The sequence below is a fragment of the Flagellimonas algicola genome, assembly GCF_005937185.1.
Classification (GTDB): Bacteria; Bacteroidota; Bacteroidia; order Flavobacteriales; family Flavobacteriaceae; genus Flagellimonas; species Flagellimonas algicola.
The window spans coordinates 1960461-2018131 of the sequence record NZ_VCNI01000001.1 but is presented as its reverse complement, the minus strand read 5'-3'; the positions used below and the strand labels follow the sequence as shown (position 1 = coordinate 2018131).

Below are 57671 nucleotides of genomic sequence, written 5' to 3'. Positions count from 1 at the left end.
AACTTGAGCACTACCTATAACCTGTTGGATCCGTCATCTACTTTTGGTGTAACTCTGGAAGCCCAGGATTCAGAAGGGGGGCAGCTACTATCAGAGGTTAGGGTATTTGCCCAATTTGTGGACAATACCGTAGTGGATGACAATGACCTTTCGTCCAGTGAAGCCCAAGTTGCAACTATTCCAGCATCGGCCTTTAGTGAAGGGCCTTTTGGATTCCCAAGGGCAGATTTGATAGTGTCATTGAGCGAAGCGTTGACGGGAACCGGAACAGATTCTGGGATTGTGGATGGCGGTGATGCCATTAGCTTTAGATTGGAAGCACAACTTACAGACGGAAGGGTTTTTACCAATAGAGCAGCGGGAACAGTGGCCAACGGGTCGTTCTTCTCCTCTCCATTTGCCTATTCCGCCGGGATCAACTGTATTCCAGTTACCCCTGTAATTGGAGATTATGAGTTAAATCTTACGGATTTGTATGGTGATGGTTGGGATGGAGCTTTTATTACAGTGACCATAGATGGAACTGATACCCAGTATACCATTGCCGGGGGCAGCGCTGCCTCTTTTACCATTTCGGTTCCGGATGGTACCACAGAGCTGGTGTTTACCTATACACCTGGCGCTTTTGAAGAAGAGCATGTTTTTGAACTTTTGGCACCTTCGGGCGAAACCGCTGCGGCAGGCGGACCTGGTCCAACACCAGGGGAGATAGTTTTGAATATTTGTTCATAACAATTGAATTAACAATGAAAAAGAGCTGCTTATTGCAGCTCTTTTTTTATGCCTAAAACTGGTTCTTATCCCATCTTTTTAGTTGCTTTGCACTATGATTGCCACAATTTGTAGAAAAGCGCACTTTAATGCGGCCCACAGACTGCATAATCCCAATTGGAGTGATGAGAAGAATGTTGCTGTTTTTGGAAAATGCAATAGCCCCACCTATCATGGACACAACTTTGATTTAGAGGTGCGTGTTAGGGGAGAAGTGGATTCGGATACGGGTTTTGTGATGGATTTGGCTGTACTTGGAACTTTGGTTCGTGATGAGATTGAGGAACGCTTTGACCATAAAAATCTCAATGAGGATTGTCCCGAATTTAGTCATGGACTTCCAACAACCGAATATTTTGTCAAGGTAATCTATGATATTCTAAAGCCCAAGTTGGATGAAGGCCAGTTACTTCACATTACCTTGCACGAAACGCAAAAGAATTCTGCAGAATATGGAGATTGGTAACAATTTTCCGATATTGCAGCGCTTTTTAGGGATATTAGCTCAGTTGGTTTAGAGCGCTGCCTTGACAGGGCAGAGGTCACTGGTTCGAATCCAGTATATCCCACCAAAGTTTTGGAAAGTTCTGATTACAGGAAAATTGGACTATAAAAAAGCCAATACCCTTTCCAAAGCCATCCCTCGAGACCCCTTGATAAGAATACTTCCTTTTTTGGGTGAGCTCACCTCAATAGCACTTTTAAGATTGTCAAAATTCTTGAATTTCTGAAAGGGGGAATCCACTTTCCAAAAATTTTCTCCAACCAGAAAGACATCCTCAAATCCCATCTCGCTGGCTAAATTGGCTATTCCCTGGTGTTCCTTTTCAGCATCTTGGCCCAACTCAAACATGTCTCCAAGTACCAAGGTTTTGGTTTCCGCATCCATATTCTTGAAATTTTCAAGAGCTGCCTTCATACTTGTGGGATTGGCGTTGTACGCATCCAGGATAATCTGATATCCGTTTTGTTCAAGCACCTGTGATCGGTTGTTCTTTGGTTGATAAGTTTCCAGAGCGTCCTTGATGTCTGTGGCAGGAACATTAAAGTATTTGCCCATGGTTATAGCTGCGCAAGCATTTGGGAAATTATATTTTCCCACCAGTTGGGTATCCACCTTCATATCTTCAAACTCTAATGCCACAAAGGGGTCTGCATTTTTGAATTTGATGTTGAAATATTGGGGATTGTCTCCGCTAAATCCGAACTTTTTGATGTAGCAGCCCAATTTCTCAAGTTGGATGGGGTCATCCGCATTCAAAAAAATGTACTTGTTCTGAGCCATTAAATGGTCGTAGAGTTCACTTTTACCCTGTATGACCCCTTCTACACCCCCAAAACCTTCCAAATGTGCTTTGCCAAAGTTGGTAATGTAACCGAAGTCAGGTTGTGCAATCTCACAGAGTTGGGCTATTTCCTTTTTATGGTTGGCTCCCATTTCCACAATTGCTATTTCCGTGTCTTCCGTAATGGACAATAAGGTGAGGGGCACTCCAATGTGATTATTTAAATTTCCTAGAGTGGCAATGGTTCTGTATTGCTTGGATAGTACCACGTTAATAAGCTCTTTGGTAGTGGTTTTTCCATTACTTCCGGTTAGTGCTATTACCTTGGCCTGACAGGATTGACGGTGCAGCGTGGCCAGATTTTGCATGGTGGTTAATACATCCTCTACTACAATGCTTTTATCTGAGGTATTGTGCTCCTCTTCATCAATAATGGCATAAGAAGCCCCTTTGTTCAAGGCTTCGTTGGTAAAGGCGTTTCCATTGAAATTGGGCCCCTTTAAGGCAAAGAACAGGCAATTTTCCGTGATTTTTCTAGTATCTGTGCAGATAACGGGGTACTCCAAAAAAAGGAGGTAAAGTTGTTCCAAAGTCATAAATCGAAGATAAAAAAAAGCCTCGATTTTAATCGAGGCTTCTTTAATATTATCAGCAGCTATTACCTAGCTTTCTTATGTCGTACAGTTTTGTTTTTCGATTTGGATTTGGAGCCCACTCTGGACATTGCGCATCTAAATCCGATATCATCGGTTGCCATGTATTGTGGCATGTATCTACGTTGTGCTGGATCTAACCAAAATGCTCTGTCTCTCCAGGATCCACCTTTGTACACTCTAACTTCATCGTTGATCAAGGAAGTTCTGTAGTTGGAGGTGTCATACTGGCGAATCAATTTACCAGTGGAATCACGCTCTACTTTATGTTTGGGTGAGTCATACATCTTTCGGTTATCTGATTCATCACTAAATCTTTGGAAGAATCTGGAAGAACCTGGATCACCATCGCGGTATCCTCTGTTGTCACTGGAATCAAAATTTGTCCTCAAATAGGTTTCTTCGTCAGTAACCGGTACCATTTCAATCTCACCGGGTAAATTAATGGCTACAATTTTACCATTGGGAAGTGTATCGTATTTGATTTCATCCCTAAGGACTTTTACTTTCCCATCATCGCCAATGGCTTTTTTAAGGAAAATATTTCCACGGTAATAGTTGAAGTCGCTAATTTCATCATCCACAATGGGTCGGTATACGTCAGCCACCCATTCGGAAACGTTACCAGCCATATCGTACAGACCAAAATCGTTAGGTTTGTAAGACTTCACCTCGGCTGTTATATCAGCACCGTCATCGGACCATCCGGCAATACCACCGTAGTCACCTTTGGCCTGTTTAAAGTTGGCCAACTGATCTCCTCGGCCCACACGTTGTCCATTTCTGGTGTAATCACCTTCCCATGGATATTTTTTTCTACCTCTATAGTTGTTGTATTCCCTAGAACCAATAAGTGCCTGTGCTGCGTATTCCCACTCGGTTTCAGTTGGAAGACGATATTCTGGCATAATAACACCACTGCTTCTTTTGGCAAATACACTGATGGAATCACGCTTTTGCTTTCCTTGAAGGGAATCAATTTGCCCACCATATACAGATTCTGGATTGTTCAAATAGGCTTCCGTACTGAAAGTGCCTCCTATATCACCACTTAAAACCTGGTACTTTGCATCCTGGGCCAAGTAGCCTTCCCGCTCCAGCATATGCTCGTTAACCCTGTCGGTTCTCCATTCTGCATACTGTGCTGCTTGTACCCAATTTACACCAACCACCGGATATTCCGCATAGGCAGGGTGTCTTAGGTAGTTGTTTGTCATAGTCTCATTGAAGCCCAATCGGTTTCTCCAAACCAAAGTATCTGGCAAAGCACCATTGTAGATGTTCCTGTAATTCGGATTGTCAGGAGGATATACTGCCTTCAAATAGTCCAAATATTCAAGATACATTACATTGGTAACCTCTGTTTCGTCCATATAAAAGGACTGTACGTGCTGTTGGGTAGGGGTATTGTTCCAGTCGTGCATGATATCATCCTGAACCTTACCCTTGGTAAAGGTTCCACCTTCAATAAATACAGTTCCCGGCGGAGTTTCTTGTTCTTTGAAGTCCGTTTTGTATTGAAACCCACCCTCTTTGGCATTGATCTTCCAACCCGTGGCTCTTGAGATGTTTTTGGAAGAAGAAGAGGATGAGGAATTTTTACAACTGGTAAAACTTCCTACTATGATAGCGCTAGAAAGTACAACTTTGATAAGATGTTTTTTCATAATTTGGGCTTGAGTACTTTAAAAATAAGGGCTTTTATCCCCTAGCTACTTTAATTTGATTTTGATATTAAATCCTTTCAATGGCTTTAAAACGATGTTTTCACCATAATATTTTGTGCTCGCAAAATAATTGTTGCAACCATCCTACGGGCATTCGCTATTGATTAAACGCCAAAGGTGCAAAATTAGTATGGATTCTTGTGCTTTTAACGCTTTTGGTCTTTTTAAATGTCAAGCGTAGCTTACCCTCCATCCATGGAGGTCAAAAATTCGTTAAAAAAACAAGGTGTACACATAAGAATTTAAGGAAATGGCCGTTTACATGTAATACGTCCAATGATATTTTATGGCATATCACGGACCTCATAGTTAACTAAACGCTAAAAACAAAAAATGAAAAAGTTACTAATATTGGTGGTGCTTCTTACCCTTGCCCCTAGGATGAACGCGCAGCAAGAAAGAGTAATTACAACTGCAGTTCCATTCTTAACCATAGCCTCGGATGCCCGAGCCTCTGGTATGGGGGATATGGGAGTAGCGACATCCTTTGATGCATTCTCCCAACAATGGAACCCCGCAAAATTTGCTTTCGCAACCCAAAAAACAGGAGTGGGGCTAAGTTATACCCCTTACTTGGAAAGTATTGTCAACGATGTTTCCCTACTAAATGCAAGTGTTTATAACAAAGTCAACGATCGAAGTGCCTTTGCTTTTAGTATTCGGTATTTTGGTTTGGGAGAAATTGAATTGAGACAGACCATTGATGAGGACCCCACGTTGGTTAAACCCAACGAATTTGCAGTAGATGGTTCCTATTCCTTAAAATTAAGCCAGACCTTTTCCATGGCAGTGGCTGGACGGTTTATCAGTTCCAACCTAAGATTTCAGGATGGAGCACAGGATTCCCAGGCAGCCAATTCCTTTGCTGTGGACATTGCTGGTTTTTACCGGTCCCGCGAAATAGCATATGAAAGTTTTGACGGGCGATGGAGAGCCGGTTTCAATATTTCCAACTTGGGTGGTAAAATCCAATATGATGAAGGAGGTCAAGAGAACTTCTTGCCTACCAATTTAAAATTTGGAGCAGGTTTTGACTTCATTTTTGATCAGGACAATGTCTTGGGACTTCATACTGAATTCAATAAACTGCTGGTTCCCACACCTCGTGATTTCACTGGAGATGGACTGATCACGGCGGAAGACAATGATGAGTATCAACAAATAGGGTTCTTCAGTGGTGTATTTGAATCTCTGGGCGATGCTCCAGATGGATTTAGTGAAGAACTTAAAGAAGTCACCTGGTCTTTAGGGGCCGAGTATAAATATATGGAAGCTTTTATGCTTCGTGCAGGGTACTTTAACGAAAGTGAGGTCAAAGGAGCTAGACAGTTCTTTACCTTGGGTGCCGGATTCAAATTTAAATCCGCTCAAATAGATCTTTCGTATCTCTTCTCTACTGCACAAGTGAGGAATCCCTTGGAAAATACATTGCGCTTCTCGCTTACCTTTAATTTTGGCGAAGAGTTCTTAAACGATTAAAATTGCTCATGAAAAAATTGTGAAAGCCTGTCCTTGGACAGGTTTTCTTATTTTTGGGATATACCCACATCAGCTTATGAAGAAGCAACAAATAAGTTTCGAACTCTCCATCTTTGAAAAGCCAGAGGAACTGTCACAAATCGAGCAAAAATTGTTAAGCACTGCTGAAGATGCTCGGGAAAATGCGTATGCCCCATATTCCAATTTTAAGGTAGGTGCCGCTGTGCTGTTGGAAAATGGGGAAATAGTTATAGGCAATAACCAAGAAAATGCTTCCTACCCGTCAGGACTTTGCGCGGAACGTGTAGCGGTTTTTCAGGCCGGGGCTAAATACCCAGGTGTGGCAATTAAAGCTATAGCAATAACAGCAACTTCCAAAGATTATGTGGTGGATTCACCAGCCGCTCCATGTGGCAATTGCAGGCAGTCCATTATCGAATATGAGCAGCGACAAAGAACACCTATTTCCATTATGCTTCGCGGAGAAACAGGACCCATTTATAAATGCGCTTCCGTGGCCGATATTTTGCCCCTGGCCTTCAGTAGTTCATTTTTGAGTGATTCTTAATCCAATTCTTTTTACAAAACAGATATATATGTATTTTTGCTGTTCTCCCAAACAGGGACATTTCGTTTAATTCAACCGTTGATGAAAAAAATTACCAAAGAAGTCTATTTAAAGTGGTACGAGGACATGTTGTTCTGGAGAAAGTTTGAGGACAAACTCGCCGCTGTATATATTCAACAAAAAGTTAGAGGTTTTCTACACTTGTATAATGGTCAAGAGGCTGTTTTGGCAGGTTCCCTGCATGCCATGGATTTGACCAAAGACCGTATGATCACGGCCTATCGTAACCATGTGCAACCTATAGGAATGGGCGTTGATCCAAGAAAGGTAATGGCCGAACTCTACGGAAAGGTAACAGGTACCTCCAAAGGTATGGGTGGGTCTATGCATATTTTTTCCAAAGAACATCGTTTTTACGGAGGTCATGGTATTGTAGGTGGGCAGATTCCATTAGGTGCTGGATTGGCCTTTGCGGACAAGTATTTTAAGAGAGATTCTGTAACTCTATGTTATATGGGTGATGGGGCTGTAAGACAAGGTTCCTTGCACGAGGCGTTCAATTTGGCCATGCTGTGGCAACTTCCTGTAGTATTTATTTGTGAAAACAACGGCTATGCAATGGGTACTTCTGTAGCGCGTACCGCACATACTACTGATATTTGGAAATTGGGTCTGGGCTATGAGATGCCGTGTGGTCCTGTGGATGGTATGGATCCGGCGATTGTGGCAAAAGAAGTGGACAAGGCCATTGAGCGAGCCAGAACTGGTGGAGGGCCAACATTCTTGGAGATGAAGACCTACCGCTACCGAGGTCATTCTATGTCTGACGCACAGCACTACCGAACCAAGGAAGAAGTAGAGGAATACAAAAAAATTGATCCTATTACCCAGGTTAAAGATATCATCTTGGAAAAAGGCTATGCCTCAGAAGATGAAATCAAGGAAATGGACAAAGGGGTGAAGGATTTGGTATCTGAATGTGAGAAGTTTGCCGAGGAATCTGATTTTCCTCCAATTCAACAACTTTACGATACCGTATACGAACAAGAAGATTATCCATTTTTACAACATAAACTTTAGGTAAATGGCAGAAGTGATCAACATGCCCCGTTTAAGCGATACCATGGAAGAAGGTACCGTGGCAAAATGGCTTAAAAAAGTAGGGGACAAAATAGAGGAAGGAGATATTTTGGCAGAGATCGAGACGGACAAGGCCACCATGGAGTTTGAGTCCTTTCATGAAGGAACACTACTGCATATTGGTATTGCTGAAGGAGACGGCGCTCCTGTGGATTCGCTTCTTGCCATCATTGGTGAAGATGGGGAGGATATATCCTCATTGTTGGCTGGTGGAAGTACCACGGCGACTGTTGAAGAGGCCCCATCTCCTGTGGCCGAAACTGCAACAGTAGCTACCGCTGCTCCTGTCGCTGCGGCCACTCCTGAGGGCGTGGAAATTGTAAAAATGCCCCGTTTAAGTGATACCATGGAAGAAGGAACTGTGGCATCCTGGTTAAAAAAAGTGGGCGATTCGGTAGAAGAAGGAGATATTTTAGCCGAGATTGAGACGGATAAAGCCACTATGGAGTTCGAATCCTTTTATTCGGGAATTTTATTGCATATCGGAATCCAGGAAGGTGAATCAGCACCTGTAGATGAGGTGTTGGCAGTTATTGGCCCTGAAGGTACTGATGTAAACGCTGTGTTGAGTGCCCCTGCCGGTGCTCCTGTTGCAGAAAGTGTTCCTATGGCCGAGAAAGCCCCTGCTGCTCCTGTGGCCTCAGAAGCAACTGCGCAAACTACGCCTTCGCAAAACGGACGTGTTTTGGCTTCTCCGTTAGCAAAAAAAATAGCTAGCGACAAAGGAATCAATTTGGCTGATGTTGCGGGTTCAGGTGATCATGGAAGAATCATCAAAAGGGACGTAGAGAATTATCAACCTTCAACAAAACCTACTCCAGCTACAGAAAAAGTAGAAGCACCTGCAGCTTCCGCTCCTATTGTACCCATCCCTTTGGCGGTAGGTGAAGAAAGTCAGGAAGAAGTGAAAAATTCTACCATGCGCAAAGTGATTGCCAAGCGTTTGGGTGAGTCCAAATTTTCAGCACCGCATTATTACCTGACCATTGAGGTGGATATGGATAATGCCAAAGCTTCTAGAGTTCAAATCAATAATTTACCGGATACCAAGGTTTCCTTTAATGACATGGTGTTGAAGGCTTGTGCCATGGCTTTGAAAAAGCATCCACAGGTAAATACCTCTTGGAATGGTGATACTACCATCTACAAGCAGCATGTCCACATGGGTGTGGCGGTTGCTGTTGATGAAGGCCTGGTGGTGCCTGTAATTAAATTTGCAGACCAGCTAAGCCTAACCCAACTAGGTGCATCTGTCAAGGACTTGGCCGGACGCGCTAGAAATAAAAAGATCAAACCGGATGAAATGGAAGGAAGTACCTTCACTGTTTCCAATTTGGGAATGTTCGGAATTTTGGAATTTACCTCCATTATCAATCAACCGAATTCGGCAATTCTTTCTGTAGGGGCCATTGTTGATAAGCCCGTTGTGAAAAACGGGGAAGTGGTGCCTGGTAGCACTATGAAGGTGACCTTGGCCTGCGACCATAGAACTGTGGATGGTGCCACGGGTGCGCAATTTTTGCAGACCCTCCGTTCCTACCTGGAAAACCCAGTGACCATGCTGGCATAGTTGTCAGTTCCAGCAGACGTCCCAAGGGAAGTCGAAGGAGCAGTCAAAAGCTGTTTTTTACATATCGATATAAGAGCATCCTTTTAGGATGCTTTTTTTATCTTTAAAACAAATTCATCAAAATGAAAAACGTACTTGTTTATTTGCTCATGGTTCTAGTCATGGGTTGTAGTTCCACCAAAAAAATTCCGACCTATTCATCTACAGATTCAGAAAAACCCGATGGGCCAGATGCGCTTAAAGGTTCTGTTGTGGAAGAAACCGCGGTCAAAACAAATTCAGCAACAGCATTCTCCAGTTCCGAGCGCATTGGAGATCTTATGACCTATTTGGCTTCAGATGATTTAAAGGGGCGCGATTCTGGAAGTGAGGGTATTGCAATGGCCGCTACCTATATTGAGAACTACTTTAAATCGTATCAGGTTAAACCTTATTTTGAGTCCTATCGGGATACCTTGACCAATTACAAAAAAACCTCCTATAATGTTGTAGGTGTGGTGGAAGGAAACGATCCGGAGCTTAAGAAGGAGTATATTTTAGTTGGTGCCCACTATGATCATATAGGGACCATTGCACCCGAAAATGGAGATTATATTGCCAACGGGGCCAATGACAATGCTTCTGGAACATCAACTGTAATGGAATTGGCACGATACTTCAGCACAAAAAAAACGAATAAACGAAGCCTGATTTTTGCTTTGTTCAGTGCTGAGGAAAAAGGTTTGTTAGGTTCAGAACATTTGGCCAAAAAGCTAAAGGCGGCAGATCTAAACCTGTACGCCATGCTTAACTTCGAAATGACCGGGGTTCCCCTGAACAGCACCAGTTACGATGTATATATTACGGGTTACAATATGTCAAACCTAGCTGAGGTGTGCAATGCATATGCAAACGAAAAATTGGTGGGCTACCTGCCTACTGCCAAAAAATATGGTCTGTTCCAGCGTTCTGATAATTATCCGTTCCACAAAGAGTTCGGAGTCCCTTCCCATACGTTTTGCACCTTCGATTTTACAAACTTCAACCATTACCATAAAGTGGGGGATGAAGTGGAATTGATGGATTTTGGACATATGGCGAGTTTGGTGAACAGAATGTTACCTGTTGTTGAAGGCATTGCAAATGCGCCAACCCAAGAAATCAAGATAAATTAATAAATACTTCCTCGGGTGGAGTCAAGAGGTCTAAATATGGCAAACATTATCATTACCGGAACCAGTCGTGGTATTGGATACGAATTGGTAAAGCTTTTAGGACAGGAAGGACATCAAGTACTGGCCTTATCGCGTAATGCAGGGCCATGTTCCGATTTAAAGTTGCCCAACATACACAGCTTGTCCTGTGACCTATCCCAAGCCGGGGATTATAAAAAGGTGGGTCAGATAATTGAAGGATGGGATGCTGTGGATGTATTGATTAATAATGCAGGAAGCTTATTGAACAAACCCTTTTTGGAAATTACGTCAGAAGAATTTGAGGCAGTTTACAAAGTAAATGTGTTTGGTGTGGCTGAAATGACCCGATTGGTGGTTCCAAAAATGGGAAAAAACGGGCATGTGGTCACCATTAGTTCCATGGGGGGCGTGCAAGGGAGTATGAAGTTTCCGGGCTTATCCGCCTATAGCTCAAGTAAGGGCGCGGTAATTACACTGACAGAACTTTGGGCCGAGGAGTTTAAAGAAACGGGCCCCAGGTTTAATGTTTTGGCCTTGGGGGCAGTGCAGACCGAAATGTTGGCGGAGGCTTTTCCTGGTTATGAAGCTCCGGTCACGGCCTTGGAAATGGCTGAATACATTAGGGATTTCGCGCTAAAGGGACACCAATTATACAATGGGAAATTGTTGCAGGTGAGCAACAGTACTCCCTAGTACAACTGTGAAAGATTTGGTACGAAAATTGTGGCATTTTTAAAGGGTCCCATAACATCTAAAAACTCAAAAATATGGTAACGCCAATTCGATTTCTCCTTCTTGCACTGGGAATGGTCTGCTTTTCCCATATAGGATACAGTTCATTCAATAACAATGTCTACAATTCAGATGCCATTGTTCAAAATACTGACCGAGAAAAGGTTTATCTGCACATGGACAGATCGGATTACTATGCTGGGGAACGTATTTGGTTTAAAGCATATCTTGTACAAGCAGGCACCAACAAACCCCTTGCGACCAATGAAATTATCTATGTTGACCTAATCAACTCCAAGAATAAGGTCTTGATAACTAGAATGCTCCAAACAGAGCTGGGAAGTGCATCTGGGGATTTAAAAATTCCAGTGGAAACAACAAAAGGAATGTATACCATTAGGGCCTATACCAACTTCATGCGCAACCTTGGGAACTCCACTTTTTTCAGAAAAAATATCCGAATAGGAGGAGGTTCGCAGCTTACCTCGGAAAAGGTTTTCACAGGGGAAAAACCTATGGCCGAAATAAAAGATGCTGTTTTACACTTGGAGAAACCAGATCTTCGATTTTTTCCTGAAGGAGGGAATTTGGTTAATGGTTTTATCAATAGAATGGGTTTCAAATCGGTTGCTCCGGATGGATTGGGAACCAACATTAGAGGAAAAGTTGTGGATGGTTCCGGTAAAACGATCACAGAGTTTGCCAGTTCCCATTTGGGCATGGGAATGACGTCATTCATACCCCAAAATGGTGAAAAGTATCTGGCAGAGATTCAATACAATGGCAACACTTTCACTTACCCATTGCCCAATGCTCTGGTATCGGGAACCATGATGCACGTGTTTGATCGAGGAGCCCACTATAATGTGGAGATCAAATCTTCCAGGTCCAAAGGTGTTAATGGCCTTCAATTGAGAGCTTCTCAAGGTGGGGAAAAAATTTCCACTTCCAAAATTGAGGGGAAGGATCAATATGCTGTGGTGACCTTGCCCAAAGAATTGGTCAAAGATGGGATTGTTCAGTTTACCCTTTTTGATGGTTCAGGGCAGCCCATTTGCGAACGTCTGTTTTTTCACCATTCCGATAGCAAACAGGTAGGAATGGAAACCTCCAAATGGCAATATGGGAAAAGGGAACTCGTGGATTTGGAAATAAAGGTAGATGAGGATGCAGCGGATTTTGCGGCGAATATGTCCCTTTCGGTTTCAGAGACTGCTTTATCAGCACCCAGAATGGGCAATATCGATATAAAAACATACCTCCTATTGACTTCTGAACTCAAGGGAGAAATTGAAAATCCGGCCTATTATTTTAATTCCAAAGATCCTGCGCGGAGAAAAAACTTGGATTTTTTGATGATGACCCAAGGTTGGCGAAGCTTTATAGACCATGAAGTGGAGGAATTACGTTTTCCCCGTGAAAACGGAATTACGTTGAAAGGCAGGGTGGTTCAGTCCAATTCACGTGACAAAGCTGTTCCGGCACAGGTTTCACTGGCGTACAAAAACCGAATGGAAGCGGGTTATGATGTTTTTGAAACCAATGAAAAGGGCGAATTTGAGTTCACAAACCTACATTTTAAGGATAGCACATCCATTTTTGTATATGCCAACGCCCTGTCCAAAAAAAATAAGAGGAGCAAAAAGAATAGAGGTTCCGACCCCAGTTTTTTTATAGAATTGGAATCATTTAGCACACCAGAGGTCAAGGTAATGGAGTCTCTGCCTTTAAGATCTAAGGAAGTGGACTATGTTAGCGCTTTTCCCGTAATGCTACCGGAAATCAAACCTTTTAATGTGGATGAAGCGGATTTGATTCGACTTAAAGAAGCGGTGGTGACCGATAATAAATTGGACAAGGATGCCAACATGAAGCGGAAACGAAAAGCTGCACTTTATACCCGACCATCATACTCGCTTGATTATGAACAATTTAGAAAAAACCCTATTGGAAATGCCTTGACGGCCTTGCAAGGTAGAATTCCCGGGGTAAATGTTGTTGGGGAGCAAGTGTACATTAGAAATCAGTATGACAAAGTACCTTTTTATTTATTGAATGGATTTCCAGTTGCAGAACAAACCATTTTTGATATTCCTGTTCCTGAAATTGACTTTGTGGACTACATTAGGCCTGCCACTACGGCGATATACGGCACTAATGGAGCATATGGGATTATTGCGGTATATACACTGGATGGTAGGGAACGCTTTTATAAAGAACAAACCCCAATGGAAAATGGTGTGGGAACCCTTTCTTATGTACATCCGGGTTTTGCGAATTCCAAGAAGTTTTATGAACCGGTGTACAATAAAAAAGGTTCAAAACGTGGAAAGGCAGATTTTAGAAGAACCCTGTGTTGGGAACCCTATGTCCAACTCTCTCCGGAAGGAAAGGTAAAGGTCTCGTTCTACACTTCAGACTTCCCGGCTACCTATCAAGCCACCTTGCAAGGAGTTACCGATGACGGAACACCAATTCATGCCAAAGCGATATTTGAAAGTGAGTGATTTTCAGGTTTAAGGATTTAATTCAAGGAGATTTTGGATGCTTCTTTTTGGACAAAATCCAAAAATCTGTCCATAAACCTGTCCAATTCCCGCTTCTTTTTACTTCGCGTAGTGGCCAATGAAGCCAAGCCCATGATAGCTATCAATAACGGAATTATCCAGTTGCGTTTGACCAGCAAAATTATGCAAGCGGAAATTCCAAGCGCCAACATTATTTTTTGGGAAATATTATGGGAGAATTTAGGTTCGGCCTTTACCACAAACTTGCCCTCGCCATTCAATCTACCTAGAATTCTGTAGTTTGTGCTGTGTTTTCCAACCAACTCAAATTTTGTGGCTTCCACAGATCCCTGGTAAAAGCCGTTGGCAACAAGCTTATAAAGAATTTCAAGGTTTTCGGGGTTTTTGGTAATGGTTTGCTTCACACAGGTTTTTTTATTTTTTTTAGATGATTATAACTTGATGCTATATTAATATAGTAATCCCTAGTGAGTTTTCTCCATACAATTGCTGAGATAATTGACAATATCAAGCAGCTAATGGAAAGGATAATAAAAAACTTGGAATTGGTGACGGAGTTTAGAAAAATATAAAGCAATAAAGCAACGGAAATACAAAAAAAATTAATTACCCATGATCTACACAATCGTAGTCGGCTTCGGTTATAGTCGATTTCCCCAGAAAGTCTTTCAGATTTCAACATGATAAATTTGGCCATATGTTTCACCTTTCCCAATTTTTCCTCATTCTTAAAAACTTTCTGCATTTGCTTTTTTTCGGGTTTGTTAAATAATTGATATCCAATTCTATCTATCAAAATACCTAAAATGTATGCGATTCCTGCCAAGGGAAACAATATTATGCTGGAATGCTCACCAGCCAATATCAAGTCTATTTCCAATCCTCCCGCGGCCAAAACAATTAGGACAATCCAGATTAAACCGCCAAAACCGGTAATCAAAAGTTCTATAAATATTTGGGTGGTGGACATGTTCATTGAATGAAATTTTACGAGTTTGATTGTGTTTATATAGGTTCAAAACCGCTTAAAACAATATTTCAACTGGTCTAAAATTAGAAAATTAAAGCTTTTAGTCCATTACCTCTAAGGCTCAGGCGTAAGCTCTGGCTTTAAACTATTAAAATATCCAACATCCTGAGAATCCAAAAACTCATAGAATGGTAATAGATTGGTATTGAATCGTTCAAGATTTTTGTTGTTTTTTGTAGTCCAAGCCGATTCGGCCAAGGCGACCATTCTAGGGAAAGTCATATAATCCACCCAAATTTCTGAATCAAATTTTTCTGTCCAGAGATTTCCTTGGATTCCTTTGATGAGTCCAGCCTCTGCGTCGGTAAATTTATGGGTGCTCTCTGGATAGGCATAAACATCTTCCAGCGTACCAAACCCATTCCAACGTCTGCCATTTTCATGGGAATCGTGCTGCACAAAATCAAAATAAAGCGGGACCCTGGGGCAGAGCACCGTCTGGTAACCCATATCCAAGGATTTTTGCAATTGATCTTCCTTGTCGTGCCGCCACCAGTATACCACAGAGCTTTTGTTGGAGACATCGGATTCCACTATTTCGTCCCAACCTGCCAATTTTTTATCCATTTGGGTCAGTTGATTGGCCATTCTTCGTATAAAATAGTGTTCCACATCCACCAAACTGGACAGATTTTCTCGACGCATCAATGCCTGAATGGAGTCATTGGTTTTCCATTTTTCGTTACCAAAATGGACTTCATCCCCTCCCAAATGAATATACTGGGACGGGAACAAGTCCGCTATTTCTTTAAGAATGGTGGTCAAATATTGATAGGTGCTTGCCTTTCCGGGGTCAAAAGTGAACTCGGGATGTTTTTCGCTACCTCCTCCAGAAAATTCGGGATAAGCCCTGTTGGCTGCGGTTGCATGCCCGGGCATATCAATTTCTGGAATGATCTCCACCTGTCTTTCGGCAGCAAATGCCACAATTTCCTTAATGTCTTCTTGGGTATAAAAACGGGCTGGAGCATCCGGATTGGTGTGGTTGCCAATTCCACCTACAGTAGTGAGTTTTGGATAGGCCTTGATTTCCACCCGCCATCCTGGGGAATCGGTAAGGTGCCAATGAAAAGTGTTCAACTTGAGCACGGCCATAAGGTCTATAAGCTGTTTAACCTTTTTCTTACCAAAGAAATGTCTGGATTCGTCCAGCATAAATCCTCGGTGGGCATATCTGGGAACATCCTCTACAACTCCGCAGGGAACCGACATATTTCCTGAGAGTTTCAATTGTTGCCAAAGCGTCGTCAATCCGTAGAAAATCCCTTTGGGATGTGAAGCGGTAAGTTTAATGCTGTTTTTGTTGATATGTAGCACGTAAGCCTCGGGGCTTACTTCACCCCCCTTAACCAGTTCCAGATATATTTTTTGACGGGATTCGGCCTCCACACTTATACCAATTTCTTCCAGCTTTTTCTGAAAAAAGGAAACAACTCCTTCTAGATTTGGATCTGATGTTTTAAAATTGATTCCTTGATCAAAATCAAAACCACCGGGTTCAACAGCAACGGTGTTTGGGTAAGGCGTAATGATCCAGGTTTGGGTTTCATCAGGTTGGCAATTGCAAAAGCCGATTAGCAGTAGAAATGGGAGAAGATGTTTCATGCTTGGTTGGGTTCGTTGGCAATCCAAAGATTGCATCCTGTAATGGGAAATGGTTTATAGGAACAATATACTTATTTAGGACACACTTTTTGAACCAAAATTGACCAATGCCCGGTTTCAATTGATAAAACCTCTAATTTTGTGTCCGTGGATACCACTTTGCAAAAATACCTTCCGGAACGGGCCGTAGATCCTTGTCTTGAACTGATTCGCCAGCATGAAGTCCATTTAAAGATTGTGGGACACCGTAATACCCGGCATGGGGATTATCGGAAAATGCCTGATGGCACCCACAAAATCACGGTCAATGCCTCTTTGAACAAATACCGCTTGTTGATCACCTTGGTCCATGAAATTGCCCATTTGGTGGCGATTGAAAAATTTGGACGACGGATAAAACCACATGGCCAGGAGTGGAAAAGGACTTTTCAACATTTAATGGTTCCTTTTATACGACCGGAGATATTTCCATCACAATTACTACCCATTATAGCCAACCATTTTAAAAATCCCAAGGCAAGTAGTAGCTCAGATGCTCGTTTGTCCATTGCGTTAAAGGCCTTTGATTCTGAAGAACGGAAACAAAGTTATGTGTTCGAACTTCCCAAGGGTAGCACCTTTAGGCTGCATAATGGCAGAATCTACAAAATAGGTAACAAAAGGGTAAAGCGCTATGAGTGTACGGAATTGGCTACAGGAAGATTATATTTGTTCCAACCAAATGCGGAGGTAGAGCCGGTGCATATAACATCGGATGCGGAACCACCGTTTTAAAAAAATAAATTTCTACCTAGAATGAACAACAACTATTATGCGGTTTTAATGGCCGGGGGAGTAGGTTCCCGATTTTGGCCAGTGAGTACTTCGGAAAATCCCAAACAATTCCACGATATGCTCGGGGCTGGGAAAACGCTGATCCAAAAAACCTTTGACCGACTCAATCGGTTCATTCCAACGGAAAACATCCTTATTCTTACCAATGAGCGCTATAACGATTTGGTCTTGGAGCAATTGCCAAAAGCGACGCAAGAGCAAGTGGTTTTGGAACCTGCCATGCGAAATACGGCCCCCTGTATTTTATATGCCTCGCTTAAAATCCAAAAAATGAATCCCAATGCGGTGATGATCGTGGCTCCTAGCGACCACTGGATTGAGGATGAACAAGCTTTTGAGGACAACGTAAAAGCTTGTTTTGACAAATGCGAAAAGGAGGAGGTACTATGCACGCTGGGTATTCAGCCAAGCTTTCCCAACACCGGATTTGGTTATATCGAATTTGAAAAGGGTAGTGACGCAAAGCTAAAAAAGGTGTCCCAATTTAGGGAGAAGCCGGACTATGAAACCGCTAAGGAGTTTTTGGCGCAAGGCAATTTCCTATGGAATGCAGGTATTTTTATGTGGAGTGTCAGGACCATAGTAAATGCGTTCAAGGCGTATCAGCCAGAACAGTATGATCTCTTTCAAAGCGGGATTTCTTGTTATAACACCCCGGAAGAGTCAACGTTTATTGCTGAAAACTATCCCAAGGCGGAAAACATATCCATAGATTATGCTATCTTGGAGAACTCCCAAGCTATTTTTACCCTGCCTGCTACTTTTGATTGGAACGACCTAGGAACATGGGGCGCTCTATATGATAAGTTGGACAAGGACGAAGCCAAAAATGCCGTGGTCAACAGTAAAACGCTTTTACAAGATGCCAAGGGCAACATGATCCGTTCCCCAAAAGGCAAGATTGTTGTTGTGGACGGATTGGAAGACTACATTATAGTGGACAAAGAAGAGGTTTTGTTGATTTTCCCTAAATCGAAACAACAAGACATTAAGTTGGTCTTGAACAAGGTTAAAGATAAATTTGGAGACGAGTACGCGTAAGAATGAGTGAACATTTATTTGCAAACGGAGATTCCCAGCAGCCTGATAGTGGGGATGAGGTAAAAAAAGACTTTAAGGGCCTCTTGGGCAGTATCCGCAAGTTTCTGTCCGAACTTTTGGAAATAAGAACCAATACGGATGCCACTGAGACCAAGGAATCCATAATAGCAGATATTCCCTTTAAGGGGCACACGTCCTGGATTTTGATCTGTTCTATTTTTATCGCTTCGGTGGGGCTCAATGCCAACTCTACTGCTGTTGTAATTGGAGCGATGTTAATATCGCCGCTAATGGGTCCTATTTTAGGTATGGGGCTTTCACTGGCGATCAATGACATTGACACCTTGAGAAGATCTCTTAAGAACTTCACCGTAATGGTGGTGTTGAGTGTGGTCACTGCTTTTTTGTTCTTCTATTTGTTCCCGCTTCGCGATGAGTCTTCGGAACTTTTGGCACGGACACAACCGGATATAAGGGATGTATTAATTGCCTTTTTTGGAGGTTTGGCCTTGGTTATTGCAAGAGCCAAAAAGGGCACCATAGCCAGTGTTATTTTTGGTGTGGCCATTGCCACTGCCCTTATGCCCCCGCTCTGTACGGTAGGTTTTGGTTTGGCCATTGGTAAACCGTGGTATGCGGCTGGGGCCATGTATTTGTTCATTATCAATACCATTTTTATTGGGTTGGCTACCTTCTTGGTCATCAAGTTTTTAAGGTTTCCTATGGTACGTTACGCGAATTCACAACGGAGAAGGCTTATTGCTAGGGCTGCTTCGTTGACAGGGATAGCGGTAATGATCCCAGCTGGATTCACATTTTATCAAGTGTTTCAAGAATCGCTCTTTAAGAAACAGGCACAAGAATTTTTAAAGGAGACTATAGAGGTATATCAATTCAATTCTGCTGGGCGCTATGTGGATAACCTGACCAAATTGGAATATAAGGAAGGAGAAGATCCATCTTTAATTGAACTGGTCTGTATGGGAGATGAATTGATCCCTGAAAATGTAATCAACACTTGGCGTGTCCAAAAGAATGAATATTCTAGACTGAAAGATGCCGAATTCCGGATTTTGCAAGGTGGAAAGGACGATTCTGAGGAAAAATTCAACTACGTTAGTGAACTATACGAAAAAAATAAGGCAGAACTCTTAAACAAAGACGAACAGATTCGATTGTTGGAAGAGGAGGTGGCCACATTGACCAAGAACGCTGGGAAACAAATTCCATTTGCAGGAATAAGCGCTGAAGCAAAAGCCAACTATGTCAACATTGAAGCACTTGGTTTTTCATACCAACTCCAAACGGATTTTAAAAAGTTGGATACCATACCTGTTTTTGAAGTGAAATGGAAAGAGGGGACCCGAAACAATCAAATAGAAGCGGATTCCAAAAAATTGGCAGACTGGTTAAAACTCAGAATTCAAGATTCAACTTTGGTGATCAAGGAAGCGGATTAGTTTTTTTCAGACATCAGATTTGAGTTCTTAAATTCCAAAAATCCGACTATCGAGGAATCCAATAATCCAAGTTAATTCCGTTCCTCAATGTACATCTGCCGCACTTTTTTGAATAATTCAGAGGAATACACAAAATCTGTTACGGCCACATTATCCGTTTTAAAGATTTCCTTGTTGGTACCTTCCCATTCCTTAAAGCCGTTTTTTAGAAAGATGATTTTTTCCCCGATTTCCATCACGGAGTTCATGTCGTGAGTGTTGATTACTGTAGTGATTTGGTATTCCCGAGTAATCTCCTGGATGAGGTTGTCAATAAGAATAGCTGTTTTTGGGTCCAATCCGGAATTGGGTTCGTCGCAGAACAGATATTTCGGATTCATCACTATGGCACGTGCAATAGCTACCCGTTTCTGCATTCCCCCGGAGATTTCTGAAGGATATTTTTTATGGGCATCGATTAAGTTAACGCGTTCGAGCACAAAATCCACCCGATCTTGCATTTCTGCTTTGGACTGCTTGGTAAACATATCCAAGGGAAACATCACATTGCCTTCCACGGTCATGGAATCAAAAAGAGCGCTTCCCTGAAATACCATACCCATTTCTTGTCGCAAATCACGCCTTTGGTCCATAGAAAGCTCGGAATAATAACTTCCGTTGTAACAAATCTGTCCTTGTTCAGGTTCAAAAAGACCCAGCAGGCATTTTAAAAATACCGTTTTTCCCGAGCCACTTTGCCCAATGACTAAATTGGTCTTTCCTTGCTCAAATACGGTACTGATGCCCTTTAGAACATGGGTGTCTCCAAACGATTTGTGTATGTTTTCCACTTCTATCATCAGCCGAGCAACAATTGGGTTAGGATATAATTCAATATAATGATTACGACACTGGTCCAAACAAAGGAGGTGGTACTGGCCTTTCCAACTTCAAGGGCCCCACCTTTCATATAAAGACCATGAAATGAAGGGATGGTTGCAATAATAAAAGAAAACACAATGGTTTTGATGAAAGAATAAGTTACATGGAACGAATCGAAATCCAATTGCAGCCCTTTAACAAATTCCCCGCTTGGGGCATATCCCCCAAAAGCTCCGGCAATCCATCCACCTAAAATACCAACGTACATGGCAATGGCAACCGCAAAGGGATAAGCCAACATGGCAATGATTTTTGGGAACACCAAATAGTTTACGGAGTTAATTCCCATTACTTCCAAAGCATCAATTTGTTCTGTGACTTTCATGGTGCCAATACTGGAAGTGATATAGGAACCCACCTTTCCAGCCATAATAATGGAAGTGAAAGTAGGGGCAAATTCCAATATAACGGACTGCCTTGTTGCAAACCCGATCAAACTTTTTGGAATCAGGGGGCTATTTAGGTTCAAAGCGGTTTGAATGGTGACAACACCTCCTATAAAAAAGGAGATAAATATGATAATACCCAACGACCCAAAAATCAACTCATCGATTTCCTTCAGAATTAATGATCTCATGATTGGCCACTTGGTGGGTTTTTTAAATACCTCATATATCATGATGAAGTACTTTCCAATCGCTTCAAGGTATTTCATGTGCCAAAAGTTGACTTGCAGGCATAAAAATAAGAATATTGCCGTGTATTTAACCTTGATTTAAATTTTAAAGAGGGAATTATTAAATAGTTTTGTCCCCGTTGAACCAAATTGAATTCATGAGAAATTTTAAGCTTTTGTTCCTTGGAGCGCTACTGCTGGCAACCACTTCAGTCCTAGCTCAAAGAAAAAATAGAAACACGCCGGTAATTCCATCCGTTGAGATTGCGCAAAACCCAAAATTGGTAGTGGGAATAGTGGTAGATCAAATGCGATATGATTATCTGACCCGATTTTGGAGCCACTATGGTGACGGAGGCTTTAAACGGATGGTACGGGATGGGTTCAATTGCAAAAATCACCACTTTAATTATGCGCCCACTAGCACAGGACCTGGACATGCATCGGTGTATTCTGGAACCACACCAGCAACCCATGGAATTATAGGGAACAATTGGTACGATAAGTATCAGGATACAGAGGTGTATTGTGCTTCCGACGAAAGCCGTTCCACCGTGGGCACCTCTTCGGATGCTGGGAAAATGTCTCCCCACAGATTACTGACCACTACCATTACCGATCAGTTGCGATTGCACACCCAAAAACGAGGAAAAGTAGTTGCTGTGGCCCTTAAAGACAGAGGGGCTGTTCTACCAGGAGGACATATGGCCAATGCCGCCTATTGGTTTGAAGGTGGGGATACAGGTAAGTGGATCAGTAGTTCTTACTATATGAACGACCTGCCCCAGTGGGTGAAAGATTTTAATACCTCAGGTAAGGTGCAGGAATATAAAAAAGCTTGGAACACGGTAAAAGACATAGCCCTTTATTTGGAAAGTGGAACGGACAACAATCCCTACGAAGGTTTGTTTGAGGAGGAGACCACTCCAACCTTTCCGCATAGCACACCCAACCTTTTGAGCAAGACGAAGGATTTTGAAATCATAAAATATACCCCGTACGGCAATAGCCTTACTCTAGATTTTGCTCTGGAAGCCTTGAAACATGAATCCCTTGGTACGGATATCATCACCGATTTTCTGGCCATTAGTTTTTCAAGTACGGATTATGTGGGCCATAAGTTTGGGGTGAACTCCAAGGAAGTTCAGGATACGTATTTGAGATTGGATCTAGATTTGGAAAGGTTGTTCAATACTTTGGATGCCAAGGTGGGTGTTGGGCAATACACGGTGTTCTTAACCGCAGACCATGGCGCTATCAATGTTCCAGGCTATTTACGGGATCAAAAGGTACCTGCCAACTACTTGGATATGGAAGCGCTAAAATCCAAATTCACGGAATTCCAAAAGTACAAATACGGCACCACGGATGTGGTTAAAAATATTTCCAACTATCAGGTGTTCTTGGACCACAAGGTCATTCATAATTTAGATATTGATTTGGATGATGCCCAAGAGGAAATTGCTATGGAACTTTTGGGTTATGAGCAAGTGAACCAAGTGTATACTGCCTCGCAAATGTGGCAGAACGAATATACCCGGGGAATCCCATATATCCTTCAAAATGGGTACAACCAAAAACGATCCGGGGATGTACTCCTGGTTCCTAGGCCCGGACATACGTCGTATCGGGAAACAGGATCCACCCATGGCTCTCCCATGATTTATGACACCCATGTGCCTCTGCTGCTTTTTGGAAAGGGAATTAAAAAAGGGAGTACAGTAAGCCGAACGGAAATTCCGGATATAGCCCCTACTATGGCTGCTTTGCTGGGCATTGCTTTTCCTAACGGGACAACGGGCAAGCCAATTAGGGAGGTGCTGGAATAAACTATCGGTTTCTAGGATCTACGCTTTGGTTTTTAGCCAGATATTTATTGTGCTGAACTGGTTTTAGCACCTTGTCCTTTCTTGGAGGGTACTTATCCAGACCAGCCTTGGGCCTTGTGGGCCTTTTTTCAAAACCACCACCGCAGTTGGGGCATACATTCAAGAGTACATGGTCCACGCAATCCTTGCAAAAGGTACATTCGTAGGTACAGATCATTGCTTCATCGCTATCATTAGGTAGCGGTTTATCGCAGTTTTCGCAGTTCAGTCGGATTTCTAACATAGTTAACGAATTAGTTGTTGGACATTTTGGAAGTGATGCCTTGCCATCTATATTTTCGGATAAAGGCCCCTTCTGATTTGGAAACATACCTTTCTGACTGTTGAAAGTAAGCTCTTAAATAACCTATGATTACTTGGCTGTACAAAAATGGATTTTTGGCTTGCCATGCCATCTTAAGAGCGGTCAGTTTGACAAGCACAATACCATACCGCATCTTGTAAAGGGCCTCGCCCTTACTTTGCCTTTTTTTGATGGTGTAACCGTGTCCGGTAGGCCTTAGGTGTTTAACCAATAAACTAGTATCGGTATGAATTTCAAAACCGTGATATTGTGCCAAAAGTTCATCCACAGTATCCCAGCCAACCCCTGGCCTGAGGCCATTCATTTTGTTGAAACAAGCTTTGTGATAGAGTTTGATAGGGCCTCGTATATGGTCTTTGTTGGAAATGCTTTCGTACACCCATTTCCCTTTTTTTTCAACATATAAGAGTCCAGAGCACATCCCAAGTTTCCAGTTGCTTTGGAAGTGGTTCAGCATAGCTTCAAAATAATTTGTAGGGAGAATGATATCTGCATCAAATTTGCCAACTAAATCGAATTCTGAAGTACGTTCCAATCCAAAATTGAAAGTGTCTACCACCTTTTTCCCAGGGATATGCCCTTCAGAGGATTTACGTTGCAGAACCTTGATCCAGGTGTTTTTTTGGGCAAATTCCGAGGCAATTTTAAAAGTGTTGTCGGTTGAATTGTCATCCACAACAATCAACTCGTCTGGTGGTGTGGATTGGGCCACGAATGAATCCAGACAGGCTGTTAGGTGGTCCGCCTCATTATGGGCGGGAATGATCACACTCAATTTCATTCCGCAAAATACCAATTCTCAACATAGAAGTGGAAAAGTAAATCTAGATTTTTTGAAAGATGCTGGATGCTTGATGTTGGATATTGGGTGCTGGGTGCTGGGTGTTGGATGTTTGATGCTGGAAGTTGGGTGCTGGATGTTTGGCGATTAATTTTTAAATCTTATAATCAATAATCAATAATCAATAATCAATAATCAATAATCAATAATCAATAATCAATGATCAATGATCAGAACTCAGCATCCCTATACGCGATATACAACCGCATTGATGTTCATACCGGCACCAACGCTAGCAAAAATAACTACATCGCCTGGGTTGACCTCATGGTCGTCCAGTTGGCCATTTTTTACCAAATTATAAAGTGTGGGTACGGTGGCCACTGAACTATTGCCCAATTTGTGTATGCTCATGGGCATGATATCTTCTGGAACTTGCCTGCCATAAAGTCTATAGAACCTTTTGATAATGGCCTCATCCATTTTTTCGTTGGCTTGGTGGATGAAAATTTTCTTTACGTCATCTATGCTAACCCCACTGGAGTCCAAGCATTCTTTCATGGCCCGAGGCACTTGAGTGCATGCAAACTCATAAATTTTTCTTCCATGCATTTTGATATATCTAGTGTCGGGGCAACCTTCTTCCTTATACGTCTTATCAAAATACAAATAGTAAGCCTCGCCATTGGCATAGGTTTCCGAAGCATGGCTTAAAATTTCCCCAGAGCTGGGATTTGCCTCCAAAATTGCAGCTCCCGCACCATCAGAATAGATCATACTGTCGCGGTCATGGTCGTCCACAATTCTGGATAGCGTTTCACCACCAATAACCAAACATTTTTTTGCCAGGCCACTTTTGATAAAGGCAGAAGCCTGAATAACACCTTCAACCCAACCAGGACAACCAAATATCATATCGTAAGCAACACATTTGGGATTTCTGATTTGGAGCAGGTGTTTTACCCGTGTTGCTAGGCTGGGAAGCGTATCACCCTGTATTTTACCAGGGGTTAAATCCCCAAAGTTGTGGGCAAAAATGATATAATCGATTTCTTCCCGGTCAATGCCGGCCTCTTCAATGGCCTTTTCAGATGCCAGATACCCTAAATCTGAGGTTTTTAATTCTGGTGGCGCATACCGACGTTCAGCTATGCCCGTAATTGCCTGGAATTTCTCAATAATCACTTGGTTCTCATGTTCAAAATGGGAGCCGTTGATATCCAAAAAGTGATGTTCAAGAAAATCTTCATTTTTAGTAATGACGGGAGGGATATAACTACCTGTGCCGGTGATGCCAATATTCATGTCGAGGTTTTGCTAATGAAGATAATTTTCAGTTGTGATTTTTTAAGCTATTTAATCGAAAATGATACGATGCCCAAATGACGTATAGGCTAAATATAAATAGGAAAACGCCTGGATTTACGTAGGAAACCAAGGCGTTTTATACCTAAATACGGGTGTTACACTACACTTCCGCGTAAGCTTCAATGGGTGTGCAGGTACAGATCAAATTACGATCTCCAAAGGCTTCATCCGTTCTACGGATGCTGGGCCAAAATTTGTTCTCTGAAACGTAGGGCAGGGGAAAGGCTGCTTTTTGTCTACTGTATGGAAATTCCCAGGAATCACTGGTAACCATTCCCAAGGTATGAGGTGCATTTTTAAGGACATTGTTGGGATTATCCGCATGGGCCTCATCAATTTCTTCCCTAATACCGAGCATTGCTTCGCAAAACCTGTCCAATTCGGCCAAACTCTCACTTTCAGTTGGCTCAATCATGATGGTTCCGGCAACCGGAAATGAAACGGTCGGAGCATGAAATCCATAATCCATTAGGCGTTTCGCAATATCCGTCACCTCAATTCCGTGGGCTTTAAAAGGCCTACAGTCAATAATCATTTCGTGTGCAGCGCGACCTCTCTCACCAGTGTAGAGTACATCAAATTTCCCTTTGAGTTTGTCCTTGATGTAATTGGCATTTAAAATGGCCATTTTGGTAGCTTCGGTAAGTCCTTCAGCACCCAACATCTTGATATATCCGTAGGAAATCAGACAAGCGAGGGCACTGCCCCAAGGAGCTGCTGAAATAGCTGTGATTGCCTGTTCACCTCCGGTTTCCACAACAGGATTGGAAGGTAGGAACGGCTTTAACTGTTCAGCAACACAAATTGGGCCTACACCTGGACCACCACCTCCGTGGGGAATAGCAAACGTTTTGTGCAGATTCAAGTGACAAACATCAGCACCAATGGTAGCAGGATTCGTCAATCCCACCTGTGCGTTCATGTTAGCTCCGTCCATATACACTTGCCCGCCGTGATCATGGATCACTTGGGTAATGTGTTTGATGGAAGACTCAAATACACCATGCGTTGAAGGATAAGTGACCATTAGGGCTGCAAGATTTACTGAATGCAACTGGGCTTTTTCCTCCAAATCCGAAACATCTATGTTTCCATGTTCATCGGTTTTGGTCACCACAACCTTCATCCCGGCCATAACTGCCGAAGCTGGATTGGTTCCATGTGCGGAAGCGGGAATGATACAAATATTTCGGTGTCCCTCTCCACGGGACTCATGGTAGGCTTTGATCGTCATAAGTCCGGCATACTCTCCTTGTGCTCCCGAATTGGGCTGAAGGGAGGTTGCCGCAAAACCGGTAATCACATTTAATTGGGATTCCAGTTCTTTGAGTACTTTTTGATAGCCCTGGGCTTGATCAAGAGGTACAAAAGGGTGGATATTCCCCCAATTGGCCCAGCTCAACGGCAACATCTCGCTGGCAGCATTCAATTTCATGGTACAGCTCCCTAAGGATATCATGGAATGGTTCAGGGCCAAGTCCTTTCGCTCCAATTTCTTGATATAGCGCATCAATTCTGTTTCCGAGTGGTACGAATTGAACACTTCGTGTTCTAAAAATGGGGATTTACGTTGTAAGGATTCGGGAATTATGTCCGTCACCGATTTCACAAAAGAGGCATCCGGTTTTTGGTTTTGGCTTTCCATAAAGCAACCTATCAAACGCTTGATATCTTCTTTTTCAACAGCTTCGTTCAAAGAGACTGATACTGTATTTTCATCAATATAGTTCAGATTGATTCCAACTGATTCAGAAACCTCTCTTAATTGCTTTGCATTATTGACTTTGACTTTTATGGTATCAAAGTACACCTCGTTAAGCTGTTCAAAACCGACCTCGCCAAGGAAATCGGAAACCAATTTAGTACTGGTGTGCACCTTTTCCGCAATGTATTTTAATCCATTTGGGCCATGATACACCGCATACATGCCCGCCATAACAGCCAATAGCACCTGGGCGGTACAAATGTTGGAGGTGGCTTTGTCTCTTTTTATGTGCTGTTCACGGGTCTGAAGGGCCATCCGCAAGGCTGGATTTCCATCCGTGTCCTTGGTGATACCAATGATCCTACCCGGAATATTACGCTTGTAAGCTTCTTTTGTGGCAAAAAAAGCGGCATGGGGGCCTCCGTACCCTAGTGGAATACCAAAGCGCTGCGTGGTACCCACAACCACATCTACCCCCCATTCACCGGGAGGCGTAAGCAATACTAAACTTAAAATGTCGGCAGATACGGCTACTTTGATATCATTTTCCTTTGCTTTTTCAACAAAACCGGCATAGTCATGGACTTGTCCATGTTTCCCCGGATATTGCAGCAAAGCACCATAGAATTCATTTGAAAAATCGAATTTTTCATGATTTCCTATGATCAGTTCAATGCCCAATGGTTTGGAACGTGTTTGCAGAAGGCTCAAGGTCTGAGGCAGCACTTCCTCAGAGACAAAAAACTTAAGCGCGCCCTCTTTTTTCTGTTGACGTGACCTTAAGTCCAATAACATGGTCATGGCCTCGGCGGCGGCGGTACTTTCGTCCAACAAAGAGGCGTTGGCCAGTTCCATCCCGGTAAGGTCGCTCACCATGGTTTGGAAGTTAAGGAGGGCTTCCAACCTGCCTTGGGCAATCTCGGCCTGATAGGGCGTATAGGCTGTATACCAACCTGGATTTTCCAAAATATTCCTTTTGATTACCGAAGGGGTTAAACTTTCATGATACCCCAAGCCTATATAACTCTTGAAAACTTTGTTTTCATCTGCAAGTTCTTGGATATGGGTCAAAAACTCATGTTCACTGACACCATTGGGTAGATTTAAGGATTCCTTCAATCTGATATCATCCGGAATGGTTTCATAAATCAATTGTTCCATGCTATCCACACCTACAGTTTCAAACATGCGCTGAAGATCTTTTTCTGTGATCCCTATATGCCTTGAGGCAAACACTTCTGTATTCATGTCCAGTATTATAAAGTGCACAAAATTAGGCATAAATTCATTCAAATTCGGGATTTTTGCACTAGGTCAATTCAAAGTTGTTAACTACAAATTAACCCTTGGCTTAAATAGCTGAATTTTGTTTAATGCGTTTGATAAAATCCATTTTTGATTTTTACTTGAATGCCAGTGTGCATGTGGGTTTGGCGGTGATGGCTTTGACCGGTGTAACTTTGGTTCTGTTAGACATTCCGTTAAATTATTTCCTGTTGGGTTTTACTGGATGTAGCACTGTTGTATGCTACAATTTTATAAAGTATGGGGTAGAGGCAGAGAAATACCTAATTGTTTCCAATCTATATCATCGATACATCCAAATTTTTAGCTTCTTGTGCTTTGGGTTGGCTATGTATTTTATGTCTCAACTAGACCAAAAACTCTGGTGGACAATTGGTGTATTAGGATTGGTGTCCACACTTTATGCCGTTCCGTTGTTGCCCAAATCTGGTAATTTGAGGAGTTTGGGAGGAATGAAAATTTTTATTGTAGCCCTGGTATGGGCTGGGTTCACCGTATTACTACCAATTTTGGATGCCCAGCTTCCTTACTCATGGGATATAGGTGTACTGTTTGCCCAACGTTTTTTATTGGTTTTAATTTTGATCCTGCCGTTTGAAATCAGGGATTTGAAATGGGACTCTATGGATTTAAGGACGTTACCCCAAATTTTGGGTGTTCAAAGAACGAAAAAGGTGGGTGTCGGACTCATCATTAGCTTCCTCCTACTTACATTTTTGAGGGATGATATTAAGGTAACTGAAGTTCTGACTCGAATTGTTATTGGAACAGTTTTATTGGCATTGTTCCGTTCCAAGTTAGATTTTGGAAAAAGATATTTGGCCTCTTTTTGGGTAGAAGGAATCCCGATGTTTTGGCTTGCTATTCTTTGGGTTCTGAAAGGAATGGTTTAAAGATGCTTCTTCAAATCTTTTTTCATGGTTTCCTTTTCACTTTCTGAAAGCGAGTTAAGATTGGCCTTATCGCAAAGTGTGGTAAGCATTTGGTTTTGCTTCGTAAATTTTGCACAGGTCTTGCAGGTAAAAATATGAAAGCGAAGCTTCATAACTTGCCAGAATCCTGCCTCTTTGTACTGTGATTTATTGCATATAGTGGCCGCTTCCTCACATGAAATCTTCATAACTAAAACCAATTTTCATTTAAACAACCCATAAGGGCAGTTCTTGCTCTATGGATCATAACCCACAGGTTGGACGGATTTATTCCAAGTTCATTACAAATATCTTCCGTACTCATTCCTTGAATGGTCTTCATATTGAATACCAACGATTGTTTCTTGGGAAGTTTGGAAATGCATTCTTGAATGGCCATTCCCAACTCTTCATTTTCAATGGTACTATGTCCATCTTTGCTGAATGGATCCGCTACCTGTTCTTCCAACCAATCGCCTTCCGAATCTGAACTTGCGTTGTAGTTGACACGAACTTCTGCCTTGCCTTTTTTGGAGTTTATTTTCCGGTAATGGTCTATGACCTTCCGTTTGAGAATAGCTATCAACCATGTTCTCTCGGCGGCATCACCTTTATAGTTTTTGGCGGAATTAAGTCCTGCGAAAAAAGTTTCCTGTACCAAATCCTTGGCGATTTCTGCATCGCTTACGCGGGCTACCGCATAATTGAACAAATAATCGGCATATTGGTCTACCCAGGTTTCCGGATGAAGTTCGTACGCTACCATAGTTTTAAGAAGTACCAAATGTAATGGTTTTAGTTAATGATTTCATGCTCATTGCAATACAAACCACTCCAAAAACTATCACAAAATGTTCAAGAAAGTAGATTTTGGCTAAATCTTAAGATTTGGGAACACCTCAAAGCGAGCTGCTTATTTGGTGCAGGTAATAAAAAAGTAACCAAAACTTCTTTAATGCAATCCTGATAGCAAAGAAAAAAGTGACCCTTTGAGATTGTTGATGCTTTGCCCACGTAAAGTACCAGATTTGAATAGCTGTCTTAGCGTAAAACCTAGAATGGCAAAAGGCACATGCAATACCGAAGGAGCAACACGCATGGATATATCCTCCACCAAAACATCCTTGAACCCCACATTTTTCAATTGATTGACCACTTCATTAACAGCACCCAATCGTTCCAGGCTCCATGAATCGCATAGTTGCTGATAACAATAGCGACTGCTAACGTCAAGAGTAGCAACATTTTTTTTTAAGAATGCATCCGAGATAACCAGTTTTCCTTTAGGTTTGAGGATGCGATAGGCCTCTTTAAAAGTATTGGAGTGGTGGCCGGAATGGCAAAAACTCTCTATTGCGATAGCTCCATCTACGGAGTTACTCTTAAAACTAGTATGGTTGTAGTTTTCCTTAAGAATTACACCTGCGTGATTTTTGAGGAACTTGTTGCCTTCGCTTACCTGGGTTTCGGAGAGTGTGACTCCCATTGCTGTCAGGTGGTTATTTTTTTGCAGGGCATATCGCATGGTGCCTCCCATTCCACAGCCCAAGTCGACGAAAAGGGCTTTTTCTTTCTTTAGGTTCAGCCTTTTTAATACCTGGTTGTTTAACTCATTGAGCATGGTATCTCTTCGGAAAAAATTGGTTGCAAAGGGTTTCCAATAACCGAAGTGCATGTTAAAGTCCTTGCTCCAGAACTCGTAGTCAGCCGTTGCTTCATTGTAAAATTCTACTAGGTCGGTTTTTTTCCTTTTGGATTTCGGAATGACAATATTGACGGGTTTTAGGGTAGTTGTTTTCATAATTGTATGTTCAAAAGGTTAATGAATACGAGCCAAGTGTAGACCAAGGCAAAAAGCATGAAGAGTCCGTTCATGAGATAACTTCCTATTCTAAACAGCTTTTTCTGTGGTATTTGATACATGGGATAATAGGCAAATTGGGTGGCTACTTTTCCAATCCAATAGGCTGCGATCAATCCGGAAAGAGCGAGTGCCAATGGGGTTTTGTTTTGAAGATTCATGGGTAAAATGATGGCAATCAATCCAAAGGAGAAGTTTAGCCCTTGGATATATCGGCTGTAGGTTTTGGCTATTTCCTGATTTAAAGGCTTAAGTTTTTGTACGTCATTATACCAATCAAATACTTGGTGTCTTATGTATGGATAAATACATGCAGTGAATATTTGACCGATACCTGCGGTGATGATGAGCCAAGTTGGAACCATAATAGATTGTTTTAAAGTTTCAGAAAATATTGAAATATAAATTCAAAAAAATTATTTGATCATTTTAAGCAGGGCATTGCTGACCCAATTTTGTTTGTGGTTCACAACTTTAGTCAGGACAGTATCAGCCGTCTCCGCTAATTCCAACAATGCTTGTGTTTGTTTAATGAGTTCAGCTGTGGCAGCAGAACCGTCATTATTCATTGAACTGATGTCCTGCAATGTTTTGATGACGGGTTGAATCTCTCTTCTACTTCTTTCCTTTGCAATGATCCGTGCCAACTCCTGGACATCTTTTTCTGTGTTGTAGTACTCCTTGCGCTCACCAACCTTTAGCTCCTTGGTCACTATGCCCCAATCAATCAACTGCCTAACATTCATGCTGGTATTTCCACGAGAAATTTGGAGTTCTTCCATAATTTGTTCCGTGGTCAACGGTTCTGTGGAAATAAAAAGCAAAGCTTGAATCTGCGCCATGGCTTTGTTGATACCCCATATAGTACCCAAACTTCCCCATGTGCTAATAAATTTTTGTTTTGCTTCCTGGTATTCCATGGGATAAAGATACAACTATTTTCTAAACTTTCAATAATTTTTGAAAATTAAGAAATGTTACACAACTTTCTTGATTAACCCAGCTCGCTCCAATAGCGGTTCAATCTTAGGTTCTGCACCCCTGAACCTTTTATAGAGCGTCATAGGGTTTTCAGTACCTCCTTTGGACAGTACATGTTCTTTGAACTCATTGGCAACTGCCGTGTTAAAAATGCCCTTTTCCTTAAAGTAGGCAAAAGCATCCGCATCTAGCACTTCGGCCCATTTGTAGCTATAATATCCGGAGGAATACCCACCCTGAAAAATGTGGGCAAAGGCCGTGCTCATACAGGTTTCCGGACTGTCGGGAAACAGATTGGTGCCTTCAAACGCCTTGGCTTCAAAGGTTTTTACATTTTTGATTGCCGCTGGATCAGCTGCATGCCATGCCATATCCAAAAAACCAAAGCTCAACTGGCGCAATGTGGCCATTCCTTCTTGAAAAGTGGCAGATTCCTTGATTTTTGCCACCAATTCCATAGGGATCAGTTCGCCAGTTTCATAATGGAAGGCAAAGAGTTCCAAGGCTTCCTTTTCATAACACCAGTTTTCCATGATCTGACTGGGCAATTCCACAAAATCCCAATACACGGAAGTCCCGGACAGGCTTGGATATGTGGTATTGGCCAACATGCCGTGCAGACCATGCCCAAACTCGTGGAACAAGGTGGTTACTTCATTGAAAGTTAGGAGTGAAGGTTTGGTCTCCGTGGGTTTGGTGAAATTGCAGACATTGGATATGTGAGGTCTACTATTATCCCCGTTAACGGTGTATTGTGATTTGTACGAAGTCATCCAAGCACCCCCACGTTTTCCTTGTCTCGGATGAAAATCCGTATAAAAAAGAGCGATGAATTGATTATCTCGATCATAGACCTCGTAGGTTTTGACCTCTTCATGGTACTTTTCAACATCAAAAACTTCCTTAAAAGTCAATCCAAACAATTTTTCAGCCACTTTAAATACCCCATTAATGACATTTTCCAGTTTAAAATAGGGTTTGAGTTTTTCATCATCCAAATTGAACAGCTGTTGTTTCAGTTTTTCAGAATAATAAGCACTGTCCCATTTTTCCAATTGTTCAATACCATCGGTGTCCTTGGCAAAGGATGCTAACTGATTGAATTCGCGGATGGCAGCCGGTTTGGCTTTGTCCAGCAGTTCGCTTAAAAAATCCAAGACCTTCTTTGGGGTCTCTGCCATGCGTTCTTCAAGAACAAAATCCGCATGGGTAGGATAACCCAAAAGATTGGCCCGTTCATGACGGAGGGATACGATTTGCAGCACATTTTCCTGATTGTCCAAATCGTCCTGGTGAAAACCTTTACTTCCAAAGGCTTGGGACAGCTCTTTACGCAATTCCCTATTATCTGCATATTTCATAAATGGGATGTAACTAGGGTAGTCCAAAGTTATTAGCCAGCCTTCCTTATCCTTGGATTTAGCCAATTGGGCAGCCGCTTCCTTGGCTCCCTCAGGTAAACCTGCCAAATCTGCCTCTTCGGTGAGGTGCATTTCATACTTGTTGGTTTCAGCCAATACATTTTCACCAAACTTCAATTTAAGCTTGGACAGTTCAGCATCAATTTCCCGTAATCTTTTTTTGCCAGCTTCATCCAAGTTGGCTCCGTTTCTACTAAAACTTTTATAGCGTTTGTCCAATAAGGTTTGCTGTTCCGATGTTAAGCTAAGCTCGCCTCGTTGTTGGTATACGGATTTTACTCTTTGGAACAATTTCTCATTTAGGGTAATGTCGTTGTTGAACTCGGAAAGTAGGGGTGAAATCTCCTGGGCAATTTTCTGGATTTCCTCATTGGTTTCGGCAGAATTAAGGTTGAAAAATATACTGGAAACGCGATCTAATTGTTTGCCTGAAAAATCCAAGGCTTCCAAGGTGTTCTTGAATGTCGGGGATTCGGGATTATCTACAATTTGGTCAATTTCTTTTCGGGCCTGTTCAATCGCCTGTAAAAAAGCGGGTTTAAAATGTTCATTTTCAATATGCTCAAAGGGAGCTTGGTCAAACGATTCTAAAAGGGGATTATTCATGGATTGTTGAATTCTTGGATTTTTTGATTTTTCGATGAGTTCTTATTACATCCGTAGTATAAAAAGTTAATGAGACCACTGAGGAGATGACTGCCGCTATCAAAAATGCATAGTTCCTTGCCGTGTTCCGGGTTCTTCTGTTTAATGCTTCTATAGCCTCATCTGTGTATTCCTCTAAATCGATGAAACCATTTTGGTTCAAATCGAAACTTTGTAGCTGTTCTTTGATAAAATACCATCTGACTTCTGTAATAACGAGCATCAATGTATAAAGAGAGAATAGAAGTAGGGCACTTTTCCACAAGCTTTTGTGATGCGGTAGTTTTATTTTTTTACGCACGAATAGCACCACTGCCGTGCTTGCCAGTCCAAACAAAATACCCAATTCATTGTAACTCGGCATCTGTTCCTTCTATCCTTTGTTTTTTCGAATTTCTTCAGCTCCCTTGATTACCTTTTCTTTCAACCCCTGTTTGTAAACCTCAATCTTGTCGAGGATACATTGGTCGGAACTTCCAAGGATTTGGGCTGCTAGGATACCAGCATTTTTTGCCCCGTTAAGGGCCACGGTGGCAACGGGTACACCTCCGGGCATTTGAAGAATGGATAGCACCGAGTCCCAGCCATCTATGGAATTACTGCTCTTTACAGGAACCCCGATAACTGGTAATGGGGATAGCGAAGCCACCATTCCTGGTAAATGGGCTGCACCGCCAGCGCCGGCAATAATTACCCCATAGCCATTTTTATGGGCATTTTTGCCAAAATCAAAGAGTTTCTCTGGGGTTCGGTGGGCAGAAACAATATCCACATCCACTTCAATATCAAATCCCTTTAAAATTTCAACAGCATCTTGCATAACGGGAAGATCGCTGGTGCTTCCCATGATTACGGCTACTTTTTTCATATCATTATAGTTGTGTATCGCCCAAAACCAATAGCAAAATGGTATTTGGGATTTGATTGTTTTGGTTTATTTACTCACTACTTGTATGGTTTCCTTCACCTGCTGCGCCACCTCTCTAGCACGAGCCATATCCTCGTCCACTATGGTCACATGTCCCATTTTTCGAAATGGTCGTGTTTGCTTTTTGCCATAAATATGGGGGGTAACACCTTGCATGTCCAAAATGGATTCCATGTTTTCATATATTACATCCCCGGTATGGCCTTCAGCTCCCACCAGATTCACCATGATTCCTGCCACCTTACTGTCCGTTTTGCCTAATGGAAGACCCAAAATGGCCCGGATATGCTGTTCAAACTGGTTGGTGTAGCTGGCTTCTATGCTGTAATGGCCACTGTTATGGGGTCTAGGGGCAACTTCATTGACTAAAATTTTATCATCCTGGGTTTGGAACAGCTCCACAGCCAAAAGTCCCACATGACCAATATTTTCTGAGACTATTAGGGCCACATCGATTGCTTTTTGGGCAACATTTTCATCGATTCGGGCTGGGCAAATTACGTATTCCACTTGATTGGCTTCGGGATGAAACTCCATTTCCACTACAGGATAGTTCACCAACTCGCCCGATGAGCTTCTAGCCACTATCACGGCAAGTTCGTTCTTGAACGCTATCATTTCCTCTGCAATGCACTCTACATTGGGCAGTCCCTCAAGATCCTCAACGGCCCTTACCACTTTCACTCCTTGTCCGTCATAACCAAACTGGGCGCTTTTCCAAACAAAGGGCAGTGCAAGCCCTCCATTGGCAATACTGTCTTTGATTTCCGAGGTATACGCAAAACGCACAAAAGGAGCGGTTGGAATTCCGTGATCCGTATAAAAGAGTTTTTGAGTGGCCTTGTTTTGAATGATTCGGAGTGCCTTGGTCTGTGGGTAGACCTTTACACCTTCCTCTTCCAATTTTTCCAAGGCCTCCACATTTACGTTTTCAATTTCTATGGTAAGTAGATCAACATCCTTCCCGAAATTATAGACCTTTTCAAAATCCAAAAGATCGCCCAGGACAAACTCATTGCAAGCTATTTTGCACGGAGCCTCAGGGGAAGGGTCCATTACCTTGGTTTGGATATCCCATTTTCGGGTCTCATAAAGCAGCATTTTGCCCAGTTGCCCACCACCTAAAATGCCCAGTTTAAAGTCGGAAGAGAAGAAATTCATCAATTGAATAATTGGAATGACAGCAAAAATACGGGAATTACTTTAAGCAATAAAGATAGAGCCGCTGAAGAGGGCTTAAAAATGTTATCTTTGCCAACCTGACAAAATTGATGACCAATTGATTAAGCTTCACGACAAGGTTTTTAAACCCTTTTTGTCCGAAGAACAAATTTTGGCCGCTATTGATAAAATGGCAGCGGAAATTGCCTCGGATTACAAGGATAAGACACCCATTTTTGTAGGGGTTCTTAATGGGGCTTTTATGTTTGTCTCCGATTTTTTGAAAGCTTATCCGTATCCCTGTGAAGTGTCCTTTGTTAGACTGAGTTCATACCACGGACTTACCTCTACCGGTATTGTGGAGACCCTGCTGGATGTCCCTGACAATATTGAAGGTAGGGACGTGATTATTTTGGAAGATGTAATCGATACAGGAAGAACCCTCAAGCAGTTGGTGCATCTGTTTTCAGGAACCAATGTTAAACAGTTCAAGATTGCCTCGCTTTTTTATAAATCGGAAATCTATAACGGCGAATATGCAATTGATTATGTGGGATTGGAAATTCCCAACAACTTTATTGTGGGATATGGACTGGATTACAAGGAGTTGGGTAGAAATTTAAGAGAAGTATATCAACTAAACCAAGGAAATATGATTAACCTAGTGCTTTTTGGAAAACCTGGAGCAGGAAAGGGAACCCAAGCAGGAGTGTTAAAGGAAAAGTACAATCTAAAACACATTTCAACAGGAGATGTCTTTAGGTACAACATGAAAAACGATACGGAACTTGGGAAACTTGCCAAATCCTACATTGATAGGGGGGATTTGGTGCCGGATGAGGTAACCATCGATATGCTCAAGGATGAAGTAGAAAAGAACCCTGATGCAGCTGGATTTATTTTTGATGGATTCCCAAGAACCGAGGCACAGGCAGAAGCATTGGATAATTTTTTGGAATCCAAAAACATGCAAGTTGATGCCACAATTGCGTTGGAAGCTGAGGATGATATACTGGTTGCCCGTTTGCTGGAACGAGGTAAAGAGAGCGGGCGTAGTGATGATCAAGACGAGAATAAGATCAGAAATCGTTTTGACGAATACAACCAAAAGACTGCACCTTTAAAGGCATACTACGATAAGCAAGGTAAGTTTCATTCCGTAAATGGAATTGGGGAGATTGCAGAAATCACAGAGCGTTTGAGTGTTGTGATTGACCAATTTGTGGTGATTCAGGAATAACTTGGTTTTGGATTTGCAACCCACGCTTTCGAATGGCCAGGTTCATTTGAGACCGTTGATTTCCAAAGATTTTATAAACCTTTATCGCGTTGCGTCCGACCCAAAGATTTGGGAGCAGCATCCCGTAAAGGAAAGAGCTGAACTCTATGGTTTTGCTCCTTTTTTTGCCGAGTCCCTAAAATCCAAAGGTGCCTTGCTGATTTCTGATATTTCTACCCAAAAAGTCATTGGCAGTTCCAGATTTGTACTGCGACCTACTTTTGGGAATGCCGTGGAGATTGGATGGACATTTCTATCCAGGGCATATTGGGGAGGTAAATTCAACGGCATGGTTAAGGAACTGATGATAAAGTATGTACTCCAGAGTATGGAAGAGGTACTGCTTTTTGTCGACAAGAAAAATATTAGGTCGCAGAAGGCGGTGGAAAAACTAAATTTTATCCCGGCAGATAAATTAGTTATTGACCAAAACCATTACCTAAGACCAAATGATGTAATTTATAGGGTACAGGGTATCTGTTAAATAAGTTAGAAAAGATGACCGAGGGAAATTTTGTCGATTACGTAAAGATTTTTGTAGCTTCTGGAAACGGAGGCAAAGGGTCTGTGCATTTGCATCGGGAAAAGTACATTACCAAGGGTGGTCCAGATGGAGGTGATGGTGGTCGTGGAGGACACGTTATTGTAAGAGGGGACAAAAATCTTTGGACACTTATCAATTTTAAGTTTAAAAAACACTTTAAGGCTGGTCATGGTGAGCATGGCAGCAAGAATCGGAGTACGGGAGCAGATGGGGCCGACGTCTATATGGATGTGCCATTGGGTACTGTAGTACGGGATACTGAGACTAACAACATTCTCTTTGAGATTACTGAGCATCAAGAGGAACGCATTGTCATGGAAGGTGGGAAAGGAGGCCGCGGCAACTGGCACTTCAAAAGTGCAACCAATCAGACTCCCAGATATGCGCAGCCCGGAATCCCGGGACAGGAAACACAGATTACGTTAGAGTTAAAGGTGTTGGCCGATGTGGGCTTGGTAGGGTTTCCAAATGCGGGTAAATCCACGCTGCTATCCGTTATGACCTCTGCAAAACCCAAAATAGCCGATTACGAGTTTACCACCTTAAAACCCAATTTGGGCATCGTCAAATACAGGGATTTCCGAAGTTTTGTAATGGCCGATATTCCCGGAATCATAGAGGGTGCGGCAGAAGGAAAGGGTTTGGGGCATTACTTTTTAAGACATATTGAGCGGAATGCCACCCTGTTGTTTTTAATTCCAGCGGACAGTAACGATATATCTAAGGAATATGAAATTCTTTTGGACGAACTAAGGCGGTATAATCCGGAACTATTGGACAAGGAACGTTTAGTGGCCATTTCCAAGAGTGATATGTTGGACGAGGAGTTAGTAGCAGAAATGAGTGTAGAATTGGATAAAGACCTTAAAGGCGTGTCCTATCTTTTCATCTCATCCGTGGCCCAGCAAGGCATCCAGGAACTCAAGGATAGGCTTTGGGAGTTATTGAACGAATAATCTGGCTTTTTTCGATTCCCAAATCAAATATTGATTAATTTTAAAGGTATTCCCGAACGCTATGAAATACCTTTTTTCCATTGTTGTACTGTGTTTGTTGGCCTCCTGTGCAGGGACTCACGTCAATTATGACTACGATAAGGCTACCAATTTCTCCAACTATACCAGTTACAATTATTTTTCGGATATGGACTCCGGTCTTAGCCAATTGGATGAGAAAAGATTACTTCGCGCTTTGGATTCCACCCTGCAGGCTAAGGGTTTTCTACTTACAGAAGAGCCTGATTTTTACATCAATATTTTAAGCAGTGAATTCCGCAATGCTTCCAACAACGCCGTTGGTGTCGGTATTGGGGGTACGGGCCGAAATGTTGGTGGTGGGGTTTCAGTAGGACTTCCCTTAGGGAATTCGGGCATACAACGACGAATCCAATTTGATTTTGTGGATGCCCAGAAAGATGCATTGTTCTGGCAGGCCACCAGCGAAAGTGGGTATCGAGAAAATGCATCCCCCAGTGTCCGCGAAGACCGATTAAGAGTTTTGATCAAAAAGGTTTTTTCCAAGTTCCCACCTAAATAGTAGTTGCCCAAATTTGAAAATCAAGGGCTTAAGAATTTAAATCTTTCCAACTTTTTTCTTCAGGATGTAACAAATGGTTTCTGGCACAGTCTAATTAGGATAATATCACTAATTTTTGAGGAACACACTAAATCAAAAAACGTATGAAAACTAAACTCAATTTTAGGACCGCGCAGTTAGCGGCCCTGTCTCTATTTTTTGGATTTACCAGCTTCGCCCAAGAGAAACCGGGCAACCCAGAATTGGCAAGTTCAGATGAAGAACTTCTTTCTTTGGCAGCATTAGATCAAGGGGATTATAGGTATACCGTTGAAGATTACTTTGCCAACCCCAAAGCCTTTACTTTTAGATTTTCTCCGGATGGGAAATACCTTTCCTATAGGGAGAGTGATGAAAATGGAAAACAGCACATCTTTGTCAAAAATATAGCCACTGGGGAAACCCAAATGGCCATAGAGGAAAAGGAAGAGTTGGTACGAAGCTATGGCTGGCTCAATAACAGTAGGTTGCACTATGCAATGGATCAGGGAGGTGATGAAAATTACCACATCTATGCCGTGGACTTGGACGGAAGTAATTTAAAAGACCTAACACCCTATGATGGGGTTAGGGCCCAGTTCAACGAGTTATTAAGGGAAGACAAGGAACACATTATTGTTTCCATGAACAGAAACAACCCCCAAGTGTTTGAACCTTATTTGGTCAACTTAAATACAGGTGAAAGCAAACAATTATATACTAACGACGACCCCCAAAATCCCATATTTGGCTATAGCTTTGACAAGGATGGGAACTTAAAAGGATTTACTCGAATTCGAGATGGGGTAGAACAAGACCTCTATTACGAAGATGGCAATGGTGGGTACAAAATTCTAAAGCAACTCAATTGGAAGGATAACTTTACCATTCTGGATTTTAATTATGCCACACCCAATCCGGATGATGCCTATGTGTTGTCCAATCTTGAAAGTGACAAGGCAGAGATTGTACTGTACGATCTAAAAGAAGACAAGAGTTTGGAAACGGTTTTTGTGAACGATATGTATGACGTTCAGTCCATGGGGCTTTCCAGAACCAGAAATTATGAAATAGATTATTTCTCCTACGAAGGGGAAAAGAGCATTGTTGTCCCCATCAGCGAGCCGTATAAAAAACTAGCGGCAAAAATGAAGTCGGAACTTCCAGGCAAACAATTCCGCGTTTTGGATGAAACAGAAGACGAGAACCTCTATATGGTCTATGTGGACAGTGATCGTTTGTACGGGGTGTATTATGCCTATGATGTAGCTAAAAATGAGCTGAAAGAACTGTACAATACTATGCCTCAACTTAAAGAGGAAGATATGTCCGAAATGAGACCCATTACCTTTAAGAGTAGGGATGGAATCACCCTTCACGGATATATTACTTTGCCAAAAGCGGCTTTGGCTGGTGAAAAGGTTCCGGTAATCGTAAATCCGCACGGGGGCCCACAAGGAATTAGGGATTCCTGGGGATTCAATCCTGAGTCACAACTTTTTGCGAGCAGGGGGTACGCCACTTTGCAGGTGAACTTTAGGATTTCTGGCGGATATGGCCGCGAATTTTTGGAGTCTGGATTTAAACAAATTGGAAGAAAAGCCATGGACGATGTGGAAGATGGACTGCAGTACGTCATAGACCAAGGCTGGGTAGATGGTGATAAGGCAGCCATTTATGGTGGAAGCCATGGGGGATATGCCGTATTACGTGGTTTGACCAAGACGCCAGATTTGTATGCTTGCGGCGTAGATTATGTTGGCGTGTCCAACTTGTTCACCTTTATGAAAACCATACCACCCTATTGGAAACCTTACCTCAAAATCATTAAGGAAATCTGGTATGATGAGGACAATCCTGAAGAAAAGGCCATTATGGAAGAAGTTTCACCCGTCTATCAAATGGATAAGATCAACAAACCGCTCTTTGTGGTGCAAGGGGCCAATGATCCCAGGGTAAATATTGACGAGTCCGACCAAATTGTCAGTGGTCTTAGGGAAAAAGGCTATGATGTACCCTATATGGTAAAATATGACGAAGGACACGGGTTTGGCAAGGAAGAAAACCGTTTGGAGCTGTACAAAGCCATGATGGGCTTCTATGCCAAACACTTGGGGAAGCAGGAAATTGCTGCACCCCTTAGGGATTGATAAAGAGTAATGAAAAGTTTAAGGGAGCCAAAACGGCTCCCTTTTTTGTGCCATTAAATTGACGTTACCGTTCGTGTGCCCAAATTTACCACTGCCCATAAATCACTTTGCGTAAGGAGGTTGTGGTCGTACTTTTGGTTTATCAATACAAAAACAACGAAATGGTCACTTTAGCAAAATTGTTAATATCCCTTCTGTTGGATATTCTCGTTTAAAAAAATGTGTAACATCAAAAGCTATTTGGAATGAAAAAATTGAACAAAGCACAAAAGCTCATTTTTGTGTTGGGTATACTAGGCACCCTTACTGGGTTATACGGCAAATTCAATGGTTGGGAGCACAATGACTATTTCCCGATTTTCTACAGTGGAATGTCGTTTATGTGGATTGCGTTTCTACCTTCAGGGAGAAGCTGTTGCAATTGGTTTAAAAAGCGTACAAGGAGCGTGGAAGCATAGTGAGTATTCAATAGGTTATATTTGACCTAAGTTGGACAAGCGATATGCAATTGACAGAAAGTAAAAGAAACCGCTTTTTTTGGATCCTACAGGTTTTAGGTTGGGGATTCATAAACATGCTATCGGTTTTTATACTGAAAAAAATCAGTGTGGAATTGGTAGTTTACTCTATTATCACAGGTATTTTGATTGGGATTTTTTCCACTTCATTACTGCGATGGTATTTAAAGAGAAATGTAAATTTTGAAGGTTTCGATGTCAAGGATTTTGTAAAAATCCTTGTGTCCTTTTTTGTCACTACTGGGCTTTTCGGATTCTTAAATTTTGGTTTGGGATATGCCTATGTAAAATTGGGGCCAGAACTTACCGAGGCAGAAATACAGCATTTTGAAAATTATGACGCTATCTGGATTTGGATTGTAAATTCCTTGTTTATTATAGGTGCCTGGACAGTTACGTATTTGGTGATCAAACTATTGTTGAAGCTCAACAAAGACAGAATTGAGCGTTTGGAGTTGAACACCCACCTAAAACAAGCACAACTGAATACTTTAAAGGGGCAAATCAACCCACATTTTATGTTTAACAGTCTTAATAATATTAGAGGATTGATGTTGGAGGATGTTGAAAAGTCAAGGGAGATGCTGACCAAACTTTCAGAAATTTTACGGTACTCCCTTACCAAAAATAATATTGATGCCATCGCGGTTGAAGAGGAATTGGAGGTGGTGGATAATTATATAGACCTGTCCAAAATCCAATTGGAAGATCGCTTGGAGTTTGTGAACGAGGTAGACAAGGAAACTTTAAAGCTGCAAATCCCTCCCATGATCATTCAACTGCTCATTGAAAATGCCGTAAAGCATGGTATTTCCAACTTAAAACAGGGAGGCCGTATTGTTTTGAATCTAAAGCAGGAGGATGGCCTTTTAATTATTGAGGTGAAAAACACAGGTAGGCTTCAGATTGGAAAAAACACCACCCAATTGGGGCTAAAGAATATCCGCCAAAGATTAAAATTACTGTATGCGGATAAAGCATCTTTTAATTTGAGTGAAATTACCGGAGAGGTGGTGGCCCATATAAAAATTCCACTGGCATGAAAATAGAGGCGGTCATAGTGGAAGATTCAAGATTGGCGCGCAACGAGTTAAAAGAGCTGATCAAAAAATACCCGGAAATTGATTTGTTGGGAGAGGCCGAAAATGTGGACAAGGGATTTGAATTGATTCAGGAAAAAAGCCCAAAACTCCTGTTTTTGGACATTAATATGCCAGAGAAAGATGGGTTTGAATTATTGGAGATGTTGGATGAAGTACCCATAACCGTCTTTACCACTGCCTTTGACGAATATGCCATCAAATCTTTTGAGTACAATGCCCTGGATTATTTGCTAAAACCGGTCAGTGAAAAGCGCTTTTCCATGGCGTTGGATAAGGTTAAAAAGAAGCTTGCAGAAGTATCGGAAGGGAAATTCGGCAATAAACGATTATCTGCAAATAGTCAGATATTTATAAAGGATGGGGAGGCATGCTGGTTGGTAAAAATCGGTGATATCTCCCAATTTGAAATCGTTGGAAATTATACAAGGGTTTTCTTTGAGGATAAAAGCCCCATGCTGTACAAATCCCTAAATCAGGTTGAAGAGAAACTCCCGGAGCAGGATTTTTTCCGAGCCAATAGACAACAAATTGTGAACACCAACTTTATCGATAATGTTGTGCCCTGGTTTAATGGCAAACTTAAACTTCAAATGAAGAATGGCGAGGAAGTTGAGGTATCCAGAAGGCAATCGTATATTTTCAAGGATAGAATGAGCTTATAATCAAAAAACGACCACATGAAAAAAGGGCCTTCATTTAGATGGCCCTTTTTATGTTTGTTACGGTTTGTCATGCCCGTAATATATCCTTATATCGGTCTTTGTAGCCAACAAGTGCGGCTATATTCAAGATCAAAAGTCCAACAGCTGGGCCAATATTGCTTGGATCCAATGTAGCATGGAACAATACGGCATTGACAGATACGCTCATCAAAATAACAGACATCAATGCACCATACTTGTTTAAAATAAGGGCTAGGCCCGCTAAAATTTCCACCACAGCCACCAAATTCAAGGTTTGCGTAGATGATAGGGCACCAAAGTATCCCATAACGGCTTCTGGCATTTCTCCCATTGGGATAAAGTGTAGAAACTTATTCAAGCCAAATGTTAGGACAAAGAGTCCGAGCAAGATTCGTACGACCAGAAAAACTTTTGCGTTCATTTAGTTAAATTTTATTGGTTAAGCAATAAAAATAGCTAAAAATTGCGAATATGTTAAAATAAAAGGGGTTAAAATTAAAATATGATTAGAGGGACTTTAATAACCCACCATCAATGGGAATGTTGGTGCCGTTGATATACGCCGCCTTCTCTGAAGCTAAAAAAGTGGCCAAAAAACCAAACTCTTGAGGATTGCCAATTCGTTTTGCAGGCACTTGATCTTCCATGTTGGCCCGCACTTCAGATGGCATTACGCCAAGCTTTTCAGCTTTTTTGGCATTGAGTTGGGCAATTCTGTCTGTATCAAAATAACCGGTGAGTACATTATTGACGGTAATCCCATCCTTGGCAACATCAAAAGCAAGACTTTTGGCCCAGGTAACCACCGCCGCTCTAATGGAGTTGGACAAAGCCAAATAATTTAGGGGTTCCTTCACCGAAATGGAGGCCACATTGATAATTCTGCCCCATTGATGCCTTTGCATTTGTTCCAATGCAAGCGTGGTGGTATAAACCACTGATTTAAATAAGAGGTCAAAAGCCTGTTGATAATCTTCCACATTTTTTTCTAACGCGCCCCCAGCCACTGGCCCTTGCGTATTGTTGACCAGAATATCTATGGGATTAGCCTGGATAAAAGAAGAAATTGTTTCCTTGAACGACTCAAAATTAGAGAAATCAACCACAAGATATTGGTGTTTTTGCCCTAGGGAAGTATCCAATTCTTGGATAACGACCTCCATTCTGGGCTTGTTTCTTGCCATAAGGGTAACGCAGGCCCCACTATCTGCCAATTGCCGGGCAATGGCTTCGCCAATTCCTTTACTGCTACCGCCTACCAAGGCTGACTTTCCTTCTAAAGAAATCTTCATAACTATCTATATTCTTCCCGAACCGGGCTAAAAACGTCCATTAATCTGCAGGGAGTAAGGGCTTTGCCACCATGAGGGGTATTGGAGGGGATAACAACAACGTCACCTGGCAAATAGGTTTGGGTTTTACCATCCAGGCTAAACTCAAATTCGCCTTCCAGAACATGCATGATCTGTTCGTGAATATGATGGTGTTCTGGCACAACCGCATCTTTTTCCACCTCCCAGAAGGCCCAGGTCAAGGTTTCGCCATGCACCATTTTTCCGTGGTAACCAGGCATAATTTCTTTTGTGCTAATATCAGCTAGGTTCATTATGTTCAATTTTCCAACAAGATAGAAATTAATAAGATGAATTGTTTGTTTGCAATGGCAGGGTCAATGTCTATTTTTGGTGGATAAAACACAGCAATGAAAATTCATTTTATAGCTATTGGCGGTAGTGCCATGCACAATCTAGCTTTGGCTTTGGCCCACAAAGGCTATAGTATTACAGGTAGCGATGATGTAATTTTTGAACCTTCCAAGGGCAGATTGGAAGCTCAGGGATTATTGCCTGCGGTATTTGGGTGGTTTCCGGAAAAATTGAATAATGATTTGGATGCTGTGGTACTGGGAATGCACGCCAAAGCTGACAACCCAGAGCTACTCAAGGCACAGGAATTGGGATTGAAAATATATTCTTACCCCGAGTTTTTATATGAACAATCAAAGCATAAAACCAGGGTGGTCATAGGGGGCAGTCACGGAAAGACCACCATTACCTCCATGATCCTCCATGTGCTAAATTACAACGACATTGATGTAGATTATATGGTGGGTGCCCAACTGGAGGGTTTTGAACGGATGGTGCACTTGACCGAGGACAACGATTTTATCGTTTTGGAAGGTGACGAATACCTTTCCTCTCCAATAGATAGACGGCCTAAATTTCATCTTTACCAACCCAATATAGCCCTCTTGAGTGGTATTGCCTGGGATCACATCAATGTTTTTCCAACGTATGCCAATTACGTGGAGCAGTTCCAGATTTTTGTTGACTGCATTGTACGAGGTGGTAGCATTACCTACAATGAAGAAGATTTAGAGGTTGCCAAAGTGGTGGAATCGTCCGAGAATGCCATTCGAAAGTTTCCGTACAATACTCCTGACCACAAAGTAGTTGATGGAGTTACGTTTTTGGAAACCCCTGAAGGTGATATGCCCGTTGAGATTTTTGGGAAGCACAACTTGAATAATTTGGCCGGAGCCAAATGGATTTGTCAACAAATGGGGGTGGATGAGGCTGAATTTTATGAAGCTATAGCTTCGTTTAAAGGGGCTTCAAAGCGCATGGAGAAAATTGCGGAAGGACAAGATAAAATTGCCTATAAAGATTTTGCGCACTCTCCCAGTAAAGTAAAGGCGACAACCAACGCGGTAAAGGAGCAATACCCAAACCGTAGATTGGTTGCCTGTTTGGAACTCCATACCTATAGTAGCCTAAATGCGGAGTTTCTTCAAGAATATAAGGGAGCTCTGGATGCTGCGGATGTGGCCATGGTTTTTTATTCCCCTAAGGCCGTTAAGATCAAACAACTGGATGAGGTGACTTCCAATCAAATTGCCGATGCTTTTCAGAGGGATGATGTCCAGGTTTTTACAGATCCAAATTCTTTTCAAGACCAACTTTTTGCCACGGATTTTGATAACACCGCTTTGCTACTCATGAGTTCTGGGAACTACGGTGGGCTCAATTTTGAAAAGGTCAAAGAATATTTCAGTTAGTAGATAGGGTAATTTTGTCAGTTTAGGCGGCAATGGAATAGTTGTTGTCTTCCAAGGCTATGGAATCGTCCAAAACTAAGCTATCCAAAAGAATACTGAAACGGGCACGACGCATAGCCTATATTTTTCTCTCTGCCTATATGCTTGGGCTTTCCAATGTAGTTTTGGAAGAAGAAAGGTTGATCAATGATTCTCGGGCAAAAGTTGAGCAGCAAGAAATCCAAGAGGAGGACGATGACTTATAAAAAATCCGATCTAAACGCCAAATTGTCTCAGATGGTGGTCTAAATGTTTGTACTGCATTTGCCCCCATTGTTCTCGTGTGAAATGTCCAAAAGCAGGATGTGGATCCCATTGCTTTTTATCTTTTTCCTTGTGAAACTCCTTTATAAATTCGATTAAGGCTTTTTTTTCATTTCCAAAGGTCTTGTCCTCCAAAACTTTGAAACCCTTTGCGGTGGGAAGATTGGGTTTCCAAAGCTTATCATCGTACATGCCTTTTTTAAAACTTCGAAATAGAAATTTCATTAAGAAATTTGGCTTTTTCATCCTATATTTACCTAGCGCCAAACGCAACGGAAATTGGCGGTGGTATAACATCTGCCCAACTTCCATCTTACCCCATAGGCCTTTGGAAGACTCGTTAAGTAGATCTATCCGGTCCATAACCTCATCAGCAGTACGGGAATCAAATAGTGATTTCATTACTCAAGCTTTAAATAAATTTACGAACTATTACCCTACCTTTAGGCTATGCATGAAAAAACAGCTTCTTTTTCCATAAAACATTGGGCAGAAGATGACAAACCCAGGGAAAAATTGGTGAACAAAGGGCGCACGGTGCTATCAGATGCAGAACTCATTGCCATTTTAATTGGTTCTGGAAGTAGAAAGGAAAGTGCAGTTGGACTATCCCAAAGAATTTTGGCAACGGTGAACCATAATTTAAATGAACTGGGTAAACTTTCCGTCAACCAGTTGAAGCAGTTTGAGGGCATTGGAGATGCAAAAGCAGTGACCATTGCTGCAGCTTTGGAAGTGGGAAGGAGAAGGCGTGGGGAAGAAAGGTGTAGTACCACCAAAATAGAAAGTAGTCAGGATGCTTTTGAAATTTTGCATCCGGTCATGGGAGAATTGGAGCATGAAGAATTTTGGATACTTTACCTGAACAATTCAAATAAAGTAATCCATAAGGCTTTACTTAGCAAAGGAGGAATAACTGGAACTTTAGTGGATGTAAGATTGGTGCTGAAACAGGCTTTGGAACTAGGTGCCGTAGCCATCATTTTGGCCCATAACCACCCTTCGGGTGGCCTAAAACCAAGTGCAGCGGATAAACATATAACCCAAAAATTAAAATTGGCATCAGAAGCCTTGGATATCAAAATTTTGGATCATTTAATATTAACCCAGTACGGATATCTCAGCTTTGCGGATAAAGGTATGCTCTAATTGAACGGTTTAAATGCTATTGATATTTACCCATAAAATAACCAACCGGCTAACGTATACAGCAAAGCAACTATTTGAGAAGATTTTGGGGATTGAGGTCATTTTCACAACCAAAGTGGAGGACTTTATAAAGCATACCGGGCCTAAACTTACCTATTCCAAACAACCCCTGCAAAATGAGTTTTTTATCCGAAGCAATGATCTTTTGTTTGAACAAGGGATAAACGATTTGGAGATAAAGGTGAATGACTGGAATGGAATTCCCTGTTTTTTTGCCACCGATGAGAAAAGTGCAATTCCCTATGATATATTTTCGGCCAGCTTTTTCCTTCTGAGTCGATATGAGGAATATTTACCGCATGTGAAGGACGGTGTCGGAAGATTTCCGGCCAAGGAAAGTATTGCTTTTCAACATAAATTTTTGGAGCTGCCCGTTGTAGACCTATGGGCCTATCAACTACTGGAATTGCTTGAAGCACGTTTTCCTGATATGTCTTACGGAGGTAAAACCTATTCTTGTACACCCATTGTCAATGTTACCACATCCCATAGTTATGCCCACAGGGGATTGGCCAGAAGCTTTGGTGGCTTGTTAATGGATTTGGGATCCTTTAGAATTCGCAAAATGTTTCGGCGGTTTTCTGTGCTTTTGGGATTTAGGAAAGATCCTTTTGACAATTTCTATGCTTTGGTGGACATTCACAAAAAGTTCCCGACAAAAAGTATGTTCTTCTTTCAGTTTGCCAAATATTCCACCCACGACAAGAACATTTCCCCAAATAACAACAAGTTCCGCTACCTAATTAAATCCATAGCGGATTATAGCATTGTTTCCCTGAGCACCTCTTTTTTATCTTCTACCAATACAGCGGTTCTCAAAGAGGAAAAACAACAGTTATCCAACCTAATCAACAGGCCCATCAATTATTCCCGTTTAAGGTACAATAGGGTGAATGTACCATTGACCTATAGAACTTTGATAGAGACCGAGTTTACAGATGATTTCTCCATGGGATACACCCACGAGATTGGATTTAGGGCTGGAACGTGCACGCCTTTTTACTTCTATGATATCAATATGGAGGTAAGACAACCGCTCAAAGTGCATCCCTTCGCGATGCACGACTATGCGCTTCAGCAATACAAAAGCAAAGAAGAAGTTTATTCGAAAATGGATGGGATTTACAACGTGGTCAGTAAGGTAAATGGAGGATTGATCATGGTTTTTTCCAACGAATTGCTTGGGGGCAATCACAAAATAAACTGGATGGAGCTCTACCAATCCTTGCTAAGGCGGTATTATGTTTAAAAACCATATTACAGACATTTTTTTTGATTTGGATCATACCTTATGGGATTTTGAAAGGAATTCTGCCCTCACTTTTGAGAAAATCCTAGATCAAAATGAAATTCATGTTAACCTGGATTCTTTTTTAAAGGTCTATGTCCCAATCAATTTGGATTATTGGAAATTATATAGGGAAGATAGAATTACCAAAGCCGAGCTACGATATCAGCGATTGAAAAAGACATTTGACGCCATAGGAGCCCAAATTTCCGATGGGCATATCGATTTACTTGCCCAAGAATATATCCAACATTTGTCCACTTTTACCCATCTGTTCCCAGATACTGTGGAGGTGCTGGAATATCTGTCACCAAAATACAATCTGCATATTATAACCAATGGTTTTCAGGAGATTCAAGAAAAAAAGCTAAAGGGAGCTAACATTGATCGTTATTTTGAGCACGTGATCAATTCGGAGGATGCCGGAGTAAAAAAGCCGCATCCGCAAATATTCCACTTGGCCTTGGATCGGGCTAAGGTTTCCGCGGAAAATTCCTTGATGGTGGGCGATAGTTTGGAAGCTGATATTCAAGGGGCAATTGCAGTTGGTTTCCAAACCCTTCATTTTAATGCTCATAACGAGGCAAACCACAAGATTTGCCCAATGATTAACAATCTGAGTGAAATAAAAGGGATTTTATAGAGTTATAGTAGGGTACAGCATGGCCCCGTTGTTCTATAAGAAAATTGCTTTTTATCCCATGAAAAGATTGCTTTTTCGCTGCCTAATGGCGACCATGGTCGTGTTGTTCACCTACTCCTGTGCTGAAGAGCAGGATTTCAATCAAGTTGATGACCTTAACGTAACACCGACCGTTGCCTCCAGCTTATTTTATTTGGAGTCTACAGAGGAGTTTATCAACTTGGCAACCGCTACTCCAATTTTCTATTCCCATACATTCAATTTTGATCCATTTAGCGAACAATTTGTCGCCGATAATCTGTTGGAAGGGGCACTTCTTTATGAAATCGAAAACACCACTAGCAAACCCTTGACTTTTTCCATAGAATATTTGGATGAGGGCGGGAACGTTTTGGATGTTGAGGTTTTTGATGTGGAACCTGAACCTGCGCCCTTATTAACCTTAAGGGTGGCCTATGGCCCTGGAGGAAAGAACTTGGACATTTTAAGAAATACTTCCAGTTTAAGGGTGACCGCACAAAATTTGGGCGATAATTCAAGTACCTCAGCTGCATCAGAACCCAAAGTAATTCTTAGGTCTGCCGCCGAATTTAGATTCGAGTTACTATGAGATTTGGGGCATCGTTCGTTTTTTCCATGTGTTTTGGGATAGGTATATTGGGTGCCCAAAACAAACAAATACTTTACGATTTCTATGAAATTCCCCAGTCGTTGATGATCAATCCAGGGGTGAAGACCACGGAAAAATGGCATGCTGGCATCCCGGCCCTTTCGGGTTTCTATCTACAAGCGGGTTCCAGCGGGGTTACGGTCAATGATCTTTTTGCCAATGACGGAATTGATTTTACCACCAAGATACGGGAGCGTGTTATTGATGGGATGCGCAAAAGGGACGACTTTAGCTTCAACAACAAAATAGAAGTCTTTAATGGTGGGTTTCGCAATCCAAATCGCCCAGATGATTACTATTCCTTTGGAATGTACGAAGAATTGGATGTGATTGTGTATTGGCCGCGAGACTTGGCCATCCTTGCCTTTGAGGGCAATGGCGGAGATAACATCGGGAGAAGTTTTGATCTTGGGGATTTGAGCCTTAGGGGGGAAATGGTGAGTGTGTTCCATTTTGGAATAAACAGAAAATTGAACAATACACTTACGGTAGGGGCAAGGGCCAAAATCTATTCCGGCATTTTCCAATTTCAATCTATCGGGAATAGGGGAACTTTCACAACTACCCTGGGCCAGGATAACATTTATAGAACCTCCTTGGATGTTGATATGCAACTTCAAACGGCAGGAGTGGATGAAATCACCGATGTTTTGGAAGAAGATTCTTCATCAATCACAAATCTTTTAAGGAGAAGAATATTATTTGGAGGTAATCTAGGATTGGGGTTGGATGCTGGATTTACCTATAAACTTACGCCCCAAACCACAATTACTGGAAGTATTTTGGATATGGGTTTTATTTATAATTCCAAAGACATTCTAAACTATAAAGTAAGTGGAAGTGCTACCAATGAGGGGCTGACCGTGTTTTTACCTGAGGATATTAATGACCTTGACAATGACCTTTGGCAAGATTTGGTGGATGAGATTGAAGAGGCCATTCCGTATGAGGAAAATGAGTCGGGTTACATTTCTTTTAGGCCGGTAAAATTATATGGATCTATCCGGTATGATTACGGTCAGGCCGAATCTACTTATAATAGGGATTGCGGTTGTGCTGTAACCGGCGAAGAAGGAAAAAACAATGATATGTATCGAAATAGTGTGGGAGGCCAACTTTTCATGATGAAAAGACCCCGGGGAATACAAGCCGCACTAACGGGTTTTTATCAAAAAAGACTAGGCCGTACCTTGGCGCTGAAAACTACATATACCGTGGATAAATACTCATTGAGCAATATTGGATTGGGGTTGAATCTTCAGGCCGGCCCTGTAAATTTCTATATTATGGGCGACAATCTTTTGGCCTACAGAAATGTGGCGGATAGCCATTATGCTTCTTTACAGTTCGGATTTAATATTATATCTTGGAACGATAATTGATTATCTGTTCTATATGAAATCTCGACTATTACTTTTATTGGCATTTGCCGTTGGCATGGGGAGTGCGTTAAATGCCCAATTGGACAACTATAAATACATTATAGTACCTAAACAATTTAGTGCCTTTAACAAAGAAAATAGGCACCAGACCAGTACGACCGTCAAATACCTATTTTCCCAAAAAGGTTTTGCCGCTGTATATGATGACAGCTTACCCGAAGAGCTGGCCAACAACCGTTGTCTGGGGCTCCTAGTGGAATTGGAGGATTCATCAAACATGTTCAGCACTAAAACCTCACTTGTTCTCAAAGATTGCCAAGGGGATGAGGTATATAGGACAATAGAAGGGAGAAGTAAGATTAAAGAGTATCGTTCAGCGTATAGGGAAGCCTTGGGTAAAGCTTTTGCTCCTATCCAAGCCATGATGTACAGTTATACTCCTAAGGAAGCACCGAAAGAAGAGAAAAAAGAGGCCCCTATTACGGTCAGTTTTAAAAACGATATTAAAACGGTTGAAGAGAAACCTACCAAACCATCACCTAGGGTAGTGGAGCAGGTGGCCACCCAAGAGGAACAGAGTTTTAAAAGCATGGAACCTGTTGCTTCCAATATGAAAAAGGTAGAAAAAGCCGAGGCTCCTGCAAAAAATCTTTTGTACGCCCAACCCACGGAAAATGGATATCAATTGGTGGATAGTACGCCCAAGGTGGTGCTTAAACTGATCAAAACCTCAGTGGACAATATTTACTTGGTAGATGATGACACCAGAAGTGGTATGGTTTTCAAAAAAGGAGATAAGTGGTTGCTTGAATATTCAGATAGCAGCGGAAAGAAGCAGGAAGAACTCAATATTAAGTTCTAGAAGTCGTATTTGTCTTTCCAGCGTTTTTTAAGAAAATCCTTGATGGCTTTTTCCCTGGGATTATCCCCCGGCTTATAAAAGCTAGTTCCTTCTATTTCCTCTGGTAGAAATTCAAAGTCCACAAAATTGTTTTCATGGTCATGGGCATAGTCATATCCCTTCCCGTAACCTAAATCTTTCATTAGCTTGGTTGGTGCATTTCTTATGGCCAAGGGGACGGAAAGGTTCCCGGTTTCCCTAACTTTTTGCTGAGCCTGTTTTATGGCCGTGTAACTGGCATTGCTTTTAGGGGAGCTTGCCAAGTAAGTAGTACATTGACTTAGAATTATCCGGGCTTCGGGATATCCGATTATGTTAACCGCCTGAAACGTGGAATTGGCAAGAACCAGGGCGGTTGGATTGGCATTTCCTATATCCTCGGAAGCCAAGATTACCAATCTACGGGCAATGAATTTTACATCCTCTCCTCCTTCGATCATTCGGGCCAGCCAATATAGGGCCGCATTGGGGTCACTTCCACGGATGGACTTTATAAATGCCGATATAATATCATAATGCTGCTCTCCTGTTTTGTCATAAAGCACGGTATTCTTCTGCACTTTGTTCATTACGGCCTCATTGGTAACCGTAATTTCATCCCCACCTTCAGCATTGATAATTAATTCAAAAATGTTCAACAACTTTCTCCCATCTCCACCCGAAAGTCGCAACAACGCCTCCGTTTCCTTAAGATTTATTTTCTTGGATTTAAGCACTGAATCTGTGTCCATCGCCCTATGGAGAAGGGCTTCCAGGTCGCTTTTATCAAACGGATTGAGCACATATACCTGGCAACGGGACAACAGTGCGGGAATTACCTCGAAACTGGGGTTTTCAGTGGTGGCGCCAATCAAGGTTACCCAACCTTTTTCCACAGCCCCCAATAGGGAATCTTGTTGGGATTTACTGAATCTATGAATCTCATCAATAAATAGAATGGGATTTTTGGCTGTAAAAAGCCCGCCACTTTGTTTTGCCTTATCAATCACTTCCCGTACGTCCTTAACCCCGCTGCTTATCGCACTTAAGGTGTAAAAAGGGCGTTCACTTTCATTGGCAATGATATTGGCCAGAGTAGTCTTTCCAGTTCCTGGAGGCCCCCAAAAAATTAAAGAGGGGATAATACCGTTTTTAATTTGATGGGTAAGGGAACCTTCCGCACCCACCAAATGGTTTTGGCTTATATAATCTTCTAAGGTTTTTGGGCGTATGCGCTCTGCAAGCGGTTCATTCATACCGATAAAAATAAGATAAATTACAGGATGAAGTTGATGTGCATTTCTTCTAATTTTGAGGAATGGGTAGCGCAAAACCTGACAATTTGTGCCTTTGCAACACTATGGAGGGATAATTGAAGTTATAAACATATGTCCGAAAGCAAACATTTTCAATTTTCCAATGCGGTCCTCTTGGTACCTCTGGTGGCCATTCTTTCCATTTGGACAGTTTACTGGATGGAAGTGAGGTTTGGGTTCAATTTCAACGAATTTGGGATTTATCCTAGAAAGCTTTCCGGTTTAAGGGGTATTGTATTTGGTCCATTTGTTCATGGATCCGTGGAACACTTATACAACAATACCATTCCACTAGCGGTTTTAACCTCATTTTTGGTTTATTTCTACAGAAACGCAGCCTTCAAAACTTTACTTTTAGGGGTTTTGATTTCAGGAGCTTTAACATGGCTGATTGGTCGCCCATCATACCATATTGGGGCCAGCGGGGTCATTTATGTTTTGGCCAGTTTTATATTTTTTAAAGGGGTCTTTGCCAAACATTTTAGACTGATTGCCCTTTCCTTGGTGGTGGTATTCATCTACGGGAGTATGATTTGGTATATCTTCCCGGTAAAGGATGGGATTTCTTGGGAAGGACACCTTTCAGGATTTGTGACGGGCCTTCTTCTGGCCTTGACTACCAGGGTCCGGGTTCCTACCGTTAAAAAATATGATTGGGAGCGGGAAGATTACAACGAGGAGAATGACCCCTTCTTAAGGCAGTTTGATAAAGATGGGAATTTTATAGAGACCCAACCTGAGCCTGAGAAGGATGAACCCATCAAGGTAACCTATCATTATAAAAAAAAGGAAGAGAATTAGGAGACGGTACTACGTTGTCTAACCACTTCATATAAGAATACGCCACAAGCCACCGATACATTTAATGAACCAATTTGCCCAAGCAACGGTAGTTTTACTTTATTGTCCAGAGCTTTCATTACAGAGTTTGATATGCCTTTGTCCTCTGCTCCCATTACGATGGCGCAGGGGGATTTAAAATCGGCTGAATATATCTGGTTCTCGGTTTTTTCAGTCGCACCGATTACAGCTATACCTGAAGCCTGAAGGTAGTAAATGGCATCTTTTAGATGGTCCACTTTGGCAATGGGAACGTTAAATACTGCTCCGGCTGATGTTTTAACCGTATCATCGGTAATGGGTGCTGCGCCGTTCTTGGGTACAATGATGCCATGAACCCCACAGCATTCAGCGGTTCTAATGATTGCACCGAAGTTCCGAACATCTGAAATTTGATCCAATAACAGGAAAAAGGGAACGTTTTCCTTTTCCATTACCCGTTCAACCAAGGATTCAAAATTCTGAAACTCCACCGGCGATATCTGGGCTACCGCACCCTGGTGGTTGTTCTTGGTCAATCGGTTTAATTTTTCGATAGGAACATAGGAACTACTGATACCGTTTTTCCGAATGACTGTTTCCAGCTCCCTAAAAAGTTCACCTCCCAATCCCTTTTGTAGATAAATCTTATTGATGGGCTGTTCAGCCTCAATGGCTTCCATTATGGCCCGTATGCCGTAAATCTGGTTGTTCATTCCTTAAGTTGTATTTAGGTCGGGACAGCTTATGAGCTGAATTTGTGTACCGTTACAGAACCATTGTTTACGGTACTGATCAGGTATTTGACATTGTTCTCTGCCTCAATGACCTCAATGTCCTTGACATTTCCTTGCAAAAATAAGCCCGATTGCTGCTGCGGCAAGCTGATATAACCATTTTTCCCATTGGAAAGTAAAATATGTCCCGAAATGGCATCCAATCTTGGGGTTTCCACCTCGGTCTCGTATATGTTCCCGGCCGTTACAACGTCTTCAAATCCATCTTGATTGAGGTCTATGAAAATACAATCCAAAAGTGGGAACATCTGACTTTCAATGGGAAGTTCTTGCTTTTCAAAATTCCCATCTCCTTTGTTGATCAATATGGATGAGGTGAAATTGGTCACGCTTCTTTCATAGGAGGTGTTCAATTTTTCACCATAGATATCTACCAAGCTGGCATTTGCAAACTCATTATAGGTTTCAAATTTATCCTTGATAAAAGGCATTTGCTGTGAAGAACATTCACGACCTCGAACAGGTACATAGGTGCCATTGTATTTCTTGCTCAGTACAATGTCATTGGTTCCATTTTCATCAAAATCTGCTGCGAATATTTTGAAGGGTTTTTCGGGAGAGGCTTTGAATTTGATATTGAGTCCAGCGTTTCCGATAACATAATCCTTTAAACCATCGTTGTTCACATCGGTTTCGTTCACAGAAAAATACCAGCCCTGTTCTGCCAAAACAGGCTTGTCTTTGGATATGTTTTTGAATACGCCTTGCTGGTTCATAAAAACCCCTACGCTGGTCCATTCCCCAACTGCAATGAAATCTTCCCACCCATCGTTGTTGATATCCGTGGTTTCAAGGTCATTGATAATTCCAAAATCCAACAGTTCCGGTGCTATCTTTTCTGTTGCATCCACCAGTTCCCCATTTTGGTTTTCCAAAAGTACTGATGACTGGTGATTGGGATAAGCACCGGGAACAACTCGGTTACCAATGATAATATCACTATCCCCATCCTTATCAAAATCGATAAAGGTTACAGCCTTTCCATTTTTTGGGAATTTGCCCAAAACATCACTGTCCAGTCTGGAAAATTGCCCATTACCGTCGTTGATGTAGATTCTATCTGTATGGTAGGAGGAATG

Annotated in this window: 58 protein-coding genes and 1 tRNA gene (2 of these 59 cut by a window edge); 32 read left to right on the top strand and 27 right to left on the bottom strand. The window is 41.9% G+C overall.

The window, feature by feature from the left end; all coding sequences use genetic code 11:
- From FGG15_RS08875 to FGG15_RS08865, 3 genes are all read left to right on the top strand, one after another.
- Positions 1 to 732: the 3' portion of a hypothetical protein gene (locus FGG15_RS08875; protein ID WP_138835301.1), read on the top strand. Its footprint begins 129 nt before the window's first position; 732 of the gene's 861 nt are visible here — the last part of the coding sequence; the start codon falls outside the window, past its left edge; it ends in the stop codon at positions 730 to 732.
- Between the two features lie 94 nt (positions 733 to 826).
- The gene (locus FGG15_RS08870) at positions 827 to 1237 is read left to right on the top strand and encodes a 6-pyruvoyl trahydropterin synthase family protein (protein WP_138835300.1); all 411 of its coding nucleotides are present in this window, start codon (positions 827 to 829) and stop codon (positions 1235 to 1237) included.
- Positions 1238 to 1265: 28 nt separating this feature from the next.
- Positions 1266 to 1343: transfer RNA gene (locus FGG15_RS08865), tRNA-Val, on the top strand.
- A 35-nt stretch (positions 1344 to 1378) separates the two neighbouring features.
- Here FGG15_RS08865 and FGG15_RS08860 read toward each other — a convergent pair.
- Together FGG15_RS08860 and gldJ are read right to left on the bottom strand one after the other, a co-directional pair.
- Entirely contained in the window at positions 1379 to 2653 is a 1275-nt protein-coding gene (locus tag FGG15_RS08860; protein WP_138835298.1) for a UDP-N-acetylmuramoyl-tripeptide--D-alanyl-D-alanine ligase, read from the bottom strand.
- Positions 2654 to 2715: 62 nt separating this feature from the next.
- On the bottom strand, positions 2716 to 4377 hold the full coding sequence (gldJ, locus tag FGG15_RS08855; protein WP_138835296.1) for a gliding motility lipoprotein GldJ: 1662 nt from the start codon (positions 4375 to 4377) through the stop codon (positions 2716 to 2718).
- Between the two features lie 393 nt (positions 4378 to 4770).
- On the opposite strand from gldJ, the gene porV reads away from it, so the two are divergent.
- The 7 genes from porV to FGG15_RS08820 all read left to right on the top strand — a co-directional run bounded on the left by porV (position 4771) and on the right by FGG15_RS08820 (position 13608).
- On the top strand, positions 4771 to 5916 hold the full coding sequence (porV, locus tag FGG15_RS08850) for a type IX secretion system outer membrane channel protein PorV (protein ID WP_138835294.1): 1146 nt from the start codon (positions 4771 to 4773) through the stop codon (positions 5914 to 5916).
- A 76-nt stretch (positions 5917 to 5992) separates the two neighbouring features.
- A complete protein-coding gene (cdd, locus tag FGG15_RS08845; protein ID WP_138835292.1) occupies positions 5993 to 6484 on the top strand; it encodes a cytidine deaminase in 492 nt (163 codons plus the stop codon).
- Between the two features lie 81 nt (positions 6485 to 6565).
- Positions 6566 to 7564, top strand: coding sequence for a pyruvate dehydrogenase (acetyl-transferring) E1 component subunit alpha (gene pdhA / locus FGG15_RS08840; protein ID WP_138835290.1), 999 nt, complete (start codon positions 6566 to 6568; stop codon positions 7562 to 7564).
- Between the two features lie 4 nt (positions 7565 to 7568).
- A complete protein-coding gene (locus FGG15_RS08835; protein WP_138835288.1) occupies positions 7569 to 9194 on the top strand; it encodes a pyruvate dehydrogenase complex dihydrolipoamide acetyltransferase in 1626 nt (541 codons plus the stop codon).
- Positions 9195 to 9316: 122 nt separating this feature from the next.
- The gene (locus FGG15_RS08830; protein WP_138835286.1) at positions 9317 to 10348 is read left to right on the top strand and encodes a M28 family metallopeptidase; all 1032 of its coding nucleotides are present in this window, start codon (positions 9317 to 9319) and stop codon (positions 10346 to 10348) included.
- A 36-nt stretch (positions 10349 to 10384) separates the two neighbouring features.
- A complete protein-coding gene (locus tag FGG15_RS08825) occupies positions 10385 to 11062 on the top strand; it encodes an SDR family oxidoreductase (protein WP_138835284.1) in 678 nt (225 codons plus the stop codon).
- A gap of 74 nt (positions 11063 to 11136) precedes the next feature.
- Positions 11137 to 13608, top strand: coding sequence for a TonB-dependent receptor (locus FGG15_RS08820; protein WP_138835282.1), 2472 nt, complete (start codon positions 11137 to 11139; stop codon positions 13606 to 13608).
- 17 nt (positions 13609 to 13625) lie between these two features.
- On the opposite strand, the gene FGG15_RS08815 is transcribed toward FGG15_RS08820, so the two are convergent.
- From FGG15_RS08815 to FGG15_RS08805, 3 genes are all read right to left on the bottom strand, one after another.
- The gene (locus tag FGG15_RS08815; RefSeq protein WP_138835281.1) at positions 13626 to 14033 is read right to left on the bottom strand and encodes a hypothetical protein; all 408 of its coding nucleotides are present in this window, start codon (positions 14031 to 14033) and stop codon (positions 13626 to 13628) included.
- Positions 14030 to 14599, bottom strand: coding sequence for a hypothetical protein (locus tag FGG15_RS08810; RefSeq protein WP_237561781.1), 570 nt, complete (start codon positions 14597 to 14599; stop codon positions 14030 to 14032). The genes FGG15_RS08815 and FGG15_RS08810 overlap by 4 nt, the downstream gene beginning before the upstream one ends.
- Positions 14600 to 14713: 114 nt before the next feature.
- On the bottom strand, positions 14714 to 16264 hold the full coding sequence (locus FGG15_RS08805; RefSeq protein WP_161991943.1) for a beta-N-acetylhexosaminidase: 1551 nt from the start codon (positions 16262 to 16264) through the stop codon (positions 14714 to 14716).
- Positions 16265 to 16411: 147 nt separating this feature from the next.
- Between FGG15_RS08805 and FGG15_RS08800 the strand changes: the two genes are divergently transcribed.
- From FGG15_RS08800 to FGG15_RS08790, 3 genes are read left to right on the top strand one after another with little or no spacing between them, the layout of a single operon-like run.
- Positions 16412 to 17038, top strand: coding sequence for a SprT-like domain-containing protein (locus FGG15_RS08800; protein ID WP_138835275.1), 627 nt, complete (start codon positions 16412 to 16414; stop codon positions 17036 to 17038).
- A 21-nt stretch (positions 17039 to 17059) separates the two neighbouring features.
- Positions 17060 to 18139, top strand: a complete 1080-nt coding sequence (locus FGG15_RS08795) for a mannose-1-phosphate guanylyltransferase (protein ID WP_138835273.1) — start codon at positions 17060 to 17062, stop codon at positions 18137 to 18139.
- 2 nt (positions 18140 to 18141) lie between these two features.
- Positions 18142 to 19599, top strand: coding sequence for a DUF389 domain-containing protein (locus tag FGG15_RS08790; RefSeq protein ID WP_138835272.1), 1458 nt, complete (start codon positions 18142 to 18144; stop codon positions 19597 to 19599).
- Between the two features lie 71 nt (positions 19600 to 19670).
- Here the strand turns inward: FGG15_RS08790 and FGG15_RS08785 are convergent, their stop codons facing one another.
- Together FGG15_RS08785 and FGG15_RS08780 are read right to left on the bottom strand one after the other, a co-directional pair.
- Positions 19671 to 20438: an ABC transporter ATP-binding protein gene (locus FGG15_RS08785; RefSeq protein ID WP_138835270.1), complete on the bottom strand. Its 768-nt coding sequence runs from the start codon at positions 20436 to 20438 to the stop codon at positions 19671 to 19673.
- On the bottom strand, positions 20438 to 21175 hold the full coding sequence (locus FGG15_RS08780) for an MlaE family ABC transporter permease (protein ID WP_138835268.1): 738 nt from the start codon (positions 21173 to 21175) through the stop codon (positions 20438 to 20440). Before FGG15_RS08780 ends, FGG15_RS08785 begins: the two co-directional genes overlap by 1 nt.
- Before the next feature lie 119 nt (positions 21176 to 21294).
- Here FGG15_RS08780 and pafA point away from each other — a divergent pair, with 119 nt between their 5' ends.
- Positions 21295 to 22965, top strand: a complete 1671-nt coding sequence (pafA, locus tag FGG15_RS08775) for an alkaline phosphatase PafA (RefSeq protein ID WP_138835266.1) — start codon at positions 21295 to 21297, stop codon at positions 22963 to 22965.
- Between the two features lies 1 nt (position 22966).
- On the opposite strand, the gene FGG15_RS08770 is transcribed toward pafA, so the two are convergent.
- From FGG15_RS08770 to gcvP, 4 genes are all read right to left on the bottom strand, one after another.
- Positions 22967 to 23248 carry a DUF1272 domain-containing protein gene (locus tag FGG15_RS08770; protein WP_138835265.1) on the bottom strand — a complete coding sequence of 94 codons (282 nt, stop codon included), beginning with the start codon at positions 23246 to 23248 and terminating at the stop codon, positions 22967 to 22969.
- Positions 23249 to 23258: 10 nt separating this feature from the next.
- Positions 23259 to 24110, bottom strand: coding sequence for a glycosyltransferase family 2 protein (locus tag FGG15_RS08765; protein WP_138835263.1), 852 nt, complete (start codon positions 24108 to 24110; stop codon positions 23259 to 23261).
- Between the two features lie 246 nt (positions 24111 to 24356).
- Positions 24357 to 25415, bottom strand: a complete 1059-nt coding sequence (locus FGG15_RS08760) for a 3-oxoacyl-ACP synthase III family protein (RefSeq protein ID WP_138835261.1) — start codon at positions 25413 to 25415, stop codon at positions 24357 to 24359.
- A gap of 163 nt (positions 25416 to 25578) precedes the next feature.
- Positions 25579 to 28431, bottom strand: a complete 2853-nt coding sequence (gcvP, locus tag FGG15_RS08755; RefSeq protein ID WP_138835260.1) for an aminomethyl-transferring glycine dehydrogenase — start codon at positions 28429 to 28431, stop codon at positions 25579 to 25581.
- A 125-nt stretch (positions 28432 to 28556) separates the two neighbouring features.
- Here gcvP and FGG15_RS08750 point away from each other — a divergent pair, with 125 nt between their 5' ends.
- Positions 28557 to 29381: a UbiA prenyltransferase family protein gene (locus FGG15_RS08750; protein WP_138835259.1), complete on the top strand. Its 825-nt coding sequence runs from the start codon at positions 28557 to 28559 to the stop codon at positions 29379 to 29381.
- On the opposite strand, the gene FGG15_RS08745 is transcribed toward FGG15_RS08750, so the two are convergent.
- From FGG15_RS08745 to FGG15_RS08705, 9 genes are all read right to left on the bottom strand, one after another.
- Positions 29378 to 29608, bottom strand: a complete 231-nt coding sequence (locus FGG15_RS08745; protein WP_138835257.1) for a hypothetical protein — start codon at positions 29606 to 29608, stop codon at positions 29378 to 29380. The genes FGG15_RS08750 and FGG15_RS08745 overlap by 4 nt on opposite strands.
- Positions 29609 to 29610: 2 nt before the next feature.
- The gene (locus FGG15_RS08740; protein WP_138835256.1) at positions 29611 to 30165 is read right to left on the bottom strand and encodes a sigma-70 family RNA polymerase sigma factor; all 555 of its coding nucleotides are present in this window, start codon (positions 30163 to 30165) and stop codon (positions 29611 to 29613) included.
- 186 nt (positions 30166 to 30351) lie between these two features.
- Positions 30352 to 31200, bottom strand: a complete 849-nt coding sequence (locus FGG15_RS08735; RefSeq protein ID WP_138835254.1) for an SAM-dependent methyltransferase — start codon at positions 31198 to 31200, stop codon at positions 30352 to 30354.
- Positions 31197 to 31625, bottom strand: a complete 429-nt coding sequence (locus FGG15_RS08730; RefSeq protein ID WP_138835253.1) for a hypothetical protein — start codon at positions 31623 to 31625, stop codon at positions 31197 to 31199. The genes FGG15_RS08735 and FGG15_RS08730 overlap by 4 nt, the downstream gene beginning before the upstream one ends.
- Positions 31626 to 31676: 51 nt before the next feature.
- The gene (locus FGG15_RS08725) at positions 31677 to 32180 is read right to left on the bottom strand and encodes a GbsR/MarR family transcriptional regulator (protein WP_138835251.1); all 504 of its coding nucleotides are present in this window, start codon (positions 32178 to 32180) and stop codon (positions 31677 to 31679) included.
- Positions 32181 to 32237: 57 nt separating this feature from the next.
- Positions 32238 to 34268, bottom strand: a complete 2031-nt coding sequence (locus FGG15_RS08720) for a M3 family metallopeptidase (RefSeq protein ID WP_138835249.1) — start codon at positions 34266 to 34268, stop codon at positions 32238 to 32240.
- Positions 34261 to 34671: an LXG domain-containing protein gene (locus FGG15_RS08715; RefSeq protein ID WP_138835248.1), complete on the bottom strand. Its 411-nt coding sequence runs from the start codon at positions 34669 to 34671 to the stop codon at positions 34261 to 34263. Before FGG15_RS08715 ends, FGG15_RS08720 begins: the two co-directional genes overlap by 8 nt.
- A gap of 9 nt (positions 34672 to 34680) precedes the next feature.
- Positions 34681 to 35175, bottom strand: coding sequence for a 5-(carboxyamino)imidazole ribonucleotide mutase (gene purE, locus FGG15_RS08710; protein ID WP_138835246.1), 495 nt, complete (start codon positions 35173 to 35175; stop codon positions 34681 to 34683).
- 66 nt (positions 35176 to 35241) lie between these two features.
- Positions 35242 to 36396, bottom strand: a complete 1155-nt coding sequence (locus FGG15_RS08705) for a 5-(carboxyamino)imidazole ribonucleotide synthase (RefSeq protein ID WP_138835244.1) — start codon at positions 36394 to 36396, stop codon at positions 35242 to 35244.
- A 118-nt stretch (positions 36397 to 36514) separates the two neighbouring features.
- Between FGG15_RS08705 and FGG15_RS08700 the strand changes: the two genes are divergently transcribed.
- The 8 genes from FGG15_RS08700 to FGG15_RS08665 all read left to right on the top strand — a co-directional run bounded on the left by FGG15_RS08700 (position 36515) and on the right by FGG15_RS08665 (position 44206).
- Positions 36515 to 37636, top strand: coding sequence for an adenylate kinase (locus FGG15_RS08700; RefSeq protein WP_138835242.1), 1122 nt, complete (start codon positions 36515 to 36517; stop codon positions 37634 to 37636).
- A gap of 7 nt (positions 37637 to 37643) precedes the next feature.
- A complete protein-coding gene (locus tag FGG15_RS08695) occupies positions 37644 to 38159 on the top strand; it encodes a GNAT family N-acetyltransferase (protein WP_237561780.1) in 516 nt (171 codons plus the stop codon).
- A 14-nt stretch (positions 38160 to 38173) separates the two neighbouring features.
- Positions 38174 to 39175 carry a GTPase ObgE gene (gene obgE, locus FGG15_RS08690; RefSeq protein WP_138835238.1) on the top strand — a complete coding sequence of 334 codons (1002 nt, stop codon included), beginning with the start codon at positions 38174 to 38176 and terminating at the stop codon, positions 39173 to 39175.
- A 61-nt stretch (positions 39176 to 39236) separates the two neighbouring features.
- Complete coding sequence (locus FGG15_RS08685) at positions 39237 to 39755, top strand: DUF4136 domain-containing protein (protein ID WP_138835237.1); 519 nt, start codon at positions 39237 to 39239, stop codon at positions 39753 to 39755.
- A gap of 143 nt (positions 39756 to 39898) precedes the next feature.
- The gene (locus FGG15_RS08680; protein WP_138835235.1) at positions 39899 to 41923 is read left to right on the top strand and encodes a S9 family peptidase; all 2025 of its coding nucleotides are present in this window, start codon (positions 39899 to 39901) and stop codon (positions 41921 to 41923) included.
- A 245-nt stretch (positions 41924 to 42168) separates the two neighbouring features.
- Positions 42169 to 42381, top strand: coding sequence for a hypothetical protein (locus FGG15_RS08675; protein WP_138835234.1), 213 nt, complete (start codon positions 42169 to 42171; stop codon positions 42379 to 42381).
- 149 nt (positions 42382 to 42530) lie between these two features.
- Complete coding sequence (locus FGG15_RS08670) at positions 42531 to 43484, top strand: sensor histidine kinase (protein ID WP_237561779.1); 954 nt, start codon at positions 42531 to 42533, stop codon at positions 43482 to 43484.
- Complete coding sequence (locus FGG15_RS08665) at positions 43481 to 44206, top strand: LytR/AlgR family response regulator transcription factor (protein WP_138835230.1); 726 nt, start codon at positions 43481 to 43483, stop codon at positions 44204 to 44206. Before FGG15_RS08670 ends, FGG15_RS08665 begins: the two co-directional genes overlap by 4 nt.
- Before the next feature lie 67 nt (positions 44207 to 44273).
- Here FGG15_RS08665 and FGG15_RS08660 read toward each other — a convergent pair whose 3' ends face one another.
- From FGG15_RS08660 to FGG15_RS08650, 3 genes are all read right to left on the bottom strand, one after another.
- Positions 44274 to 44648, bottom strand: coding sequence for a DoxX family membrane protein (locus tag FGG15_RS08660; RefSeq protein WP_138835228.1), 375 nt, complete (start codon positions 44646 to 44648; stop codon positions 44274 to 44276).
- Between the two features lie 85 nt (positions 44649 to 44733).
- Positions 44734 to 45519 carry an SDR family oxidoreductase gene (locus FGG15_RS08655; RefSeq protein WP_138835226.1) on the bottom strand — a complete coding sequence of 262 codons (786 nt, stop codon included), beginning with the start codon at positions 45517 to 45519 and terminating at the stop codon, positions 44734 to 44736.
- A 2-nt stretch (positions 45520 to 45521) separates the two neighbouring features.
- Positions 45522 to 45833, bottom strand: a complete 312-nt coding sequence (locus tag FGG15_RS08650; RefSeq protein ID WP_138835224.1) for a cupin domain-containing protein — start codon at positions 45831 to 45833, stop codon at positions 45522 to 45524.
- A gap of 96 nt (positions 45834 to 45929) precedes the next feature.
- On the opposite strand from FGG15_RS08650, the gene FGG15_RS08645 reads away from it, so the two are divergent.
- Together FGG15_RS08645 and FGG15_RS08640 are read left to right on the top strand one after the other, a co-directional pair.
- Positions 45930 to 47285: a UDP-N-acetylmuramate--L-alanine ligase gene (locus FGG15_RS08645; protein WP_138835222.1), complete on the top strand. Its 1356-nt coding sequence runs from the start codon at positions 45930 to 45932 to the stop codon at positions 47283 to 47285.
- A gap of 59 nt (positions 47286 to 47344) precedes the next feature.
- Positions 47345 to 47530 carry a hypothetical protein gene (locus FGG15_RS08640; protein WP_138835220.1) on the top strand — a complete coding sequence of 62 codons (186 nt, stop codon included), beginning with the start codon at positions 47345 to 47347 and terminating at the stop codon, positions 47528 to 47530.
- Between the two features lie 10 nt (positions 47531 to 47540).
- Here the strand turns inward: FGG15_RS08640 and FGG15_RS08635 are convergent, their stop codons facing one another.
- The gene (locus FGG15_RS08635; protein WP_138835219.1) at positions 47541 to 47990 is read right to left on the bottom strand and encodes a DUF1569 domain-containing protein; all 450 of its coding nucleotides are present in this window, start codon (positions 47988 to 47990) and stop codon (positions 47541 to 47543) included.
- Positions 47991 to 48038: 48 nt separating this feature from the next.
- On the opposite strand from FGG15_RS08635, the gene radC reads away from it, so the two are divergent.
- Genes radC through FGG15_RS20185 form a run of 6 tightly spaced genes read left to right on the top strand, consistent with a single transcriptional unit; the run spans position 48039 to position 53642 of the window.
- Positions 48039 to 48737 (top strand): RadC family protein, encoded by a 699-nt coding sequence (gene radC / locus FGG15_RS08630; RefSeq protein WP_138835217.1) that lies wholly within the window; start codon positions 48039 to 48041, stop codon positions 48735 to 48737.
- 13 nt (positions 48738 to 48750) lie between these two features.
- Positions 48751 to 50046, top strand: coding sequence for a polysaccharide deacetylase family protein (locus tag FGG15_RS08625; RefSeq protein ID WP_138835215.1), 1296 nt, complete (start codon positions 48751 to 48753; stop codon positions 50044 to 50046).
- Positions 50039 to 50728: a YjjG family noncanonical pyrimidine nucleotidase gene (locus tag FGG15_RS08620; RefSeq protein WP_138835213.1), complete on the top strand. Its 690-nt coding sequence runs from the start codon at positions 50039 to 50041 to the stop codon at positions 50726 to 50728. The genes FGG15_RS08625 and FGG15_RS08620 overlap by 8 nt, the downstream gene beginning before the upstream one ends.
- 58 nt (positions 50729 to 50786) lie before the next feature.
- Complete coding sequence (locus tag FGG15_RS08615) at positions 50787 to 51338, top strand: hypothetical protein (protein ID WP_138835211.1); 552 nt, start codon at positions 50787 to 50789, stop codon at positions 51336 to 51338.
- Positions 51335 to 52780, top strand: a complete 1446-nt coding sequence (locus FGG15_RS08610) for a DUF5723 family protein (RefSeq protein WP_138835209.1) — start codon at positions 51335 to 51337, stop codon at positions 52778 to 52780. The genes FGG15_RS08615 and FGG15_RS08610 overlap by 4 nt, the downstream gene beginning before the upstream one ends.
- Positions 52781 to 52793: 13 nt before the next feature.
- Positions 52794 to 53642: a hypothetical protein gene (locus FGG15_RS20185; RefSeq protein WP_138835208.1), complete on the top strand. Its 849-nt coding sequence runs from the start codon at positions 52794 to 52796 to the stop codon at positions 53640 to 53642.
- Here FGG15_RS20185 and FGG15_RS08600 read toward each other — a convergent pair.
- The gene (locus FGG15_RS08600; protein ID WP_138835206.1) at positions 53639 to 54916 is read right to left on the bottom strand and encodes a replication-associated recombination protein A; all 1278 of its coding nucleotides are present in this window, start codon (positions 54914 to 54916) and stop codon (positions 53639 to 53641) included. The genes FGG15_RS20185 and FGG15_RS08600 overlap by 4 nt on opposite strands.
- Before the next feature lie 132 nt (positions 54917 to 55048).
- Between FGG15_RS08600 and FGG15_RS08595 the strand changes: the two genes are divergently transcribed.
- Positions 55049 to 55777 (top strand): rhomboid family intramembrane serine protease, encoded by a 729-nt coding sequence (locus FGG15_RS08595; RefSeq protein ID WP_138835204.1) that lies wholly within the window; start codon positions 55049 to 55051, stop codon positions 55775 to 55777.
- Here FGG15_RS08595 and rlmB read toward each other — a convergent pair.
- Together rlmB and FGG15_RS08585 are read right to left on the bottom strand one after the other, a co-directional pair.
- The gene (gene rlmB, locus FGG15_RS08590; protein WP_138835202.1) at positions 55774 to 56511 is read right to left on the bottom strand and encodes a 23S rRNA (guanosine(2251)-2'-O)-methyltransferase RlmB; all 738 of its coding nucleotides are present in this window, start codon (positions 56509 to 56511) and stop codon (positions 55774 to 55776) included. The two genes, FGG15_RS08595 and rlmB, sit on opposite strands and share 4 nt — an antisense overlap.
- 29 nt (positions 56512 to 56540) lie before the next feature.
- On the bottom strand, positions 56541 to 57671 hold the 3' end of the coding sequence (locus FGG15_RS08585) for a VCBS repeat-containing protein (protein ID WP_138835200.1). It continues 2211 nt past the right edge of the window; 1131 of the gene's 3342 nt are visible here — the last part of the coding sequence; its start codon lies off the right edge, out of view — the gene reads right to left on this strand; the stop codon is at positions 56541 to 56543.

Bases quoted from the DNA above. Each gene is read 5' to 3' on its own strand.
- FGG15_RS08615 (WP_138835211.1), top strand. From the start codon at position 50,787: ATGAAAAGATTGCTTTTTCGCTGCCTAATGGCGACCATGGTCGTGTTG.
- FGG15_RS08685 (WP_138835237.1), top strand. From the start codon at position 39,237: ATGAAATACCTTTTTTCCATTGTTGTACTGTGTTTGTTGGCCTCCTGT.
- FGG15_RS08620 (WP_138835213.1), top strand. From the start codon at position 50,039: ATGTTTAAAAACCATATTACAGACATTTTTTTTGATTTGGATCATACC.
- FGG15_RS08870 (WP_138835300.1), top strand. From the start codon at position 827: ATGATTGCCACAATTTGTAGAAAAGCGCACTTTAATGCGGCCCACAGA.
- FGG15_RS08740 (WP_138835256.1), bottom strand. From the start codon at position 30,165: ATGGTAGCGTACGAACTTCATCCGGAAACCTGGGTAGACCAATATGCC.
- FGG15_RS08665 (WP_138835230.1), top strand. From the start codon at position 43,481: ATGAAAATAGAGGCGGTCATAGTGGAAGATTCAAGATTGGCGCGCAAC.
- FGG15_RS08830 (WP_138835286.1), top strand. From the start codon at position 9,317: ATGAAAAACGTACTTGTTTATTTGCTCATGGTTCTAGTCATGGGTTGT.
- FGG15_RS08595 (WP_138835204.1), top strand. From the start codon at position 55,049: ATGTCCGAAAGCAAACATTTTCAATTTTCCAATGCGGTCCTCTTGGTA.
- FGG15_RS08765 (WP_138835263.1), bottom strand. From the start codon at position 24,110: ATGAAATTGAGTGTGATCATTCCCGCCCATAATGAGGCGGACCACCTA.
- gldJ (WP_138835296.1), bottom strand. From the start codon at position 4,377: ATGAAAAAACATCTTATCAAAGTTGTACTTTCTAGCGCTATCATAGTA.
- FGG15_RS08625 (WP_138835215.1), top strand. From the start codon at position 48,751: ATGCTATTGATATTTACCCATAAAATAACCAACCGGCTAACGTATACA.
- FGG15_RS08680 (WP_138835235.1), top strand. From the start codon at position 39,899: ATGAAAACTAAACTCAATTTTAGGACCGCGCAGTTAGCGGCCCTGTCT.
- FGG15_RS08825 (WP_138835284.1), top strand. From the start codon at position 10,385: ATGGCAAACATTATCATTACCGGAACCAGTCGTGGTATTGGATACGAA.
- FGG15_RS08645 (WP_138835222.1), top strand. From the start codon at position 45,930: ATGAAAATTCATTTTATAGCTATTGGCGGTAGTGCCATGCACAATCTA.
- FGG15_RS08785 (WP_138835270.1), bottom strand. From the start codon at position 20,438: ATGATAGAAGTGGAAAACATACACAAATCGTTTGGAGACACCCATGTT.
- obgE (WP_138835238.1), top strand. From the start codon at position 38,174: ATGACCGAGGGAAATTTTGTCGATTACGTAAAGATTTTTGTAGCTTCT.
- FGG15_RS08760 (WP_138835261.1), bottom strand. From the start codon at position 25,415: ATGAATATTGGCATCACCGGCACAGGTAGTTATATCCCTCCCGTCATT.
- pafA (WP_138835266.1), top strand. From the start codon at position 21,295: ATGAGAAATTTTAAGCTTTTGTTCCTTGGAGCGCTACTGCTGGCAACC.
- gcvP (WP_138835260.1), bottom strand. From the start codon at position 28,431: ATGAATACAGAAGTGTTTGCCTCAAGGCATATAGGGATCACAGAAAAA.
- FGG15_RS08835 (WP_138835288.1), top strand. From the start codon at position 7,569: ATGGCAGAAGTGATCAACATGCCCCGTTTAAGCGATACCATGGAAGAA.
- rlmB (WP_138835202.1), bottom strand. From the start codon at position 56,511: ATGAACAACCAGATTTACGGCATACGGGCCATAATGGAAGCCATTGAG.
- FGG15_RS08610 (WP_138835209.1), top strand. From the start codon at position 51,335: ATGAGATTTGGGGCATCGTTCGTTTTTTCCATGTGTTTTGGGATAGGT.
- porV (WP_138835294.1), top strand. From the start codon at position 4,771: ATGAAAAAGTTACTAATATTGGTGGTGCTTCTTACCCTTGCCCCTAGG.
- FGG15_RS08795 (WP_138835273.1), top strand. From the start codon at position 17,060: ATGAACAACAACTATTATGCGGTTTTAATGGCCGGGGGAGTAGGTTCC.
- radC (WP_138835217.1), top strand. From the start codon at position 48,039: ATGCATGAAAAAACAGCTTCTTTTTCCATAAAACATTGGGCAGAAGAT.
- FGG15_RS08750 (WP_138835259.1), top strand. From the start codon at position 28,557: ATGCGTTTGATAAAATCCATTTTTGATTTTTACTTGAATGCCAGTGTG.
- FGG15_RS08660 (WP_138835228.1), bottom strand. From the start codon at position 44,648: ATGAACGCAAAAGTTTTTCTGGTCGTACGAATCTTGCTCGGACTCTTT.
- FGG15_RS08735 (WP_138835254.1), bottom strand. From the start codon at position 31,200: ATGAAAACAACTACCCTAAAACCCGTCAATATTGTCATTCCGAAATCC.
- FGG15_RS08655 (WP_138835226.1), bottom strand. From the start codon at position 45,519: ATGAAGATTTCTTTAGAAGGAAAGTCAGCCTTGGTAGGCGGTAGCAGT.
- FGG15_RS20185 (WP_138835208.1), top strand. From the start codon at position 52,794: ATGAAATCTCGACTATTACTTTTATTGGCATTTGCCGTTGGCATGGGG.
- FGG15_RS08650 (WP_138835224.1), bottom strand. From the start codon at position 45,833: ATGAACCTAGCTGATATTAGCACAAAAGAAATTATGCCTGGTTACCAC.
- FGG15_RS08730 (WP_138835253.1), bottom strand. From the start codon at position 31,625: ATGGTTCCAACTTGGCTCATCATCACCGCAGGTATCGGTCAAATATTC.
- FGG15_RS08810 (WP_237561781.1), bottom strand. From the start codon at position 14,599: ATGTCCACCACCCAAATATTTATAGAACTTTTGATTACCGGTTTTGGC.
- FGG15_RS08640 (WP_138835220.1), top strand. From the start codon at position 47,345: ATGGAATCGTCCAAAACTAAGCTATCCAAAAGAATACTGAAACGGGCA.
- cdd (WP_138835292.1), top strand. From the start codon at position 5,993: ATGAAGAAGCAACAAATAAGTTTCGAACTCTCCATCTTTGAAAAGCCA.
- FGG15_RS08805 (WP_161991943.1), bottom strand. From the start codon at position 16,264: ATGAAACATCTTCTCCCATTTCTACTGCTAATCGGCTTTTGCAATTGC.
- pdhA (WP_138835290.1), top strand. From the start codon at position 6,566: ATGAAAAAAATTACCAAAGAAGTCTATTTAAAGTGGTACGAGGACATG.
- FGG15_RS08780 (WP_138835268.1), bottom strand. From the start codon at position 21,175: ATGAAATACCTTGAAGCGATTGGAAAGTACTTCATCATGATATATGAG.
- FGG15_RS08600 (WP_138835206.1), bottom strand. From the start codon at position 54,916: ATGAATGAACCGCTTGCAGAGCGCATACGCCCAAAAACCTTAGAAGAT.
- FGG15_RS08720 (WP_138835249.1), bottom strand. From the start codon at position 34,268: ATGAATAATCCCCTTTTAGAATCGTTTGACCAAGCTCCCTTTGAGCAT.
- FGG15_RS08705 (WP_138835244.1), bottom strand. From the start codon at position 36,396: ATGAATTTCTTCTCTTCCGACTTTAAACTGGGCATTTTAGGTGGTGGG.
- FGG15_RS08745 (WP_138835257.1), bottom strand. From the start codon at position 29,608: ATGAAGATTTCATGTGAGGAAGCGGCCACTATATGCAATAAATCACAG.
- FGG15_RS08860 (WP_138835298.1), bottom strand. From the start codon at position 2,653: ATGACTTTGGAACAACTTTACCTCCTTTTTTTGGAGTACCCCGTTATC.
- FGG15_RS08715 (WP_138835248.1), bottom strand. From the start codon at position 34,671: ATGCCGAGTTACAATGAATTGGGTATTTTGTTTGGACTGGCAAGCACG.
- FGG15_RS08725 (WP_138835251.1), bottom strand. From the start codon at position 32,180: ATGGAATACCAGGAAGCAAAACAAAAATTTATTAGCACATGGGGAAGT.
- FGG15_RS08820 (WP_138835282.1), top strand. From the start codon at position 11,137: ATGGTAACGCCAATTCGATTTCTCCTTCTTGCACTGGGAATGGTCTGC.
- purE (WP_138835246.1), bottom strand. From the start codon at position 35,175: ATGAAAAAAGTAGCCGTAATCATGGGAAGCACCAGCGATCTTCCCGTT.
- FGG15_RS08770 (WP_138835265.1), bottom strand. From the start codon at position 23,248: ATGTTAGAAATCCGACTGAACTGCGAAAACTGCGATAAACCGCTACCT.
- FGG15_RS08675 (WP_138835234.1), top strand. From the start codon at position 42,169: ATGAAAAAATTGAACAAAGCACAAAAGCTCATTTTTGTGTTGGGTATA.
- FGG15_RS08790 (WP_138835272.1), top strand. From the start codon at position 18,142: ATGAGTGAACATTTATTTGCAAACGGAGATTCCCAGCAGCCTGATAGT.
- FGG15_RS08635 (WP_138835219.1), bottom strand. From the start codon at position 47,990: ATGAAATCACTATTTGATTCCCGTACTGCTGATGAGGTTATGGACCGG.